63 protein-coding genes (1 of these 63 cut by a window edge) are annotated in these 56,102 nt (G+C 47.1%); 46 read left to right on the top strand and 17 right to left on the bottom strand.

Annotated features, from left to right (window positions below; translation table 11 throughout):
- Positions 1-1,961: the 3' portion of a hybrid sensor histidine kinase/response regulator gene (locus QWZ05_RS11665; protein ID WP_290298514.1), read on the top strand. 1,483 nt of this gene lie to the left of the window's left edge; the window shows 1,961 of its 3,444 coding nt (coding positions 1,484-3,444); the start codon falls outside the window, past its left edge; the stop codon is at positions 1,959-1,961.
- A gap of 31 nt (positions 1,962-1,992) precedes the next feature.
- Here the strand turns inward: QWZ05_RS11665 and QWZ05_RS11660 are convergent, their stop codons facing one another.
- From QWZ05_RS11660 to QWZ05_RS11650, 3 genes are all read right to left on the bottom strand, one after another.
- Positions 1,993-2,484 (bottom strand): hypothetical protein, encoded by a 492-nt coding sequence (locus QWZ05_RS11660; RefSeq protein WP_264874258.1) that lies wholly within the window; start codon positions 2,482-2,484, stop codon positions 1,993-1,995.
- A 113-nt stretch (positions 2,485-2,597) separates the two neighbouring features.
- Positions 2,598-4,325, bottom strand: a complete 1,728-nt coding sequence (locus tag QWZ05_RS11655; protein ID WP_290298511.1) for a sodium:solute symporter family protein — start codon at positions 4,323-4,325, stop codon at positions 2,598-2,600.
- A 12-nt stretch (positions 4,326-4,337) separates the two neighbouring features.
- Positions 4,338-4,601, bottom strand: coding sequence for a DUF4212 domain-containing protein (locus QWZ05_RS11650; RefSeq protein WP_264874255.1), 264 nt, complete (start codon positions 4,599-4,601; stop codon positions 4,338-4,340).
- Positions 4,602-4,931: 330 nt separating this feature from the next.
- Between QWZ05_RS11650 and QWZ05_RS11645 the strand changes: the two genes are divergently transcribed.
- Positions 4,932-6,674: a potassium/proton antiporter gene (locus tag QWZ05_RS11645; RefSeq protein ID WP_290298509.1), complete on the top strand. Its 1,743-nt coding sequence runs from the start codon at positions 4,932-4,934 to the stop codon at positions 6,672-6,674.
- Between the two features lie 55 nt (positions 6,675-6,729).
- Here QWZ05_RS11645 and QWZ05_RS11640 read toward each other — a convergent pair whose 3' ends face one another.
- From QWZ05_RS11640 to aspA, 4 genes are all read right to left on the bottom strand, one after another.
- Entirely contained in the window at positions 6,730-7,359 is a 630-nt protein-coding gene (locus QWZ05_RS11640; RefSeq protein WP_290298507.1) for a response regulator, read from the bottom strand.
- A gap of 100 nt (positions 7,360-7,459) precedes the next feature.
- Positions 7,460-9,274, bottom strand: coding sequence for a protein-disulfide reductase DsbD (locus QWZ05_RS11635; RefSeq protein ID WP_290298505.1), 1,815 nt, complete (start codon positions 9,272-9,274; stop codon positions 7,460-7,462).
- Positions 9,275-9,403: 129 nt separating this feature from the next.
- The gene (locus QWZ05_RS11630) at positions 9,404-10,723 is read right to left on the bottom strand and encodes an anaerobic C4-dicarboxylate transporter family protein (protein ID WP_290298503.1); all 1,320 of its coding nucleotides are present in this window, start codon (positions 10,721-10,723) and stop codon (positions 9,404-9,406) included.
- 151 nt (positions 10,724-10,874) lie between these two features.
- Positions 10,875-12,326: an aspartate ammonia-lyase gene (gene aspA, locus QWZ05_RS11625; protein WP_290298501.1), complete on the bottom strand. Its 1,452-nt coding sequence runs from the start codon at positions 12,324-12,326 to the stop codon at positions 10,875-10,877.
- A gap of 367 nt (positions 12,327-12,693) precedes the next feature.
- On the opposite strand from aspA, the gene QWZ05_RS11620 reads away from it, so the two are divergent.
- Positions 12,694-13,215 carry an FxsA family protein gene (locus QWZ05_RS11620; protein ID WP_264874244.1) on the top strand — a complete coding sequence of 174 codons (522 nt, stop codon included), beginning with the start codon at positions 12,694-12,696 and terminating at the stop codon, positions 13,213-13,215.
- 105 nt (positions 13,216-13,320) lie between these two features.
- Here the strand turns inward: QWZ05_RS11620 and QWZ05_RS11615 are convergent, their stop codons facing one another.
- The 3 genes from QWZ05_RS11615 to QWZ05_RS11605 form a co-directional block, all read right to left on the bottom strand.
- Positions 13,321-13,797, bottom strand: a complete 477-nt coding sequence (locus QWZ05_RS11615; RefSeq protein ID WP_290298498.1) for a tRNA (cytidine(34)-2'-O)-methyltransferase — start codon at positions 13,795-13,797, stop codon at positions 13,321-13,323.
- 98 nt (positions 13,798-13,895) lie between these two features.
- The gene (cpxA, locus tag QWZ05_RS11610; RefSeq protein WP_264874241.1) at positions 13,896-15,272 is read right to left on the bottom strand and encodes an envelope stress sensor histidine kinase CpxA; all 1,377 of its coding nucleotides are present in this window, start codon (positions 15,270-15,272) and stop codon (positions 13,896-13,898) included.
- A complete protein-coding gene (locus QWZ05_RS11605) occupies positions 15,272-15,964 on the bottom strand; it encodes a response regulator (RefSeq protein WP_264874239.1) in 693 nt (230 codons plus the stop codon). The genes cpxA and QWZ05_RS11605 overlap by 1 nt, the downstream gene beginning before the upstream one ends.
- 184 nt (positions 15,965-16,148) lie before the next feature.
- Here QWZ05_RS11605 and QWZ05_RS11600 point away from each other — a divergent pair, with 184 nt between their 5' ends.
- From QWZ05_RS11600 to QWZ05_RS11555, 10 genes are all read left to right on the top strand, one after another.
- Positions 16,149-16,658 carry a CpxP family protein gene (locus QWZ05_RS11600; protein WP_264874237.1) on the top strand — a complete coding sequence of 170 codons (510 nt, stop codon included), beginning with the start codon at positions 16,149-16,151 and terminating at the stop codon, positions 16,656-16,658.
- 127 nt (positions 16,659-16,785) lie between these two features.
- The gene (gene fieF / locus QWZ05_RS11595) at positions 16,786-17,694 is read left to right on the top strand and encodes a CDF family cation-efflux transporter FieF (protein ID WP_264874236.1); all 909 of its coding nucleotides are present in this window, start codon (positions 16,786-16,788) and stop codon (positions 17,692-17,694) included.
- A 278-nt stretch (positions 17,695-17,972) separates the two neighbouring features.
- Positions 17,973-18,935 (top strand): 6-phosphofructokinase, encoded by a 963-nt coding sequence (gene pfkA / locus QWZ05_RS11590; protein ID WP_264874234.1) that lies wholly within the window; start codon positions 17,973-17,975, stop codon positions 18,933-18,935.
- Positions 18,936-19,197: 262 nt separating this feature from the next.
- Entirely contained in the window at positions 19,198-20,049 is an 852-nt protein-coding gene (locus QWZ05_RS11585; protein ID WP_290298492.1) for a type 2 periplasmic-binding domain-containing protein, read from the top strand.
- Positions 20,050-20,051: 2 nt separating this feature from the next.
- Complete coding sequence (locus tag QWZ05_RS11580) at positions 20,052-21,527, top strand: methyl-accepting chemotaxis protein (protein ID WP_290298490.1); 1,476 nt, start codon at positions 20,052-20,054, stop codon at positions 21,525-21,527.
- Between the two features lie 115 nt (positions 21,528-21,642).
- Positions 21,643-22,221 (top strand): aminodeoxychorismate/anthranilate synthase component II, encoded by a 579-nt coding sequence (locus QWZ05_RS11575; protein ID WP_289962514.1) that lies wholly within the window; start codon positions 21,643-21,645, stop codon positions 22,219-22,221.
- Positions 22,222-22,748: 527 nt separating this feature from the next.
- Positions 22,749-23,963 (top strand): aspartate aminotransferase family protein, encoded by a 1,215-nt coding sequence (locus QWZ05_RS11570; RefSeq protein ID WP_264874229.1) that lies wholly within the window; start codon positions 22,749-22,751, stop codon positions 23,961-23,963.
- Between the two features lie 78 nt (positions 23,964-24,041).
- Complete coding sequence (astA, locus tag QWZ05_RS11565; protein WP_264874228.1) at positions 24,042-25,061, top strand: arginine N-succinyltransferase; 1,020 nt, start codon at positions 24,042-24,044, stop codon at positions 25,059-25,061.
- 14 nt (positions 25,062-25,075) lie between these two features.
- Positions 25,076-26,533, top strand: a complete 1,458-nt coding sequence (astD, locus tag QWZ05_RS11560; protein WP_290298484.1) for a succinylglutamate-semialdehyde dehydrogenase — start codon at positions 25,076-25,078, stop codon at positions 26,531-26,533.
- An 83-nt stretch (positions 26,534-26,616) separates the two neighbouring features.
- The gene (locus QWZ05_RS11555) at positions 26,617-27,420 is read left to right on the top strand and encodes a DUF1338 domain-containing protein (protein ID WP_290298482.1); all 804 of its coding nucleotides are present in this window, start codon (positions 26,617-26,619) and stop codon (positions 27,418-27,420) included.
- Between the two features lie 116 nt (positions 27,421-27,536).
- On the opposite strand, the gene crp is transcribed toward QWZ05_RS11555, so the two are convergent.
- The 6 genes from crp to QWZ05_RS11525 form a co-directional block, all read right to left on the bottom strand.
- Positions 27,537-28,169: a cAMP-activated global transcriptional regulator CRP gene (crp, locus tag QWZ05_RS11550; RefSeq protein WP_004410522.1), complete on the bottom strand. Its 633-nt coding sequence runs from the start codon at positions 28,167-28,169 to the stop codon at positions 27,537-27,539.
- 236 nt (positions 28,170-28,405) lie between these two features.
- A complete protein-coding gene (locus tag QWZ05_RS11545) occupies positions 28,406-29,275 on the bottom strand; it encodes a phosphoribulokinase (protein WP_264874192.1) in 870 nt (289 codons plus the stop codon).
- A 79-nt stretch (positions 29,276-29,354) separates the two neighbouring features.
- The gene (locus QWZ05_RS11540; RefSeq protein WP_264874191.1) at positions 29,355-29,576 is read right to left on the bottom strand and encodes a YheU family protein; all 222 of its coding nucleotides are present in this window, start codon (positions 29,574-29,576) and stop codon (positions 29,355-29,357) included.
- A 41-nt stretch (positions 29,577-29,617) separates the two neighbouring features.
- Positions 29,618-30,595, bottom strand: a complete 978-nt coding sequence (locus QWZ05_RS11535; protein ID WP_264874190.1) for a hydrolase — start codon at positions 30,593-30,595, stop codon at positions 29,618-29,620.
- 29 nt (positions 30,596-30,624) lie between these two features.
- Positions 30,625-31,101, bottom strand: coding sequence for a TIGR02444 family protein (locus tag QWZ05_RS11530; protein ID WP_290298481.1), 477 nt, complete (start codon positions 31,099-31,101; stop codon positions 30,625-30,627).
- Positions 31,098-33,020 (bottom strand): ABC transporter ATP-binding protein, encoded by a 1,923-nt coding sequence (locus tag QWZ05_RS11525; RefSeq protein ID WP_264874186.1) that lies wholly within the window; start codon positions 33,018-33,020, stop codon positions 31,098-31,100. The genes QWZ05_RS11530 and QWZ05_RS11525 overlap by 4 nt, the downstream gene beginning before the upstream one ends.
- Before the next feature lie 122 nt (positions 33,021-33,142).
- Here QWZ05_RS11525 and kefG point away from each other — a divergent pair, with 122 nt between their 5' ends.
- The 7 genes from kefG (at position 33,143) to motX (ending at position 39,745) form a co-directional block, all read left to right on the top strand.
- A complete protein-coding gene (gene kefG, locus QWZ05_RS11520) occupies positions 33,143-33,757 on the top strand; it encodes a glutathione-regulated potassium-efflux system ancillary protein KefG (RefSeq protein WP_264874185.1) in 615 nt (204 codons plus the stop codon).
- On the top strand, positions 33,747-35,552 hold the full coding sequence (kefB, locus tag QWZ05_RS11515) for a glutathione-regulated potassium-efflux system protein KefB (protein ID WP_264874184.1): 1,806 nt from the start codon (positions 33,747-33,749) through the stop codon (positions 35,550-35,552). The genes kefG and kefB overlap by 11 nt, the downstream gene beginning before the upstream one ends.
- 1 nt (position 35,553) lies before the next feature.
- On the top strand, positions 35,554-35,748 hold the full coding sequence (locus QWZ05_RS11510; RefSeq protein WP_264874182.1) for a YheV family putative zinc ribbon protein: 195 nt from the start codon (positions 35,554-35,556) through the stop codon (positions 35,746-35,748).
- 89 nt (positions 35,749-35,837) lie between these two features.
- Positions 35,838-36,407 (top strand): peptidylprolyl isomerase, encoded by a 570-nt coding sequence (gene slyD / locus QWZ05_RS11505; RefSeq protein ID WP_264874180.1) that lies wholly within the window; start codon positions 35,838-35,840, stop codon positions 36,405-36,407.
- A gap of 104 nt (positions 36,408-36,511) precedes the next feature.
- A complete protein-coding gene (locus QWZ05_RS11500) occupies positions 36,512-37,450 on the top strand; it encodes an isoaspartyl peptidase/L-asparaginase family protein (RefSeq protein ID WP_290298478.1) in 939 nt (312 codons plus the stop codon).
- A gap of 117 nt (positions 37,451-37,567) precedes the next feature.
- The gene (locus QWZ05_RS11495; RefSeq protein ID WP_264874177.1) at positions 37,568-38,884 is read left to right on the top strand and encodes an adenylosuccinate synthase; all 1,317 of its coding nucleotides are present in this window, start codon (positions 37,568-37,570) and stop codon (positions 38,882-38,884) included.
- Positions 38,885-39,109: 225 nt separating this feature from the next.
- Positions 39,110-39,745 (top strand): flagellar protein MotX, encoded by a 636-nt coding sequence (gene motX / locus QWZ05_RS11490; protein ID WP_264874175.1) that lies wholly within the window; start codon positions 39,110-39,112, stop codon positions 39,743-39,745.
- A gap of 95 nt (positions 39,746-39,840) precedes the next feature.
- Here the strand turns inward: motX and hmpA are convergent, their stop codons facing one another.
- A complete protein-coding gene (gene hmpA, locus QWZ05_RS11485) occupies positions 39,841-41,040 on the bottom strand; it encodes an NO-inducible flavohemoprotein (protein WP_290298476.1) in 1,200 nt (399 codons plus the stop codon).
- 117 nt (positions 41,041-41,157) lie between these two features.
- Between hmpA and nsrR the strand changes: the two genes are divergently transcribed.
- From nsrR to rpmJ, 26 genes are all read left to right on the top strand, one after another.
- Positions 41,158-41,580, top strand: coding sequence for a nitric oxide-sensing transcriptional repressor NsrR (nsrR, locus tag QWZ05_RS11480; RefSeq protein ID WP_264874172.1), 423 nt, complete (start codon positions 41,158-41,160; stop codon positions 41,578-41,580).
- A 101-nt stretch (positions 41,581-41,681) separates the two neighbouring features.
- Complete coding sequence (gene rnr / locus QWZ05_RS11475) at positions 41,682-44,156, top strand: ribonuclease R (protein WP_290298473.1); 2,475 nt, start codon at positions 41,682-41,684, stop codon at positions 44,154-44,156.
- 14 nt (positions 44,157-44,170) lie between these two features.
- Positions 44,171-44,908 carry a 23S rRNA (guanosine(2251)-2'-O)-methyltransferase RlmB gene (gene rlmB / locus QWZ05_RS11470; protein ID WP_289962225.1) on the top strand — a complete coding sequence of 246 codons (738 nt, stop codon included), beginning with the start codon at positions 44,171-44,173 and terminating at the stop codon, positions 44,906-44,908.
- A 444-nt stretch (positions 44,909-45,352) separates the two neighbouring features.
- Positions 45,353-45,664 (top strand): 30S ribosomal protein S10, encoded by a 312-nt coding sequence (gene rpsJ, locus QWZ05_RS11465; RefSeq protein ID WP_001181007.1) that lies wholly within the window; start codon positions 45,353-45,355, stop codon positions 45,662-45,664.
- A gap of 14 nt (positions 45,665-45,678) precedes the next feature.
- Positions 45,679-46,308 (top strand): 50S ribosomal protein L3, encoded by a 630-nt coding sequence (rplC, locus tag QWZ05_RS11460; RefSeq protein WP_264874142.1) that lies wholly within the window; start codon positions 45,679-45,681, stop codon positions 46,306-46,308.
- 17 nt (positions 46,309-46,325) lie between these two features.
- Positions 46,326-46,928: a 50S ribosomal protein L4 gene (gene rplD, locus QWZ05_RS11455; RefSeq protein ID WP_047047613.1), complete on the top strand. Its 603-nt coding sequence runs from the start codon at positions 46,326-46,328 to the stop codon at positions 46,926-46,928.
- Positions 46,925-47,227, top strand: coding sequence for a 50S ribosomal protein L23 (gene rplW / locus QWZ05_RS11450; RefSeq protein WP_164647215.1), 303 nt, complete (start codon positions 46,925-46,927; stop codon positions 47,225-47,227). The genes rplD and rplW overlap by 4 nt, the downstream gene beginning before the upstream one ends.
- Positions 47,228-47,243: 16 nt before the next feature.
- Positions 47,244-48,068 carry a 50S ribosomal protein L2 gene (rplB, locus tag QWZ05_RS11445; RefSeq protein WP_290298467.1) on the top strand — a complete coding sequence of 275 codons (825 nt, stop codon included), beginning with the start codon at positions 47,244-47,246 and terminating at the stop codon, positions 48,066-48,068.
- Between the two features lie 21 nt (positions 48,069-48,089).
- Complete coding sequence (gene rpsS / locus QWZ05_RS11440) at positions 48,090-48,368, top strand: 30S ribosomal protein S19 (RefSeq protein WP_004736729.1); 279 nt, start codon at positions 48,090-48,092, stop codon at positions 48,366-48,368.
- 10 nt (positions 48,369-48,378) lie between these two features.
- Positions 48,379-48,711: a 50S ribosomal protein L22 gene (gene rplV / locus QWZ05_RS11435; RefSeq protein WP_164647217.1), complete on the top strand. Its 333-nt coding sequence runs from the start codon at positions 48,379-48,381 to the stop codon at positions 48,709-48,711.
- Between the two features lie 16 nt (positions 48,712-48,727).
- On the top strand, positions 48,728-49,426 hold the full coding sequence (gene rpsC, locus QWZ05_RS11430; RefSeq protein WP_164647218.1) for a 30S ribosomal protein S3: 699 nt from the start codon (positions 48,728-48,730) through the stop codon (positions 49,424-49,426).
- An 11-nt stretch (positions 49,427-49,437) separates the two neighbouring features.
- On the top strand, positions 49,438-49,848 hold the full coding sequence (gene rplP, locus QWZ05_RS11425) for a 50S ribosomal protein L16 (RefSeq protein WP_164647219.1): 411 nt from the start codon (positions 49,438-49,440) through the stop codon (positions 49,846-49,848).
- On the top strand, positions 49,848-50,039 hold the full coding sequence (gene rpmC, locus QWZ05_RS11420) for a 50S ribosomal protein L29 (RefSeq protein WP_164647220.1): 192 nt from the start codon (positions 49,848-49,850) through the stop codon (positions 50,037-50,039). Before rplP ends, rpmC begins: the two co-directional genes overlap by 1 nt.
- A complete protein-coding gene (gene rpsQ, locus QWZ05_RS11415; protein WP_164647221.1) occupies positions 50,039-50,293 on the top strand; it encodes a 30S ribosomal protein S17 in 255 nt (84 codons plus the stop codon). Before rpmC ends, rpsQ begins: the two co-directional genes overlap by 1 nt.
- Positions 50,294-50,455: 162 nt before the next feature.
- A complete protein-coding gene (gene rplN, locus QWZ05_RS11410) occupies positions 50,456-50,827 on the top strand; it encodes a 50S ribosomal protein L14 (RefSeq protein WP_006075569.1) in 372 nt (123 codons plus the stop codon).
- A gap of 12 nt (positions 50,828-50,839) precedes the next feature.
- Positions 50,840-51,157 (top strand): 50S ribosomal protein L24, encoded by a 318-nt coding sequence (gene rplX / locus QWZ05_RS11405; protein ID WP_164647222.1) that lies wholly within the window; start codon positions 50,840-50,842, stop codon positions 51,155-51,157.
- Between the two features lie 27 nt (positions 51,158-51,184).
- Positions 51,185-51,724, top strand: a complete 540-nt coding sequence (gene rplE / locus QWZ05_RS11400) for a 50S ribosomal protein L5 (RefSeq protein WP_164647223.1) — start codon at positions 51,185-51,187, stop codon at positions 51,722-51,724.
- Between the two features lie 17 nt (positions 51,725-51,741).
- On the top strand, positions 51,742-52,047 hold the full coding sequence (rpsN, locus tag QWZ05_RS11395; RefSeq protein WP_004410442.1) for a 30S ribosomal protein S14: 306 nt from the start codon (positions 51,742-51,744) through the stop codon (positions 52,045-52,047).
- 29 nt (positions 52,048-52,076) lie between these two features.
- Positions 52,077-52,469, top strand: coding sequence for a 30S ribosomal protein S8 (rpsH, locus tag QWZ05_RS11390; RefSeq protein WP_264874083.1), 393 nt, complete (start codon positions 52,077-52,079; stop codon positions 52,467-52,469).
- Positions 52,470-52,481: 12 nt separating this feature from the next.
- On the top strand, positions 52,482-53,015 hold the full coding sequence (rplF, locus tag QWZ05_RS11385; RefSeq protein ID WP_264874082.1) for a 50S ribosomal protein L6: 534 nt from the start codon (positions 52,482-52,484) through the stop codon (positions 53,013-53,015).
- Positions 53,016-53,024: 9 nt separating this feature from the next.
- On the top strand, positions 53,025-53,378 hold the full coding sequence (gene rplR / locus QWZ05_RS11380) for a 50S ribosomal protein L18 (protein ID WP_264874080.1): 354 nt from the start codon (positions 53,025-53,027) through the stop codon (positions 53,376-53,378).
- Positions 53,379-53,392: 14 nt separating this feature from the next.
- Positions 53,393-53,896 (top strand): 30S ribosomal protein S5, encoded by a 504-nt coding sequence (gene rpsE, locus QWZ05_RS11375; protein WP_005597103.1) that lies wholly within the window; start codon positions 53,393-53,395, stop codon positions 53,894-53,896.
- 7 nt (positions 53,897-53,903) lie between these two features.
- Positions 53,904-54,080: a 50S ribosomal protein L30 gene (rpmD, locus tag QWZ05_RS11370; RefSeq protein ID WP_264874078.1), complete on the top strand. Its 177-nt coding sequence runs from the start codon at positions 53,904-53,906 to the stop codon at positions 54,078-54,080.
- 5 nt (positions 54,081-54,085) lie between these two features.
- Positions 54,086-54,520 (top strand): 50S ribosomal protein L15, encoded by a 435-nt coding sequence (rplO, locus tag QWZ05_RS11365; protein WP_164647228.1) that lies wholly within the window; start codon positions 54,086-54,088, stop codon positions 54,518-54,520.
- 21 nt (positions 54,521-54,541) lie between these two features.
- Positions 54,542-55,876 (top strand): preprotein translocase subunit SecY, encoded by a 1,335-nt coding sequence (gene secY, locus QWZ05_RS11360; RefSeq protein ID WP_264874076.1) that lies wholly within the window; start codon positions 54,542-54,544, stop codon positions 55,874-55,876.
- Positions 55,877-55,915: 39 nt separating this feature from the next.
- Positions 55,916-56,029 (top strand): 50S ribosomal protein L36, encoded by a 114-nt coding sequence (gene rpmJ / locus QWZ05_RS11355; protein WP_000868186.1) that lies wholly within the window; start codon positions 55,916-55,918, stop codon positions 56,027-56,029.
- The last annotated feature ends 73 nt before the right edge of the window (positions 56,030-56,102 follow it).

The raw sequence follows: 56,102 nt of genomic DNA, 5'->3' as shown, positions 1-56,102 counted from the left end.
GCTATGTGCTGATTTCACTTGTCACACGTTCGTCACTGAGTGAACGGCTTCAATCGGCTTCTTTTGTCGGTACACCACTCCCGGAGAGTGAGAACATGAGTTTGTACCAAAGTCGAGTCACAGTGGCTGAGTTGGAAATGGTGGCTTCTCGATTTATCGGACGCAGGCGGGTGAAAAAAGGTTTTGAGAGCTTTTTCGAGCATCAGCGTGAGCGGTTGCTGCCCAATCAACAAGCGCCTTCAGTTCTGATTCGTCATACCGAGCGATTGCTCGCCGGGGTATTTGGTGCTTCTTCTGCTAAGTTAGTTCTCACCTCAGCGCTGCAAGGACGAAACATGCAACTGGAAGAGGTAGCCACCATTGTTGATGAGGCCTCAGAGTTGTACGACTTCAGCCGTGGCTTGCTGCAAGGGGCAATTGAACATATTGGCCAAGGGATTGCGGTGGTGGATAAGCAGCTTCGCCTTGTAGCTTGGAACCAGCGCTATCTAGAGCTATTCGTTTTTCCTACAGGGCTCATTCAAGTGGGTAGGCCGATAGCTGAAGTGATTCGTCATAATGCGCAGCAAGGCTTATGCGGGCCTGGCGACCCTGAGGATCATGTGCGGAGGCGTATCTTTCATTTAGAGCAGGGCACGAGGCATACCTCCTCTCGTATTCGTCCTGATGGGCGTGTAATTGAGGTGCAGGGCAACCCAATGCCGGGCGGTGGGTTTGTGATGAGCTTTACCGATATTACCGTGTTCCGTGAGGCAGAGCAGGCGCTGAAAGATGCCAATGAACGCCTTGAAGAGCGCGTGCATGAGCGCACCAAGGAGTTGGAGCTACTGAATAAACAGTTAGTGGCGGCTACGCAACGCTCAGATAGTGAATCGAAGTCAAAAAGTCGTTTTTTAGCCGCGGTCAGTCACGATTTAATGCAACCGCTCAATGCCGCACGCTTATTTGCTTCTTCATTATCTGAAGTGGCCAATGACGCAGAGACACAGAGGTTGTCGGGGCATATTGAGAGTGCGCTTGGGGCAGCGGAGGAGCTGATTGGTGACTTGCTCGACATCTCACGCTTAGAGTCAGGAAAGCTTGATGTGCATGTGCGCAGCTTTGCTATTGCGGATGTGCTGAAGAACTTAAATGCCGAGTTTAGCGCCTTGAGTAAAGAACAGCAGATTGATTTTTCAATGATCCCAAGTTCCTTATGGGCTAAGTCAGATCCTAAGTTGCTGAGACGTGTGATTCAGAACTTTTTAACCAATGCGTTTCGCTATAACCCTCAAGGCAAGGTGGTGCTTGGGGTTAGACGTGTCGATCATACACTGCGCATTGAGGTTTGGGATAATGGACAAGGTATTGATGAAGATAAACAGCAAGAGATTTTTGAAGAGTTTAACCGAGGCAGTCAGGTTCGCTCCGATCAAGGCCTAGGCCTAGGACTCGCGATATCGAAAGGTATTGCCCATGTTCTCGGGCATCAGATTGCGATGCGCTCATGGCCGGGAAGAGGCAGCGTGTTTTCTATTATTCTCAATCAAGCAATTCCTCAGCTTAAACCTGTAACAACACAACCTGCGGTCACTGCACAATCGGATCTCAGTCATTTGAAGGTATTATGCGTAGACAATGAGTCTGATATTTTGGTTGGCATGGAGAACTTGCTAAGTCGCTGGGGATGCGAAGTACGCTTAGCAGCAGATCTAGTGGAAAGCATGAAGTGCCTCGAAGAGGGTTGGCAGCCAGATGTGATTCTATCTGATTATAGGCTTGATAACGGTCGTACGGGGCTTGAGGTGTTGCAGCAGTGTCGTTTGCGACTCGGTGACAGCTTTAAAGGCGTCATCATTAGTGCCGATAGAACCGATGAAATGATGCAGACAATACAGTCGAGCGGCTTTAGTTTCATGGCGAAACCGGTAAAACCACTCAAGCTAAGAGCGACGTTGAGTGCGAGTCAGTCTAAAGGGTAAGGTCATGCTCACAACGATGGTGTGAATATGACTATTCTTGGTCTTGATTGAGCAGCGTCTCATAAACTACAAATGCAGTTTGTGTGTCACCGTAGTAAACACTGTCATTAGCTTGCACAGCCACTCGCAACCAACTCTCTTGCGATGCAGGGGCAGGTAAAGAAACTTGCCATTGTTGGGCACTATCATCGCTAGCTATCATGGCAATGGGCGAAGCTTGGTCTTGTTGATTATCGACCAGTGATACCTTTATCCCTTGCAGTGGAATGGCGGCTTTGAGACTGAGTGCAAGCTGATCGCTTGATAGGGTTTCTGAGCGAAATTGAATCTTAAAGTCGCCGTTCTCCATATCGCATAGCCCACTGGTGTAGCGGCAGTTGGATTTGCTGACGAGCTTATAAGTTTCTCCTTTCTTGGCCGCATGAGGCTTTTCACTAACGGCAATATCAATCCCCAAGTAAGCGATAATCGCCAAAATAGGTGCGACAATCAGTGCGACGATAAAGTGCTTATTTTTAAACATGCAGGCTTCCTTGCAGCAGTATATTAAAGCGAAAAGTATAGATATGAATAAGTTAACGCATTGGTGAGAGAAGAAAAGCCCCCGTAGGGGCTTTTGTGCACTCAAGGCAGAGTTTAGTGAGACGTTGCTTCACCAGCGCCAGCTGGTACGCGAACGTGTTCAACCAGATCTTTCACTTCTTGCGGTGTCTCTGCGGTGACTCTCGAGACGGCAAACGCTACGATGAAGTTGAACAGAGCACCAATTGCACCGAAGGCATTTGGCTCAATACCTAGGAACCAGTTGCTGCCCCAGCTTTCTAGATAGGTCCAATCAGAGATAAACAGCACGCCTTTATGTTGGAACACATAGAACAAGGTGACGCTGATACCCGCGATCATACCGGCAATCGCTCCCTCTTTATTGATGGTTTTGCTGAAGATACCCATCATCAAGGCCGGGAATATTGATGAGGCAGCCAGGCCAAAGGCGAGGGCAACCGTACCAGCGGCAAAGCCTGGTGGATTGAGCCCGAGATACCCTGCGACCCCGATGGCCACGGCCATCGATATTCGACTGGCGAGCAGTTCTTTCTTCTCTGAGATATTGGGGTTAATCACCCCCTTGATTAAGTCATGCGATATCGCTGAGGAGATAGCCAATAGTAGACCGGCTGCGGTTGAGAGTGCGGCCGCTAGACCACCCGCTGCTACCAGTGCAATCACCCAATTTGGCAGTTTTGCAATTTCAGGGTTTGCCAGCACCATGATATCGCGATCCACTTTCAGCTCATTGGTCGCAGCATCAGAGGTGTACTGAATCTGTCCATCGCCATTCTTATCATCAAAGCCAAGCAATCCGGTTTTTTCCCAGTTTTTAAACCATGCAGGGCGTTCATCATAAACAAGGTGCTGACCTTGGGCTGGGTTTACGGTGTCCATCAAGTTGAGGCGAGCCATAGCAGCTACTGCTGGCGCAGTTGTGTAAAGGATCGCAATAAACACTAATGCCCAACCTGCAGACGTTCTTGCATCTCGCACTTTTGGTACGGTGAAGAAGCGGATAATTACGTGTGGCAAACCGGCTGTACCGATCATTAATGACATGGTGTACACGAACATATTGAGGGTGTCGCCCCGCACCGCAGTGGTGTATTCGGTAAACCCAAGCTCTGTGACCACCTGGTCGAGCCTATCAAGCAGATAGACATCGGTACCGGCCATTGTGCTACCTAAGCCGATTTGTGGGAGTGGGTGTCCTGTTAGTTGCAGAGAGATAAATATTGCAGGGATAGTGTAAGCAAGAATGAGGACACAATATTGAGCAATCTGCGTGTAGGTAATCCCTTTCATACCGCCCATAACGGCATAGATAAAGACGATACACATCCCGATGCCAAGCCCGGTCGCGTAATCCACCTCTAAGAAGCGACCAAACGCAACGCCAACCCCTTTCATCTGACCGATAACATAGGTGACAGAGGCGATGATCAAACACACAACCGCCACAATACGGGCAGCTTTAGAGTAGAAGCGTTCGCCAACAAACTCTGGAACGGTAAATTTGCCAAATTTGCGTAGGTAGGGTGCAAGCAGCAGTGCGAGCAGCACATAGCCACCGGTCCAGCCCATTAGGAATACCGAGCCGCCGTATCCCATAAAGGCAATAAGACCCGCCATAGAAATAAATGATGCAGCCGACATCCAGTCAGCGGCGGTTGCCATGCCGTTAGCGATAGGGTTTACACCGCCGCCAGCCACATAAAACTCTTTGGTAGACCCTGCTCTAGCCCAGATCGCAATACCGATATAGAGAAGGAACGTAGCACCTACCACAATGTAGGTAATTGTTTTCAAGTCCATCTGAGATACTCCTTACTCATCAACGCCAAATTCGCGGTCAAGCTGACGCATTTTCCACGCATAATAAAAAATGATGACAAGGAAGGTATAGATAGAGCCTTGCTGTGCGAACCAGAAGCCCAGTTTGTAGCCTCCGATTTGGAATTGGTTAAGGACATCAACAAATAAAATCCCGCACCCAAACGATACGACGAACCAGACCACCATTAGACTGATCATCAATTTAACGTTTTTATCCCAATAGGCTTTGGCGCGTTCCTGACTTTCAAATGCCATTGCCGTCTCCTTACGATGTGTTGTTAATGAAATGTTTCAAGAACTAACATAGCAAGGTAATTCGTGCTTCTCTGTTCAACTTTAGTCGGCAAAAATGGTGAATGTAGAGTGAGAATGGGCGAGATTTTGTTGTAAAAAGGGCAATATTGTTTGTAGAAAAGGTGTTAAATTAGCCAAAGGTCTAATGTCTATAACCCTATGAATTACGTGACTTAGAGCGTGAGTGATAAGAAATGTTAAGGGATGTGTCATTTTAGGATATAGCAAAGAGTTATTAAAATTGGTTTGTTATAATTTTATTCTATTTTTTGTTGCAGTAGGAGGAACCACTTGGACGCAAATATGATCGATAGCCTTTTTCTAACTGGGGCGATTCTCATCGTTCTCAGCGTACTGCTGAGCCGTGCATCGTCAAAGTTAGGTGTGCCGATCCTACTGATCTTTCTTGTCGTCGGTATGCTTGCGGGAGAGGATGGCCCCGGACGTATTGCTTTTAACGATTACTCACTAACGTATCTCATCAGTAATTTAGCTCTGGCGATTATTCTGCTCGATGGCGGCATGCGAACGAAAGTTTCGAGCTTTAGAGTCGCGTTTTGGCCTTCACTCTCGTTGGCCACTATCGGCGTTGCATTAACTTCCACATTGACCGGGCTGATGGCCGCTTGGTTGTTTGACCTCTCTCTGCTGCAAGGCATTTTGGTTGGGGCTATTGTTGGTTCAACCGATGCTGCTGCGGTCTTCTCTATGCTGAAGGGGCAGAGTTTGAATGAGCGTGTAGGTTCAACGCTTGAGATCGAATCTGGCACCAATGATCCGATGGCTGTTTTTCTTACCGTGACGCTCATTGCTATTCTTGCTAACCCTGAAGCGGATATGGGGGTCTCTTTCCTATTGACTAGCTTTGGCATGCAGTTTGGTGTCGGGGCGCTAATTGGTCTTGGTGGTGGTTGGCTGCTGTGGTCGCTAGTTAATCGTGTCGAGCTTCATGAAGGGCTATATTCTGTATTGGTTATTGGCGGCGGTGTGGCGCTGTTTGCGTTATCCAATAAACTGGGCGGCAGCGGCATTCTTTCTATCTACCTTGCGGGGCTTTTGATTGGCAATAAGCCGACCAGCTTCCGTCACTCAATTTTAAACGTGTTGGATGGCATGACCTGGATGAGCCAAATTGCCATGTTCTTGGTTCTGGGTTTATTGGTGACACCATCAACCCTTATCGACATTATGCTGCCGGGACTCGCGCTCGCATTTGGTATGATCTTTTTTGCGCGCCCGATTGCCGTGTGGATTGGTCTGCTGCCATTTAAGAGTTTTACCACTAAAGAGCGAAAGTTTATCTCTTGGGTTGGCCTTCGAGGTGCGGTGCCTATCATTCTTGCCGTGTTCCCGATGATGGCGGGGCTTGAGAATGCGCAGCTCTACTTCAACATTGCCTTCTTTGTGGTAATGGTTTCTCTCTTAGTTCAAGGGGGGAGCTTAATGAAAGCGGCACGCATGGCGGATGTGACGCTTCCACCAAAGCCCACTCCTATTTCACGCACCGGAATTGAGATCTTTCGCGCAAGTGAGTGGGAGATGTTTGTTTATCGTTTGAAAGAAGAGAAGTGGTGTATTGGTGAGCCGCTTAAGCGCTTGGCAATGCCGGAGGGAACACGCATTACAGCGGTGTTCCGTGGTGAGAAGTTACTCCACCCATCAGGTAGTACCGTGCTAGAAGCCAACGATACGTTGTGCGTTCTTGGGCAAGACAAAGATCTCGATGCACTGAGCTTACTGTTTAGTGAAGCTCCGGAAGAAGAGGCGGCTCCACGTTTCTTTGGTGATTTCTTTTTGGATGTCGATAGCTTGGTAAAAGACGTTACATGCTACTACGGTGTTGAAGTGTCAGAGCTTGAAGGGCAATTAACCCTGAAAGAGCTGGTGGAGAGTGAACTGAGCGCTTATCCCGTGCTTGGTGATAGCTTTGAGTGGCAAGGGCTACACTGGGTTGTTGCTGATGTGCATGAGCACAAAGTGACTAAGGTCGGCTTAGGGCTGCCAGAGTCAGAGTCGCAGCTAGAGACGATATAACCCATTGGTTTCTTATTAAAAGCGCTTGCTCATTGATTTGAGCAAGCGCTTTTTTTTATGTCTGCATCTCTTGTAGCAAAATGACGGCTTGAGTGCGGTTCTTCACATCCAGCTTTCTGAATATCGCCGTCATATGAGCCTTTATTGTCGCCTCTGACACATTCAACTCATACGCGATCTGCTTATTGAGTAGGCCGTCAGACAGCATGCCTAACACCTTGTATTGCTGAGGGGTAAGGGTGGAAATCTTTTGTGCCAAATCACTGCATGCGGCTTCATCAGAGATAAGCTCTGCAGGAAAGTAGGGCTCCCCTTCAAGCACTTGGTTAAGCGCGGCAACCAGGGTTTTCATATCGCTTGATTTCGGAATAAAGCCATAAGCGCCGTGGCTTTTCACTTGCGTGACCACGGCAGGCTCTTCGCTGGCAGAAACCACAACAATCGGCAGCTCTGGATATTCAGCGCGCAGCTGGATCAATCCAGACATCCCATTCGCTCCGGGCATTTTGAGATCAAGCAGAAGCAGGTCGGGTTCGGGATCTTTTTCTAACAGGCTCAACAGAGCGGCCAATGAGTCGGCTTCAAGCAGAGAAGTACCGCCAATCGCCATATGAATGGATTGGAATAGGGCGTTACGAAATAGGGGGTGATCATCGGCAATGATGATGGTGTACGTCGAGTCCATGACACTCCATGTAGATTACCTATTGAACCTTATTCAATTATTGACATGAAATGCTCAGTGGACAATGCCTGTCCACTGAAAGTCTGAACTCTATCGGGTTTTATTGTTCGCTTTGAGAAACACGCTGCAAATGTGTCAGGAAAGGCTCAGCGGCCATAAAGCCAGTGACACGTACGTTGGAGATGCGCTCACCTTGACCGTTCCAGAAGTCAATGGTGGGTAAACCTAATACTTGCAGATGTTGTAGCAAGGCGATGTCTTGTGCACGATTTCGTGTCACATCCGCTTGTAGTAGTACAAATTTCTGAAGCTCTTGCTCAACTTGGGTTTCATGAAATGTGTATTTTTCAAACTCTTTACACGCAACGCACCAGTCAGCATAGAAGTCTAGCATCACAGGTTGGTTATTTTGCTGAGCGAGGGCCAGTTGATGCTCAAGATCTTCAACGGTTTCGATTTGAATAAACTCAACCTGAGCTGAAGTGTTGCCCATCGATGAACCAAACCAATGATTGAGCGCGGGTTGTAACGAGGCAATCAACCCGAGCACAGCCACAACCCCGACCAAGCTTTGCTTCCAACTCCCAAAAGGAAGTTTGTTTTTGATGTGATATAACCAGCCAAATGCGCCAATGCCGAGCAATGTCCACAACACAGATGCCCAAACACTCGGTAAGATACGCTCTAATAAGAATAGCGGTGCAGCAAGCAAGATAAAGCCAAACATGACCTTAACCGTATCCATCCACTCTCCTGCTTTCGGCAGCAATTTATTGCCAAACACGGCGACTAAAATCAGTGGGGTACCCATTCCAAGCGCTAAGGCGTAGAGCGCAGTCGCTCCAGTCAGCAAGTCGCCACTTTGTGCCACATAGAGCAGCGCGCCAGACAATGGCGCTGTGGTGCATGGTGAGCAAACCAAGCCAGAAATCGCTCCCATCGCAAATACCCCAAAAATATTGCCACCTTGCTGCTTGTTGCTGAGGTTATTGAGCCATGTCTGAACACTCGCTGGTAGTTGCAAAGTGTAAACTCCAAACATTGAAAGCGACAGAGCTACAAACACAGCACTTAGCGTAATGAGTACCGCTGGGTGTTGCATCGCGGCTTGAAACTGCATGCCAGCAGAAGCGACGACTAAGCCGAGTAAAGTATAAGTCAGGGCCATGCCTTGCACGTAGACAAATGAGAGCCCTAGGGCTTTCTTCGCAGAGATCTTGCCTTGGCCAAGCACGATACTGGTTAGGATGGGATACATTGGCAGTACGCAAGGCGTGAAGGCTAAACCAACACCTAGCAGTAGGAAGAGTGCGGGTGTCCACCAGTTATCACCTAGTGTGCTAGCTAGGTTTTCAGATTGGCTGACTGGCGCTGAAAAATCATTGAGTGCTGCTGACTCTGCGTCTTGAGTCGGTGCTGGCACTTGCTCAGGTGAACTCGCTTGGGTTTGCGAGGCATTAGTAAACTCTGTCAGTTCGATAACACGAGTTTCTGGTGGGTAGCAAAATCCAGATTTAGCACAGCCTTGATACTGAACAAACAGTTGTGCCCCTGGTTGGTAGTCGGCTAGGCTCAGCTCTAGGTACAATGGTGTTGTGTAGATATTCACATCACCAAAAAACTCATCATGATATGGCTCACCCGCAGTCAGTTGGTAGGGCTCAAGAGAGGCATTGTCTACCGAAATATTCATGCGCTCTTGATAGAGGTAATAGCCTTCTTTGACCTGCCAATCGATAAAGACGCGATTGTCTTGTTGAAGCGCATTAAAAGGAAATGCCTCATCGACAGGTACAAAGCGGTTGTCGCTCTGGCCAAAGCTCAACTCTTGTGAGCTATTGTTAGAGAAAAGGGCCCAAGCAGGGGTGCTAGCAAAGCTAACAAGAAGAACAAAAAGAGAAAATATAACGCGCATATTATCCGACTGCTGAGTTGAGATAGTTGTATATTAACTCATCAGACCGTGCGAAGAAGGATTTAGTTTCAAATGGCGAAAATAAAACACCCGCCAGATAGGCGGGTGTTGAAGTGAGAGCAAATGCGTTTATACAAACATGTTTGCTAGCAGCAGGCCGTAGAGAATACTAAAGAACATACTCAGTAGACCCGGAGCCATAAAGCTGTGGTTGAAGATGTACTTGCCAATCTTGGTGGTACCCGTTGTATCAAAGTCGATAGAAGCGATGATTGGGCCGTAGTTTGGAATAAAGAAGTAACCGTTCACTGCGACAAACGTGGCAATGATGATTTCTGGTGGTAGACCGATAGTGATCGCAACAGGAACCAATACCGCAGTCGTAGCGCCTTGGCTGTTAACCATGACAGAGAGCACGAATAGAGCAAAAGCAAATGTCCACGGTGCAAACTCAACAAGACCTGAAACCGTCTCTTTTACCAGATCGCCGTGACCTGCAACTAGCGTGTTACCAAGCCATGCAATACCAAAGATAGCGACAATCGCACGCATACCCGCATGGAACACAGAACCTTGTGTGATATCCATGCCGTCTGGCTTACAGATTAGAATGATCAGTGCTGCAACCGTCAGCATCACAATCTCAATCGTGTGTGCCATACCCATTGCTACGCCATCAAATGCTGGGCGAAGTGATGGGAATGCGCCCATAAGTACCACGATAAGAGAGCCGAATAGGAAAAGGCCAACCGATTTTTTCGCCGTTGGTGTTACCTCGATTTCAGCAGGGTCTTGCGTATCCGAACCTTCCATCTCTGCGCGGTAGTGTGGGTCTTGCAGGCGACGTTGGTACTCAGGATCGTCTGTCAGCTCTTTACCTAGCTTATTAACGATCGTACATGCCGTTGCTAGACCAAAGAAAGTGGCTGGAATGGTCACGGCCAGTACAGTACCTAGTGTAATACCTTGTGGTTCAAGGAACGCCACCAATGCAACAACGGCTGCTGCGATCGGGCTTGCTACGATACCAAACTGAGAAGCGATGACTGCCATACCTAGTGGACGTTCAGGACGAACACCGCTGCGACGACTCACTTCTGCGATAACAGGAAGAACTGAGTAAGCAACGTGACCAGTACCCGCCATAATGGTGAAGCAGTAAGTCACTAGAGGTGCGATAAAAGTGATGTGCTTTGGATTCTTGCGCAAGATTTTAGAAGCAATCTTGATCATGTAGTTCAAGCCGCCAGACGCTTGCATTGCTGCTGCCGCTGCAACCACCGCCATGATCATCAGCATAACGTCGATTGGCGGGCTTGAAGGTTCTAGACCAAAACCGAAGGTCAAAACCGCAAGACCGACACCGCCCATAACGCCAAGGCCGATACCACCAATACGAGCACCGATTAAGATACATATCAGTACCACGGCAAACTCAATAAAAAACATGTTTAACTCCTGTGTTGTGTTATTTCATTTTTGTAGGTTGAGCTAAGTTGCTTCTTTTTATATTTTTATACCGCAGTCCCTCACTCTAAACGGCTAGAGTTGAGCCCGCGGGGAATAAAACAGGCCTCCATTGGGAAGCCTGTTAAATGGTTTACTCGTAACGCTTGGCTTTGTATGTAGGCTGCATGAAGTTCTCAACAGACAGAATGTCGTCAAGCTCTTCAGCCGTCAGTAAGCCACGTTCAAGAACGACTTCACGCACGCTCTTGCCGGTTTCTGCACAGATCTTACCCACAATGTCACCCTCGTGATGACCGATGTATGGATTGAGATAAGTAACGATACCGATAGAGTTGTAAACGTAGTTCTCACACACTTCTTTATTCACCGTAATGCCACTGACGCACTTGTCGCGTAGATTAATACAGGCATTAGTCAGGATAGAGAGTGATTCGAACATGCTTTGTGCGATGACTGGCTCCATCACATTAAGTTGTAACTGACCGCCTTCCGCTGCGATTGAAATGGTGTTGTCGTTGCCCATGACTTTAAAGCACACCTGATTCACCACTTCAGGTACAACCGGGTTTACTTTCGCAGGCATGATAGACGAGCCCGCTTGTAGCTCAGGGAGGTTTAATTCATTAAAACCAGCGCGAGGACCAGAAGAGAGCAGGCGCAAGTCATTACAGATCTTAGACAGCTTGACCGCTAGGCGTTTCAGAGCACCATGAGTCATTACGTATGCACCGCAGTCAGAGGTCGCTTCAATCAAATCTTCCGCTGCCACTACATCATGGCCAGTGACTTGAGCAAGGTGTTTTACTGCCAGCTCTTGATAGCCTTGCGCTGCATTTAAACCGGTTCCAATGGCAGTCGCACCTAAGTTCACTTCAAGCAGTAGCTTTGAGGTGTAATCAAGGTTTTTGATTTCTTCGTTAAGTGTCACAGACCAAGCGTGGAACTCTTGACCGACCGTCATAGGCACGGCGTCTTGAAGCTGGGTTCGACCCATTTTTAGAATCGATTTGAATTCATCGCTCTTGGCATCGAATGCGCCTTTAAGGTATTCAATCGCTTCAATGACTTGGCGAATACTGTTGAATACCGCAATACGGAAACCAGTAGGGTAAGCACAGTTGGTTGATTGGCTCTTGTTGACATGATCATTTGGGTTGATGAGGTCATAGCGACCTTTTTCTTCGCCCATTAGCTCAAGTGCGACGTTGGCAATCACCTCGTTGGTGTTCATGTTTACTGATGTGCCAGCACCACCTTGAAATACGTCTGATGGGAACTGATCCATGCATTTGCCTGTCTCAAGAATCACATCACAAGCTTGGATAATATGGTTAGCGACCTCTTTTGGGATAACACCAAGCTCTTTGTTAGCTAGTGTCGCCGCTTTTTTGGTCATGACCATGCCTTTGACAAACTCAGGCACGTCAGAGATGGTGACGTTCGAGATATTGAAGTTTTCAATTGCACGTAGGGTGTGAATGCCATAGTAAGCATCAGCAGGGACATGGCGCTGTCCCAGTAGATCTTCTTCGACACGGGTGGCTAGTTGAGCTTGGTTATTGCAAGTGTTTGTCTTGGCCATGTCCGGGATCCTCAGATAATTGTTCTAACAAATATAATTATTGTTAGCCAACTCTGCGTTTATTGAATCCCTTCGGCAGAATAAGTGGCTGAAAATCAGTCCTCGACTTTCGCCCGCTAATGATACTGAAACCAACAGTTAAAAATAGTAATTTTGATCACTTTTTTACCGCTAATTTTGCTGGGTACTGTTATTTTGTTGCATAACACTAAAAAGCGTAACGAAATAGTGGCTTTTCGGTCATTTTAGTGCACAAAGACTTGATAATTGTAGTCGGTGCCCAGAGTCTATAGGGAGCTGACAAAGACAATAACCCACTAAGGCCAACAAAGTGTCTTACACTGAAAGGGTTAATTAGGAGAAAAGTGTGTTTCCCATTTTATTGATAGCGTTTATTTTTGTACCGATCATTGAGATTGCCTTATTTGTGCAAGTAGGTGGTGTGATTGGTATGTGGCCAACAATCGCTTTGGTGCTGCTGACGGCCATCATTGGTGCATCATTAGTTCGTTCACAGGGCATTCAAACCCTGCTATCGGTGCAATCACGTTTAGAGCAAGGTGAGTTACCTGCTCAGCAGATACTGGAAGGGGTGATGTTGGCAGTATGTGGCGTATTGCTACTCACTCCCGGCTTTATGACCGATGCAATGGGCATGATTGTTCTACTGCCAGCGCCGCGAGCAGCTCTAGCGAAGTTCTTGATGACAAAAATGGTGGTCAATCAAGCGGGCGGTTTCCAGTCAGGCGGCTTTAGTGGTGGCTTTGGTCAAGACCCGTTTTCACAACACAACCCATTCGAGCGTGACCAAGACCAACAGGGCAACACGTTTGAGGGAGAGTATGAAAACAAAGATGACGATCAGAACAACAACAACCGTTTAAACTGATCGGACGAAATCTTAAGCTGTTAAGATGAATAAAGGCCGCACTCTGAGTTGAGTGCGGCCTTTTTGTTTTTGTCGACACCATCGCTTTAGGCGCTGATTAAGGCGCTATACTGCACCTTCAAATCCCATCTGTCTCCAAGCTTCAAAAGCAATGATAGCCGCCGCGTTGGAGAGGTTTAAGCTACGTGCATCTGGCATCATTGGAATACGGATACGTTGTTCCATTGGTAAGCTTTCAATCACCTCAGCAGGCAAGCCGCGCGTTTCTGGACCAAACAGCAACACATCACCTTGGCGATAGCTAGGGTCAACATGATGACCCGTGGTTTTCGTCGTGCAGGCAAATAGGCGGTAATCACTATCGCGAGCGTCTAAAAAGTCGAGAAATGCTTGGAGGTTTTTGTGGCGAGTCACGCGGGCAAGGTCATGATAATCAAGACCCGCACGGCGCACTTTCTTCTCTTCAAGATCAAAGCCAAGCGGTTCAATAAGGTGCAGGTTCGCTCCGCAGTTGGCACATAAACGGATGATGTTCCCCGTGTTCGGAGCGATCTCAGGTTCGTATAGAGCAATATCAAACATATCAGTCGACTTATTGTAAAAAGTGGTAGGGGTAACGGCGTTCGTTACCCCAAGAGTGGTCGAAGAATAGCATTGTCAGCAATTTCGCTGCAAGAGAGCTAGCCAAGTGGCAATGAGATGATAACGCGTAAGCCGCCAAGTGGGCTTGGTTGCGCTTCGATTTTGCCATTGTGTTGGCGGATAGCGCTCTCAGTAATTGCAAGGCCCAATCCTGTTCCTCCGGAATCTCTGTCACGCGCTGTCGAGACGCGATAGAAAGGGCGGAAAATCTGGTCAAGTTGGTCATCCGGCACGCCAGCACCATCATCATCGATGGTGATGACTATGGATTCCTTTTCAATACTGAAGTGTACTTGAATCACTCGTTCAGCATAGCGAATGGCATTGCGTGTGACATTTTCAACCGCACTGATGAGTAGCTTCGGGTTGCCAGAGATACTTTGCTCAGGAATAGCATTAAAGTTAAGTGCTTTGCCTGACTGTTCTGCTTCAAATTGGGCATCGTCCAAAAGTCCTTCCCACAGACTGCTTAACGGCTGCTGCTCTCGACTTAGGTGTGAGTCCATCTGCATGCGAGAGAGGGAAAGTAACTCTGAGATCATCTGCTCAAGCCTTTGCGCTTCCGTATCGATACGCGTTAACTCACTGCTCTCTCCTTGTTTACGTTGTGCAAGCGCAGAGGCCATGCGTAATCGTGTCAACGGGGAGCGTAGCTCATGAGAAATATCAGAGAGTAGGCGTTGCTGACCACTGATCATCGCATTTACTGCGTCGACCATCTGGTTAAAACTTTGGCCGGCTTGACGAAACTCTCGCGTGCCCTGTTCGAGTTTAGGGTCTTCAACAAATTCCCCTTTGGCGACACGCCTTGCCGCCTGCTCTAGACGGCGAGCAGGTTGACTCAATGCCCAAGCGAGCCAAAGTAGCAGTGGCGTACTGACTGCCATGACAACCATCAACAGTTGGAAAGGCTTATCAAATAGGCGAATTAAATACGGTGGTGGCTCGTTCCAACGTAGCCCCATGTAGAGTTGTAACTGCTGGTCTGCCAGTTCAACCTCCACTGGGCCGGCCAGCATCCATTGTCCGTAAAGCCGTTGCTGCGCTTTTTCCGGTAGGTCAGTGCTTGAGACAAAGTTCTTTAACACCTTACGTTTGTAATCAGAGCGATCACCTTGAGTCAAAATATTGCCTTCACCATCAACCAGATAGAGGGAAGGCTTACGGTGACGAGAGGTGTTTAGCTGTTGATTGAAATCTTCGATGATAACGTCGAGATCCGTAGTCATTCGGTAGTGGTTTTCTACATTGCGCGCTAAACGATCTAATCTTTGGGCATGCTCGGTCGTGAGATCACGCACCTTACGTGGGTCAAGGTGTGGCAATGAGAGCACGGCGATGACGACCAGCATGATGGTAAACCAGAAAATGGCAAAGATACGACCATATAGGCTGCTGAACTTAGGTAATCTCATTAATCACCCTCAACCAGCATATAGCCGCGTCCGCGAAGGGTTTTAATCAGAGTGCGACCTTCGCCAGATTGCGCCAGTTTCTTACGTAAGTTAGACACATGCATGTCAACCGCTCGATCAAAGGCCGCGAGACGTTTGCCGAGTACTTCTAAACTCAAGGCTTCTTTAGTCAACACATCTCCGGGGTGTTGGATAAAATAGTCGAGTAGTGCAAATTCAGTAGTGGTTAAGTCCAGCAACTGCTCATCGATATAAGCCTCTTGCTTACCTGGGTAAGTGACGATGTTAAGGTATTCATTGCAGTCTTTTGAGGCGCTTTTTTTATTTTCGTCTTTGCTCGTTCGGCGCAAAATCGCTTTGATTCGAGCAAGCAGTTCACGGTCGCTAAAAGGTTTAGGCAGATAGTCATCAGCGCCAAGCTCAAGACCGATGACACGGTCAATCTCTTCGCCTTTTGCTGTTAACATTAATACTGGCGTTTCCCAGTTGGCTCTTAGCTGCTTTAGGGTCTCGATACCATTGAGTTTAGGCATCATGACATCAAGAAGAATGAGATCAACGCTCGCATCAAGCGCGGCAAGGCCAGCCTCACCATCGTTGGCTTCACTGACCTGAAATCCCTCAAAGCTTAGAACTTCCGTTAGGAGTGATGTCAGTTCAATATCATCATCAATCAATAGAATGTGGTTCATGCTTGCTCGCCTACTAAAGTCAGTCTTGTCCTATTTAGTTTACTGATAAACCCGTAGCCATGTTGAGAGGTTTACGCTCTATTTACTTTTCTTTACGTTCACTAAACGTTGCTTTACTTAGCAGGGGCTAATCTTAACTCAAGCGCCAAGAGGCGATAATTGAACAAAACATGAGGACACAAAGATGAAAAAAGCAAACAAATGGTTAGTAGCAGCTGTGGCTCTTCCGCTATCTCTAAGTGCAGCAAGTGCTTGGGCTTTTGGTGGTCCAAATGGTGGACACGGTGGCAAAGCAAAGTGTGGCGGTGATCGTGGTGTAATGAAGCAGCTTGACCTAACTGAAGAGCAAAAAACGCAACTACAAGAGCTACGTGAAGCGAATAAAGCAGAGCGCGATGAGCGTCAAGCGAACCGTGAAGCAAATCAAGCTCAGCGTGATGCGCATAAAGCACAAATGAAAGCACTGATGCTCAGTGACACATTCGATGAAGCACAAGCACAAGAGCTGGCCTCAACCATGGTTGAGAAACAAACCCAGCGCCGCGTTGCGATGATGGAGAAAAAGCATGAGATGCTGCAAATCTTAACAGCAGAGCAGCGTGAGCAGTTCTTCGAGGCTCAAGAAGAGCGTATGCAAGAGTGCAAAGCGAAGATGGAAAAGAAACAGCAACGTCGCGCCAAAGCTGACAGCTAATGAGTTTTTAACACTCTAATCCCTCTAGTGACCGGTTTAACGCTGTTAAATTGGTCACTTTTTTAATAACAAGAAACCAATTTAGGGGTATAATCTTTCGCCAGGATACTTAACCTATTTATGGACAATGAAAAAAGAGTATGCCCGCCTTGTCACACTGGCGGCTTATGCAGCGACAACCGTTGCAACCTTTCTACTGATCATTAAGGTCATTGTGTGGTGGATGACCGGTTCGGTCAGCCTGCTTGCCTCGGTGATCGACTCGTTACTTGATATCGCAGCCTCATTCGTGAACTTGCTAGTGGTGCGCTATGCGCTGCAGCCCGCCGATAAAGAGCATACCTTTGGCCACGGCAAGGCCGAATCTCTTGCCGCTCTCGCGCAAGCGATGTTCATTTCTGGCTCTGCTTGTTTCCTCATCTTGAGTGGTATCGACCGCTTCTTCCGCCCACATCAACTAGACTCCCCCGAACTCGGTGTTTATGTCAGCTTGTTTGCGATGATCGTGACGCTCGGTCTGGTTCGTTTTCAGCAGTATGTGGTAAAGCAAACTGGCAGTCAGGCTATCGCCGCTGATTCTCTGCACTATCAATCCGATCTGTATATGAACGCCGCGATTATGCTGGCGTTGGGTTTAAGTTGGTTTGGGTTTACTCAAGCGGATGCGATTTTTGCCGTTGCTATCGGCGTATTCATTCTATATAGCGCATATAAGATGGCACGTGAGGCGATTCAAACCTTGCTTGACCATAAGCTACCTGATAGTGAAATTGAACAGATACATCAAGCGTGTCGTTTAGAAGAGGGAGTGCTCGGTGTGCACCAAGTGCGGACTCGTTTATCTGGACCTACACGGTTTATTCAGTTGCACCTAGAGCTTGAAGATACGATGCCGCTTATCAAGGCGCATGAAATATCAGACCGAGTTGAAGATAGGTTGCTGAATTTGTTCCCGGATGCTGACATTATTATCCACCAAGACCCATACTCCGTTGTGATTGGTGCAGAGCGAGGGCAGAAAGCAAAGGGGTGGTAGAAGCAAGGATGAGGTGTTTTATTACAAACAACTCTATACTGTGGGCAGAAAAAATCACGATTCTGATATGAATCAACGAACTCAAGAGTGAGTTCAGTAATAATTTTACGAACAAAATAACAATACTTGGTGTAACTGAATTTCTCGCTAGTATTCAGACGGCAACCGAGTAACATAGAAATCATTACGTAAAGGATCACGTAATCGCTGAGGGCGCGGATTGCTGTTGGCGAATACATAATAAATTAAATTAGATTCCCAAAAAATCGAGGGTGAGCATGATTAAGAAGATCGGTGTTTTGACAAGTGGCGGTGACGCACCAGGCATGAACGCGGCGGTTCGCGGCGTGGTTCGTACAGCACTGACAAAAGGTTTAGAGGTTTACGGCGTATATGACGGTTACCTTGGCCTATATGAAAACCGAATCAAGAAGCTGGATCGCTCAAGCGTTTCAGACGTGATTAACAAAGGCGGTACATTCCTAGGCTCTGCGCGTTTCCCAGAGTTTAAAGAAGTAGAAGTACGCCAAAAGGCGATTGAAAACCTAAAAGAGCATGGCATCGACGCACTGGTAGTTGTGGGTGGTGACGGCTCGTACATGGGTGCTAAGAAACTGACTGAAATGGGTTACCCATGTATCGGTCTACCGGGCACAATCGACAACGACATCGCAGGTACCGACTACACGATTGGTTACCTAACTGCACTGAATACGGTTATCGACAACATCGACCGCCTGCGTGACACGTCTTCATCACACCAACGTATCTCGATTGTTGAAATCATGGGTCGTCACTGTGGTGACCTAACTCTTATGTCTGCTATCGCGGGTGGCTGTGAATACATCATCACTCCTGAAACAGGCCTAGATAAAGAGAAGCTGATCAACAACATTCAAGATGGCATCAAGAAGGGCAAGAAGCACGCAATCATTGCTCTTACTGAACTGATGATGGATGCAAACGAGTTGGCGAAAGAGATTGAAGCGGCGACAGGTCGCGAAACTCGTGCAACGGTTCTTGGCCATATTCAACGTGGTGGCCGTCCTACAGCATTTGACCGCGTATTGGCATCTCGCATGGGTAACTACGCCGTACACCTGTTGCTTGAAGGCGAAGGTGGTCGTTGTGTTGGTATTCAAAAAGAGCAGCTTGTGCACCACGATATCATCGATTGTATCGAGAACATGCAGAATCCAGCGCGTGATGACCTGTTCCAGGTTGCGGAAGAGTTGTTCTAATCGCCATACCGCTTAATTGATTGTAAAAGCGCAGACTTCGGTCTGCGTTTTTTTTTCGTCCTTTGTTTTGTCGTTATATAGCTACAGGCAGGCGGGTAAGAGAGTGAGCATAGGAGTTGTTCTTTACCTGTGGAGGTATTGGTAAAGGAATGTTTTTAATTGAATGCATTTGTCGAAACTATATTACATTTTTGTTTAAGTTTTGCTGTCCGGCGCCGATACGGTAAAAAGTTACATTTTATTGTTTATCGGGGGAAACAAGATGAACAAAATAATAGGTTTGTTGTTGCTGTCATTCGTGACATCCACACAAGCTGAGCCTTTGCTTGTTCCGGGTAAACCGGGTGAAGACAAGCTTATGCAGTTGATATTTAAAGAGATTGTTAATCGTAGCGATCGATTCGACAGCATAAGTCATTACTACGGTAATGCTGGTGATCCAAACACCGCCAAGATGATTGAAGATTTGGATAGTGGTCATCTGCACATTACGTATGTAGCAACATCGCTAGACAATGAAAGTACGATGAGTCCGATCTACTTTCCTATCTATCGTGGATTGCTTGGTATGCGTTTGGGCATTGTCCGTTCAGATAAAGCCAATACCTTTGCTGGCATAACACGTGTCGATCAACTTAAGTCCTTAACGGCTTGTCAGGGGCGTGCATGGCCCGATACCGATATTTTGGAATCGAATGGGATCAAGACTGCGCAGAGTCTGAAGTACCCGAATATGTTTCCAATGCTCGAAGGAGGGCGTTGTGACTACTTCCCGCGCGGTGTCTTTGAACCTTTTACTGAGATTGTGGCGCAAAAGCAGTACAACCTTACGGTAGATGAGTATGTGATGTTGCGTTACAAGATGCCGTTCTTCTTCTTTACTGCAAAGAACAACCCAGAGCTTGCGACTCATATTCAAGAGATTCTGTATGAGATGTTTGAAGATGGCACTTATGAACGCATGTTCTTTGATGATACAGAGGTGGCTCAAGCGCTTCGTCTAGCAAAGTTGCAAGACCGTACTATTTTCGATTTAGAAAACCCGAGCGTCTCACCGGCGACACGTAACATTCCGACTCAGTTTTGGTATGACCCATTGAAAGGGGCACAATAATAATGAAATCTATTACTGCAAAAATTTTAACCTTCTTAACCGTGCTTCTTGTATTGGTTGGGGTACTAGTATCCGCGGTTCTCTACTCTGTCAACAGCGGTAACCTGAAAGAAGAGTTCACAGCTGAAAAGCAGAACTTAACCAAACAGTTAAGCATTATCCTGCAAGAGCCGGTTTATGTTTATGACCGAGCGGTGATCCAATCAATCATTGATTCTTTCAACGGTAATCAAATGATCGCCTCGGTTGAGGTGGTTGATCACCGTAATCGTGAGCTTGCGCGCACAGCGACCAATCAAGTTGCGGTTGAGAGCTTATCCATTCCACTCGCTTGGGAAGGCAACCCCATTGGTGAGGTAAACGTGGGCATATCTGATGCGATGATTGCTCAGACGTTGGAGCGCTCAATGTGGCAAACAATTATCACCATGGTGGTGACTATCTCACTGGTTGGTGCCGCATCTGTTGTTGTGTTGCAGCGTTTAGTCTTGCAACCACTACAGCGTGTAAATAACGTGTTGGGTGACATCGCCTCGGGTGGTGGTGACTTAACCTCACGCATTCCTGTTGATCGCGAAGATGAAATTGGTCAGCTATCGACGCGTTTTAATGCCTTTATTGAGACAATTCAAACCATCATCAAAGATATGAGTGTGGCTTCAAACTCTCTCGATTCAGCGTCTTCAGAAGTAACGGCAATGATGGAGCGTAGTCGCACTGCCAACCGTCAACAAATGGAACTGACGGGCAGCTCGGCCACCAATATTTCTCACCTTGATCTTGCAACGCAAGAGATCGCAAAAAGCACTGAGTCTACGGTCTCTAAAGCAAATGAGGCGTGTGACGTTGCAGAGCAAAGTCGCCGCGCGATCGATGACAATATCGATAACATTGGCCTATTGGTGAATAACCTAGAGAAAACGGCAGAAGAAGTCTCAGCACTGAAGCAAACCAGTGACAATATCGGCAGTGTTCTAGATGTGATCAAAGGCATCGCAGAGCAAACTAACTTGTTGGCACTCAACGCGGCTATCGAAGCGGCACGAGCGGGCGAAAGTGGTCGCGGCTTTGCGGTTGTTGCTGATGAAGTGCGTGCGCTGGCAAGCAAGACACACGACTCAACCACTGAAATTGAGTCAATAATTGAAGAGTTACAGCAGCGTGCTGATTCGTCGTTCAATGTAACGCAATCAAGCAAAGGCATGGTGGATCAAACAATGGCTCAAGCTCAGCAAACCGGTGTTGCGCTAGAGCAGATTGCGGCAGAAATGACAGGTATTAACGATATGGTCATTATGATCTCAAGCGCTTGTGAAGAGCAATCCAACGTGACGCAGTTGGTGAGTAATGATATGTCAGCCCTAAAACAAGGCTCAGAGCAGCTTGAGCAAGACAGTGGTCACGCAGAAGAGGTTGTCGGCCAGCTTGTTTCAGTAGGTCGTCAGCTATCTAGTCAGATTGAAAGGTTCAAGTACTGATCGTTCTATTAATATTCAAGGCAGTCATGAAAATGACTGCCTTTTTTACTTGCCTTTCGTGTGAGAGATAGGAAAATACCGCCCTGAAATCACTCGCAAAGTAGTTCAGCACACCATGTTACTCATCATTGATAATTACGACTCTTTTACTTTCAATCTCTACCAGTACTTTTGTGAACTGGGAGCAGAGGTGAAGGTGGTTAGAAATGATGAAATCTCTCTTGAGGGTATAGAAGCGCTGGCTCCTTCGCATCTGGTTATCTCTCCGGGGCCATGTACACCCAATGAAGCGGGGATTTCTCTCGAGGCGATTAAGCACTTTAGTGGCAAGCTGCCCATTCTTGGTGTCTGTCTTGGGCATCAGGCGATTGCGCAGGCATTTGGGGGAGAAGTGGTGCGAGCGAGACAAGTTATGCATGGTAAAACCTCACCTATTTCCCACATTGGTAAAAGTGTCTTTTCTGGCCTCAACAACCCTTTAACGGTGACGCGTTATCACTCCTTAGTGGTGCGCACAGAGTCATTGCCAAGCTGCTTTGAGGTGACTGCTTGGACACAAACTGAGGAAGGGGAGTTTGATGAGATTATGGGTTATCAGCACCATACGTTGCCAATTCACGCAGTGCAGTTCCATCCAGAGTCGATCAAAACGGAGCAAGGGCATGAGCTGCTTGCTAACTTTTTGCGCCTCTAAAAGTGACCGCGATCACTATTATTGACAAATCCCTCCTTGAACGAGCACCTTCAGCGCCTGCAAATCTATGCGCAACGCGGGTTTAGTGTGTTTCTCTCTTTTTGAACACACGTGGTTTAGCATGCATTTTTAGTTGAATAAAAATGCGAGTTACTTAATAGCAATTTCAACCAGTCTCATTTTTCCTTTCTCTTAACTCATCATTTATTCACTAATTCTGTGTATGTATTAATCAATGACTGTGTTTGCATATTGCACCCAAACGAATAATAATGTAACCGTATATGAATACTTATGCTTTACAACTGAATTTATAGTTTAAGGTTGAATCTAAAACAGAATTATCCTCTATTGAAAAGGTTAATTGAATGTAAATACAATGCTGCGTATGTCGAAATGCAAAACATAATTCCCCAGGGTTAGATTGAACTAACACACTTTATTGCGACTATGCTTAAAGTGAGGTTTCAAACAGGGTGGTTTGCCACGCAAGCGAATGCGCATGCGGTTTCTAAAAGGAATGTGCAATGACAGTGGAAAAAAGCGTACAACGCAAAGATTTTGATCAAGTAATGGTGCCTTGCTATAACCCGATGGAGATGATTCCAGTTAAAGGGGAAGGGGCACGAGTATGGGACCAGCAAGGTAACGAATATATCGATTTTGCTGGTGGTATCGCTGTGAGCTGCTTGGGGCATTGTCACCCGGTTATGGTTAAGGCGCTGCAAGAGCAAGGCAACAAGCTGTGGCATTTAAGTAACGTGATGACCAATGAGCCAGCATTGCGTTTAGCGCAAAAACTCACCGAAGTGAGCTTTGCTGAAAAAGTCTTTTTTGCCAACTCTGGCGCAGAGGCCAACGAAGCTGCCCTGAAACTAGCTCGCCGCTATGCCGCCGATGTCTATGGTGAAGATAAGTCAGAGATCATCGCTTTCAAACAGGGCTTTCATGGCCGAACTTTCTTTACTGTCACCGTTGGTGGTCAAGCCTCTTATTCTGATGGCTTTGGTCCGAAGCCAGGCAATGTGACTCACCTGCCTTACAACGATATTGATGCGTTGCAAGCCCATATGTCAGAGCGAACATGTGCCATTATGATGGAGCCTCTACAAGGTGAGGGGGGCATAATTCCTCCAACGCCAGAGTTTGCTCAAGCTGTGCGTGAGTTGTGTGATAAACACAATGCACTGCTTATTTTCGATGAAGTACAAACCGGCAATGGCCGTACCGGTGACTTTTACGCGTATCAAGGTTTGGGTATTACTCCTGATATCTTGAGCACGGCTAAGTCTCTTGGTGGCGGCTTCCCAATTGGTGCGATGCTAACCACCGACAAGCTTGCTGAGCACATGAAAGTCGGCACTCATGGTTCAACTTATGGCGGCAACCCTCTTGCTTGTGCAGTGGCAGAAGCGGTTGTGGATGTTGTGAGTGATCCGCAAGTCCTTGCTGGAGTTAAAGAGCGTGAAACTTGGTTCCGTGATGGGTTGAATGCCTTGAACGAAAAGTACCAGCTGTTTTCTGAAATACGGGGTAAAGGCCTACTACTCGGTGCGGCACTGAATGAAGAGTGGCAAGGTCGCGCACGCGATGTGCTAGTCGCAGCAGGTCAGCAAGGCCTAATGGTATTAGTGGCTGGCGCGAATGTGGTGCGTTTCACGCCATCGCTGGTCATTACAAAAGAAGAAGTTGATGCAGGATTAGCACGACTTGATAAAGCTTTGGAGAGTCTTGTCTCCTAAAAATCTATCGCTTGCTCTGAGCGCGGAGAGTTCTCACCGCGCTCCTTAAGCGTTCAACAGCATCAGGAGGGAGTATCGATGCTTGTAGTTCGTCCAATTAGTCTATCTGATTACGAAGCCTTACATACCTGTGCCGTCGAGTCTGGCCATGGCTTCACATCTCTACCCGTCAATGAAGAGTTACTGACTAATCGCATTACCCATTCAGAATACAGCTTTGGCAAGCCAGAGGTGAGCGAACCGGGTGATGAAGGTTATTTGATGGTGGGTTTCGATAGTGAAACTGGTGAGGTTGCCGGTTGTACTGGCATTGAAGCGTCAATTGGCTGGGATGTACCGTTCTATTCTTACCACATCAGTACCGTTGTCCACTCATCGCCTAAGCTAGGGGTGAATAATGTGGTTAAGCTGCTGACCTTTGGCAATAACTACACGGGGTGCTCTGAAATCTGCACCTTGTTCTTACGTCCGAGCTTTCGCCAAGGCTTGAATGGGCGTCTGATGTCTAAGTGCCGTTTCTTGATGATGGCAGAACACCCTGAGCGATTTTCGAAGACGATTTTTGCTGAGATGCGTGGCGTCTCAGACGATGATGGCAACTCGCCGTTCTGGAAGTGGCTACAAGAGCACTTCTTCTCGATTGAATTTACCTTAGCGGATTATCTCACAGGCATTGGTAAGAAGGGGTTTATCGCGGATTTAATGCCTAAGCTGCCTATCTATATCAACTTGTTAAGTAAAGAGGCGCAAGCGGTGATTGGCAAGGTGCATGAGAACACCAAGCCTGCGTTGCGCTTGTTAGAAAAAGAAGGCTTCACCTGCCGAAACTATGTCGACATCTTTGATGCCGGCCCAACGGTGGAGTGTGATTTACAGCATATCGAAACGGTGCGTCATTCGTTCCGCGCGAAGGTACACGTCGCTGAACATTCCAGCGCGAAAGACTTTTTGATCGCTAATACCTCTTTCGAGCACTTTAGAGCCACTGCAGCAAAAGCGGCTTATGACCAAGAAGAGGGCTCAGTCATTCTAGCCCCAGAGGTCGCTGCAGCACTGCAGGTACAAGAAGGCGATTACGTGCGCATGCACGCCCAGTAACAAGGAGAAAAGATATGACGCATTGGATTGCAGGACAATGGATCGCGGGGCAAGGTGAGGCGATGCAGTCTGTTAGCCCATTTAATGATGAGGTGATATGGCAAGGTGATAGTGCCACGCCTGCTCAAGTAGAATCAGCAGTCAGCGCAGCAAGAGTAGCTTTTTCTAGCTGGAAGAAACTGACATTTACCCAGCGCGAAGCGCATGTGTTGGCCTTTGCCGATAAGCTCAAAGAGCGTGCAGAACAGCTAGCAGAAGTGATCGCTCAAGAGACTGGCAAGCCTTTGTGGGAAACACGCACAGAAGCCGCTGCCATGGCGGGTAAGGTAGCGATATCGATTCGCGCCTATCACCAACGTACCGGTGAGCATCAGCGTGAAGCCAACGGTAATCAGATTGTACTGCGTCATCGCCCGTTGGGTGTCATGGCGGTATTTGGCCCATACAACTTCCCTGGGCATTTACCTAATGGTCATATCGTACCTTCTCTTTTAGCAGGTAATACGGTGGTGTTTAAACCATCGGATCTAACGCCACTGACAGGCGAGTTTGTGATGCGACTGTGGCAGGAGTCTGGTCTACCTGAGGGAGTGATTAACCTAGTTCAGGGTGGCAAAGAGACGGGGATCGCGCTTGCTCAAGCAAAAGGGATTGATGGTCTCTTGTTTACCGGTAGTGCAAATACCGGTCATATACTGCATCGTCAATTTGCGGGCCAGCCCGACAAAATGCTCGCCCTTGAAATGGGTGGTAACAACCCAATGGTGATTTCCGAGCAGTTTGGCGATCTTGATGCAACCGTCTACACCATTTTGCAATCCGCTTTTATTAGTGCTGGTCAACGTTGCACCTGTGCACGTCGCTTATATGTCCCTCAAGGAGAGGCAGGTGATGCACTGCTTGAGAAGCTGGTTAGTGCAACTCAAACGATTGTCATAGATGAGCCTTTTGCCGAGCCCGCGCCGTTTATGGGGCCGCAGATATCAAAGCAAGCCGCCGACCATATTCTCGCAGCTCAAGCAAACTTATTGTCATTGGGTGGCAAGGCGCTGCTGGAAGGTCAGTCGCAAGGGTTTGCGTTTGTCTCTCCTGCGATTATTGATGTCACTAACATCAGTGCCTTACCAGACGAAGAGTACTTTGGCCCACTATTGCAGGTGATTCGTTATCAAGGATTGGAACAAGCCGTGGCGTTAGCGAATGACACTCGTTATGGCTTATCGGCCGGCTTAATCTCAACCGATGATGACGAGTGGGCATACTTTGTCGATAACATTCGAGCGGGCATTGTCAATCGCAACCGCCAATTGACAGGAGCAAGCGGAGACGCACCTTTTGGTGGCCCGGGAGCTTCTGGCAACTTACGTCCAAGCGCCTTCTATGCTGCAGATTATTGTGCCTATCCGATGGCATCGATGGAAGGCAGTGAGCCTTTACTGCCAGCGACATTAAGCCCTGGGTTAAAACTATAATCATTTTTCTCGTCACAAGCTGAGGGTAGCTCGAGAGCTACCCACCTTTTCCCTCTTTTTCAAAGACAAAGCAAGGAGAGAGTATGACCCCAACTTTCACCGTCGACACACTGTTTGCGCGAATGTGGCAAGACTATATTCATCGCTTGTGCCCCTCTGCTGAGCAAGTACATCAGATACTAGAGGAGGACAAGCCACTGATTAATGACCATATTGCTTTGAGGACCTTTAATATAGAGCCACTGGGTATTGAGACCTTAGCCAAGCCATTTCTGGCTTTAGGTTATCAAGAAGGAGGTGATTATGTTTTTGAGAGCAAAAAGCTGTTAGCGAAGCATTATGAACATCCCGATCCTAACCAGCCGAAGGTGTTTATCAGTGAGTTGAAAGTTGAAGAGTGTTCAATACAGCTTCAATCGATCGTCGCACGCCTTGTTGCCCAACTGGATGCCAATAAGCTATTAACGCCGGAGTTTCTCTTTGCGGGTCGCTTGTGGGACATCTCATATCAAGAGTATCAACAATTGGCGCAAGAGAGTGAGTATGCCTCTTGGCTCGCGGCGCACGGCTATGGTGCCAATCACTTTACGGTCAGCGTGAATCAACTCAATGCGTTTGCAGAGGTCGTTGACGTAAATGCTCGGCTGAGGCAGACGGGTTTTGTTATCAATGAATCGGGTGGGGAAGTGAAAGGCACTCCCGAGGTGTTACTAGAGCAATCATCGACTATGGCCGACAAAGTACTCGTCCAATTCAGTGATGGAGAGCAGCACATTCCGGGCGGTTTTTATGAGTTTGCCAAGCGCTATCCGACCCGCGATGGTTCACTGTATCGCGGATTTGTCGCAGCGTCGGCGGACAAAATCTTTGAGAGTACTAACCAGTAGTCTCTAATACCTTAAATAGGCAAGACATAAAAAAACACCAAACGGAGGTTTGGTGTTTTTTTCAATTTAATCAGCTTACTGAAAATTCACACGGACTCGTTGAGAGCCATTGAGAATTAACGAGTGCCGTAAACCACGATAGTTTTACCGTGTGCAGAAATTAGGTTCTGCTCTTCAAGCATCTTCAAGATACGGCCAACGGTTTCACGTGAACAACCAACAATCTGACCGATCTCTTGACGAGTGATCTTGATTTGCATGCCGTCTGGGTGTGTCATTGCGTCTGGCTGTTTCGCTAGGTTTAGTAGCGTCTGAGCGATGCGACCTGTTACGTCAAGGAATGCTAAGTCACCCACTTTTTGGCTAGTCACTTGTAGGCGGCTTGCCATCTGCGCTGAAAGGCGCATTAGGATATCTGGGTTAACTTGGATAAGTTGACGGAACTTCTTGAATGAAATCTCAGCAACTTCACATGGCGATTTTGCACGTACCCAAGCAGTACGCTCTTGGTCTTCTTCAAAAAGACCTAGCTCACCAATGAAATCACCTTGGTTTAGGTAAGAAAGGATCATTTCCTTACCTTCTTCGTCTTTAATAAGAACCGCAACAGAACCTTTTACGATGTAGTACAAGGTTTCCGCTTTTTCACCAGCGTGAATCAGCGTGCTTTTTGATGGGTACTTATGAATATGACAGTGTGAAAGAAACCACTCTAACGTTGGATCGGTTTGAGGTTTACCTAGAACCATAAATATATCTTCCTCTGCAGGGTTCGCTTGCTGCTTTCCTTATTGCGCTAAGCTTAACTAGGCTTAGTAGCATAAGTGCTGAAGACACTTGCTGCAAGCTATCTCGTAATTCAGACAAGATAGTAACGCGTTTCTTGTGCGATTTCTTGATTTTAACGGGGTAAGATGACCGATAATTACTCAGATTCTGTGCACCTGATCACGTACTGACAAGGTTGTCTGGTTATTGGTCGCAATTAACCTATTTTCCCAGTTTCTATAAGCTGCTGTAAGATGGGTCTGACAATCAATTCCATCGCAAAACTCATCTTACCCCCGGGCACAACAAGTGTGTTGTGGCGCGACATAAATGAGCCGTCAATCATCGCTAGCAGATAAGGGAAGTCGACATTTTTGATCCCGCGCAGACGAATCACCACAAAACTCTCGTCCAGACTTGGGATGCCTTTCGCATTTAGCGGGTTGGAAGTGTCGACGGTAGGGACACGCTGAAAGTTGATATGGGTGCGTGAAAACTGCGGAGTGATGTAGTTTAGGTAGTCATCCATTGAGCGGACGATAGAATCCATCACTGCTTCGCGTGAGTGTCCACGGTCACGAGTGTCGCGGACAAACTTTTGAATCCACTCTAAGTTAACGATAGGCACCATGCCAATCAGAAAATCGACGTGTTTAGAGACGTTGACTTCACCATCGACTACGCCGCCATGCAGGCCCTCATAGAACAGTACATCGGTATCTTCGGGCAGTTGTTGCCATGGAGTGAAGGTTCCAGGCATTTGGTTGTAAGGCACCGCTTCATCAAAGGTATGTAGATAGCGACGCACTTCCCCTTGCCCCTCTTCGCCATAGCGAGCAAAAAACTGCTCTAGTGCAGAGAAGTCGTTGGCTTGTGGGCCGAAGTAGCTGATGTGTTTGCCTTGCTCGCGTGCTTTGCGAATCTCCACGTCCATCTCAGGACGGGTAAAGCGGTGGAAGCTATCTCCTTCCACCCAGGCGGATTTGACGTTCATCATATTGAACATCTTTCTAAAGGCTTCTGACGTTGTGGTGGTTCCTGCACCAGAGGAGCCGGTCACCGCGATAATCGGATGCTTGGCTGACATGACTTACCTGTCTATTTAATAGTTATGATTTTTGGAAGCTTAACCTTAGCGCACCAAAGTGACTTTGGCGAGGTTGTGGTTAGAATTTTCCGATGGACTTACGAACCTGAATATCAATGGTTTCATGTAGCTCAGAAAAGACGATAACGGCATCGCCTGCCTCTATTTGCTTGCGTACCTGTTCCACCTTTTGCGCCAGGGTGACTTCATACTCTCCGTAGTCGGTCCCCTCGCGAAGGATGAACTCTTTGATTAGGTTGTCGAGTGTCTCGGATTCAATTTCTTGCCATGGGATGATCATCAATACTTCTCCACTTCATGATCAATCTGTCTTAATGCGTATTATGCCGACTTTGAGAGACATTCGTAATAGGCAGGCAGCGCTTCTTCTAGCCAAAATGTGGGTTTTAGTAAACTGCCGCTGAGAAAGCCAACGTGACCTCCATGCTCAAACAGACGGTAATCGATATTATCTGGCAGGATAAATTTGGGGATCACGTCTTCAGTCATGAACGGGTCGTCTTTGGCATGAATGATCAATGTTGGTGTAGTGATGGCTTTGAGGTGATTGATCCCAGAGCACTGCTGGTAATAGTCTTCAGCATCCTTAAAACCGTGCAGGGGTGCTGTAATTAAATCATCAAACTCTTGTAAACGGGTGACGCGTTTAATGCTCTGATAAGTGATCTTAAGTTCACCCTTGATCAGATGGTGTTTACGAATGGCGTTGCGTTTAAGCGAGCCCAGTAGGTAGTTACGATAGAGTTTGGAAAACCCCTGCTCAATTCGGTTGGAACAAGCCGCAAGATCGAGTGGCGCTGAGATTATACTGGCCGCATCAATCAGCGACTCATCTTGGTATTTCGCTAAGTAGTTAGCGAGCATGTTGCCGCCAAGGGAGATGCCGACCGCCACCAATTTATTCTCAGGAAACTGAGCGCGTAAATGTTTAAGGAAAAAACGGGCGTCTTCCGTTTCTCCCGAGTGATAGGCTCGAGCTTGTAGGTTAGGTTTTCCACTACAGCCGCGAAAGTGCATCATCACAGATAGCCATCCGTCATCAGCGAAGGCTTTCATTAGGCCATTGGCGTAAGGGCTATAAAAACAGCCTTCTAGTCCGTGGAAAAGCACGAATAGCGGCTTTTTCTGCGCATCAGGGTGGTTAGGGTCTTGACTCCAAGCGAGATCAAGAAAGTCACCATCGGGTGTGTCGAGAGTTTGCCATTGAGGCTCAAACAGCGCTTTCTTACGAATCATGCGCGGAAATAGGGTTTGGGCGTGAGGGTTTTTTAGGCCCGTTGCAGCGATAAATTGTGGCATATACTACAGTCCTTGTATCTATCGGTTGCTTAGTTGAGCAACGCTTCCACTGGCTTAGCGAAAGCCGCCTGTAGGTGTTCTGCGCCAAGTTGTAGGCAGTACATCTGGGTTAGACTGTGTTCCTCTCTACTGGTGAGGGTGAGGTGATTAATACAGTCTACGAGGTCGGCTTGCTGTTGTTTTTCTAGTTGTAATTCAAACTGTAGGGCTTCTCTGTACAGTGTGTCACTTAGCGCTGTTTTGAGCTTTCTGCGTAGCTCTCGATAGTGATGCAATAGCGCTTCGGTGCGCCCGAGAGATTGTTCGACTCGATGCCAGTCCTGTTCTTGGATGGTGTAGTGATGCTCATCGAGCCATTTTAGGGCGATCAACAGATTCACATTACCGTGAAACTGGTTTTGCAATGCTAGGCAGGCATCTTTCACTTCTCTGCTCGAGTAGTACTCGAGGCTAAATTGCCACAGTTGCTCCATGGTGAGAAGTTGATGTGCCTGCTGATTGGTCATACTGCGTTGAATTCCTGTTCCATCTGCTCAAGCGTCTCTTGCTGCTCCATCCACTCCATTTCAACCTCTTCGAGTTGAGACTTTGCGTTGGCTTGATCAGCAAGTACTTGGTTAAGTTTAGCTTTGTTTTCTGCTTCATACAGGCTGTTATCTAATAATTGTTGTTCAGCTTGTGCGACAGCGGCGCCTAACTTATCCATTTTTTCTTCGAGTTTTGTCAGAGTTTTGCGAATAGGAGCGGTCTGTTTACGAAATTCTGCTTCGCGGCGCTTCTGCTCTTTCTTAGCTGCAGCACTTTGGCTACTGTCTTTGGCTGGCTGCGCAGATTGTGCCTCTTTCTTTTCGATTTTTTGTTGTTCAGTCAGCCATTTATAATAATCAGTCAGATCGCCATTGAATGGTGCCACTTGTTTGTCATGCACTAAGTACAGGTCATCTGTCGTGGCGCGTAATAGGTATCTATCGTGGCTGACGATGACCATCGCACCCTCAAATGTTTGTAGTGCTAGCGTAAGAGCTTGGCGCATATCCAAATCAAGGTGGTTGGTTGGCTCATCGAGAAGCAGTAGGTTTGGCTTTTGCCACACGATTAATGCCAGCACGAGACGAGCTTTTTCTCCGCCAGAGAACGGCGCCACTTTCTCGAGTGCTTTATCACCCTGGAAACCAAAACTGCCCAAGTAGTCGCGCAGTTGTTGCTCGGTGTGGTTTGGCGCTACCTGCATCATATGTTGTAAAGGTGTTTCTTCTGGGTGCAGCGTCTCTAGCTGATGCTGAGCGAAATAACCAATTTTGACACCTTGAGAATAGGTTAAGTCACCACCTTGTGGTGTTAGCTCGCCAGAAAGGAGCTTAATTAGGGTCGACTTACCGGCACCGTTGCGACCAAGTAGGCCAATACGGCTGCCCGGAACGAGATTAAGGCGAATTTTCTCTAGGATCAGGTTGTCGTCATAACCTGCTGCTACGTCATCCATCATCATGATTGGATTAGGAAGTGCAGCGGGTTCACGGAACTCAAAGCTGAATGGGTTATCAAATTGGGCAGGCAGCACCTTTTCGAGTTTCTCAAGCGCTTTAATGCGGCTTTGTGCCTGACGAGCCTTAGACGCTTTGTAACGGAAACGGTCGATGTAGCTTTGCATGTGCGCCATCTGCTTCTGCTGCTTTTGGAACATCGCTTGTTGCAGAACCAGCTTTTGAGCACGTTGATCTTCAAATGAGGAGTAGTTGCCGGTGTATTCGTTAAGCTTCTCATTCTCGATATGAATGATGCGGGTGACGATCGGATCGAGAAAGTCTCGGTCGTGCGAGATCAAGACCAATGTGCCAGGGTAAGACTGTAGCCAACGCTCAAGCCACATAACGGCATCTAAGTCTAAGTGGTTGGTCGGTTCATCGAGTAGTAGTAGATCTGAGCGACACAATAGCGCTTGCGCTAAGTTAAGGCGCATACGCCAACCACCGGAAAACTGTGTCAGGTTCCATTGCATTTGGTCTTGGCTGAAACCAAGGCCATCAAGTAACTCTGCCGCACGGGAGCGAATCGTATAACCGCCAATGGTCTCAATTTGCCCATGCAAATCCGCAACGAGCGTGCCATTGTCGACTTGCTCTGCTTCAGCAAGACGCTTTTCTAGTTGGCGATACTCTCTATCACCATCAATCACATATTCGATGGCGCTGCGATCCAGTGCTGGTGTTTCTTGGGCAACCCATGCGAGCTCCCAGTGTTTGGGTTGTTGGAAGCTACCGGCATCAATCGATAACTCATCTTTCATTAGTGCAAAAAGCGTTGATTTACCGCAGCCGTTTTTACCGACTAAGCCAATTTTATCCCCCGGGTGGATAGTGGCTGATGCTTGGTCTAGAAGTGGCTTTCCACCACGGAGAAGTTGGATATCAGTAAAGGTGATCATTGCGTCTTCGTTCTTAATGGCACTGAAAAACAAGCCCTGCCATGCTCGGCAGGAGAAAAGTCGATTCTATCTTAATTTCGGGTATGTTGAGAGCGATAAAGGAAAAAGAAGCAGGGCAAGGAATGACCCACCATAATAATGATGTCAGCCAATCATCTCATTCGCACACCACTCAATCCGACTCGCCGTTGCGTGTGTTGGTTATTTATGCACACCCAGAATCTGATCAATCTATTGCTAATCAAGCAGCGCTTGATGCGATAGGCGATCTTGAGCACGTCACGATTCATGACCTCTATGCAGTCTACCCCGACTTCTTTATTGATGTGAAAGCGGAACACCAGCTGGTCTCACAACATGATGTCATCGTATTTCAACACCCTCTTTATATGTACTCTTGCCCAGCCTTGATGAAAGAGTGGCTTGACCGAGTGCTTGGTAAAGGCTTTGCCTTTGGCGGAGATAGCGCACTCAAAGGGAAGGTGTGGCGCAATGTGATCACGACAGGTGGCAAAGAAGAGGCATTTGGAACAAGGGGCTACAACAAATACCCATTGGAGCAGATCTTACAGCCATTTGAATTAGTTGCCGCTCTGTGCTTGATGGTGTGGATTGAGCCGTTAGTGCTTTATTGGTCACACAATGTCTCAGACCAAGAGCGTCATGCCCATGGGCAAGCATATCGGCAGTGGCTGATTGATGTTGCTCAATTGGAGGGAGGTCAATATGGCGCTTGAGAGTGAGTTTTTAACCAGTAGTGTGGTCTTTCTGTCGGCTGCGGTGGTTATGGTGCCATTGGCCCAGCGTCTTGGTCTGGGCTCGGTGCTTGGCTATCTGCTGGCGGGGGTAATGATTGGCCCTTGGGGGCTTGGGTTGGTCAGTGATGTCGACGCGATTTTACACTTCTCCGAATTTGGTGTAGTTCTGCTGCTGTTTTTGATAGGCCTTGAGCTTAATCCCAAGAAGTTATGGCAGATGCGTGGTCCTATCGTTGGATTAGGCGGAGCGCAAGTTGGTGTGACGACAGCAGTCATCGCGTTGATTGGTTTAGCATCTGGACTGTCTTGGCAAACGAGCTTGGCCATTGGCATGGGGTTGGCACTGTCTTCAACCGCCATCGCGCTGCGCGTGATAGAAGAGCAAGAGCTGACAGCAAAAGAGGCGGGGCAGTCAGGCTTTGCGGTACTGTTATTCCAAGACATCGCAGTGATCCCGATGTTGGCTCTGTTGCCCCTCTTGGCGGGGAACACCTCCGGTGACTGGCGTGATGGCTTATGGATACTGGCGAGTGTGCTGGCACTTATTGTTGGTGGTCACTTTTTACTGCGCCCCCTGTTTCGTTATGTTGTTCTAAGTGGAGTCAAAGAGTTATTTACCGTTGCTGCACTTTTGGTGGTGGTAGGCATCGCGTTGACGATGCAAAAACTGGGGCTTTCGATGGCTCTCGGCACTTTCTTAGCTGGGGTTCTACTAGCAGAAAGTGAATATCGTCATGAGTTGGAGATAGCGATAGACCCATTCAAAGGTCTGCTACTTGGGTTGTTTTTTATCGCCGTCGGTATGGCGGTCAATCTCGGACTACTTTTCGAGATGCCATTACAAGTCTTGTTTGCCGTTGCTGTGTTGGTTTGTGCTAAGGCTCTGATTATTTATTGGTTGGCGCGTCTATCCGGTGTCAGCTCAAAGGCTCGCAGTAAAATGGCGGTGATCCTGAGCCAAGGCGGTGAGTTTGCGTTTGTTATTTTCACAGCAGCAAGCGTGCAAGGACTATTGAATGCCGACTTGATGGCATTTTTGCTGCTGGTGGTGAGTATCTCAATGGTAACAACCCCCTTGGCACTAATGGCTCAAAGCTATTGGTATGCGCGTCGATTGAATGCGAGTCATGAAGACGAGGAAGTCCAAGGCGTTGTTAACAAGCAGCCGCGTGTCATCATTGCAGGTTTTGGTCGCTTTGGCCAAGTCGTCGGACGATTGATGTATGCCAACAAAATTAAGATTACCGTACTAGAAAGTGATGCTAGCCAAATTCAACTGCTGCGCCGGTTTGGGTATAAGGTGTTTTATGGAGACGCCACTCAGCTTGATTTGCTACGCGCCGCTGGAGCTGAAACCGCTGAAGCCATGATTGTCTGTACGGACTCGCCTGACGAAATTTTACAGGTAGTGGAGCTGTGTAAACATCACTTCCCTAATCTAAAAATAATGGCACGCGCTCGCAGTCGAGTTGAGGCCTATCAATTGCTGAATGCGGGCGTGACAGGTTATTCACGAGAGACCTTTCATAGTGCGCTGGATTTAGGTCGACAAACCTTAATTGAACTGGGCATGCACCCATATCAGGCAAAGCGTGCCGAGGCTCACTTTAGAAAACTTGATAATGCAATGCTGAAAGAGCTTTTACCTCAGCACAATGATGAACAGCAACTTGCGCTAAGAGCCAAGGAAGCACGTAAGGAACTGGAAGAGATCTTTGGTCGTGAGATGGATGATGATAAGCACTCGCGCCACTATTGGAAAAGTGAAGAGTAGAATGAAAAAAAGATTTATTGCTGGCGCAGCCTGCCCAGAGTGCAAAACGACCGACACCTTGCGTTGGTGGATCGACAATAATATTGAGTGGGTAGAGTGTGTTGAGTGTCTGCATACCCAGCAACGTAAACCCAAATCACTTGAGCAAAGCACGCAACCTGAACAACAAATGATCGGTATTTTTAAGCCGGATTGATTGAGTTTCCAGTTTTGATCCCCATAATAGCGGGGAATCTTATTTTTGTGTCTGAGCCAATGGCTCAGTTTAACCGCCTTGGAGCAGTTATGAATATTGAAAAGAACGTTGTAGTTAGCCTAGCTTATCAAGTGAAAACAGAAGATGGTGTTGTTGTTGATCAATCAACAGTTGATGCTCCTCTTGATTACCTGCACGGTCACAACAACCTAATCACAGGTCTTGAGAAAGAGCTTGATGGCAAAGTCGCAGGCGATAAGTTCTCTGCAACCGTTGCACCAGAAGATGCTTACGGTGAGCACAACGATGGTCTAGTACAGCGCGTTCCTGCAAACGTATTCCAAGGTGTGGATCAAATTGAAGTGGGTATGCGTTTCCTTGCTGACACTGATCAAGGTCCAATTCCTGTAGAAGTAACAGAAGTAGATGGCGACGAAGTTGTGGTTGATGGTAACCATATGCTTGCAGGTCAGACGCTGACTTTTGACGTAGAAGTTGTAGCCACTCGTGCGGCAACAGAAGAAGAGATCGCTCACGGTCACATCCACAAAGAAGGTGGTTGCTGTGGTGGTCACGGCCATGATCACGAAGACGATCATGAGTGCTGTGGCGGCAAAGGCGATTGCGGTAATGGTGATGACTGCTGCGGCGGCCACTAATACTCACTGTGAAAGATTAATAACGCAAGCCAACCGGCTTGCGTTTTTTTTCGCCTTCAAGACATAATCGATAAACTAATTTATACAGCACGCAAGGAGCTTTCATGCCTTTCTCAATTGCAATCCATGGTGGTGCAGGGACGATTCTTCGTGAGCAGATGACGCCAGAGTTGCAACACGCAATTGAAGCTGATCTTGAAAAGTCTGTGCGTTGCGGCTTTGAGATACTTCGCTCTGGCGGTTTAGCTATCGATGCGGTGACTGCAGCCGTTAAAGTTCTAGAGGATAGCCCACACTTCAATGCGGGGCGTGGCTCTGTTTTAACCAATCAAGAGATGGTCGAGATGGACGCTTCCATCATGGATGGCCATGGTAAAAAAGCAGGTGCTGTTGCTGGCGTTAGGCATATCCGCCATCCCATTGAGCTGGCAAAGGCGGTGATGCAAGATAGCGAGCATGTCTTTCTTATTGGTGAAGGTGCAGAAAGCTTTGCGTTTGAGAGAGACTTTCCATATACCGAGCAAGATTACTTTTATACGGATCGTCGATATGAACAGTTGCTGAGTATGAAAGAGAAAGGGCTGTTTGCGCTTTCAGAGTCGAGCTACCCGGATGACAAGAAATACGGCACTGTTGGCGCTGTTGCGCTTGATAGCAATGGCAACTTAGCGGCTGCGACCAGCACAGGCGGCATTACCAATAAAAAATACGGTCGAGTCGGTGATTCAGCGGTAATTGGCGCGGGAACTTGGGCTGAAAATGGTGTTGTTGCGGTGTCGACCACAGGAATGGGTGAGCATTTCTTACAAGAGAATGTCGCTGCTGATGTCGCGGCGCGCGTGCACTATTTGCAAGAGACCATCGAGCGCGCAGCGGAGCATATTATCCAAGGCGAGTTAAAAGCTCGTGGTGGAGAAGGGGGGCTGATTGCAATGGATAAGTGTGGAAATGCACACTTTGCGATGAACAGTTCGGGTATGTATCGCGCCATGATCAATACGCAGGGTGAGTGCAAGATTAAGATCTATGCAGATCAAGATTAATGATCATACAAGATCAAAGGTTTATCGAAAGATTGCAGTTCTATGATTAAAAAATGACTGCATAGTCACCGATTCAATGCTAGAATCCTTTTTTAACTAGCAATCAGACTTGGAAAGATGGGAAATAACGTAGTCGTTCTAGGCACCCAATGGGGTGACGAAGGTAAAGGTAAAATCGTTGACCTTTTAACTGAAGATGCAAAATACGTGGTTCGCTACCAAGGCGGTCACAATGCAGGTCACACTCTTGTCATTGACGGTGAAAAAACCGTTCTTCACTTGATTCCATCAGGTATTCTTCGCGATAACGTTAAGTGCGTTATCGGTAATGGTGTAGTGCTTTCTCCAGAAGCTCTACTAAAAGAAATGAAACCTCTTGAAGAGCGCGGTATTCCAGTACGCGAGCGTCTTTTCATTTCTGAAGCATGTCCTCTAATTCTTCCTTACCACGTTGCGATGGACCAAGCTCGCGAAATCGCTCGCGGTAAAAAAGCTATTGGTACAACAGGTCGTGGTATCGGTCCAGCTTACGAAGATAAAGTTGCTCGTCGCGGTCTGCGCGTTGGCGATCTTTTCGACATGGAAGCTTTTGCAGAAAAACTAAAAGAAGTGATGGAATTCCACAACTTCCAACTAGTGAACTTCTACAAAGCTGAGCCAGTAAGCTACGAAGAAGTACTTGAGCAAGCTAAAGGCTTCGCTGAGCTACTGACTTCTATGGTTATCGACGTTACTGACGAACTAGACGCAGCACGTAAGCGCGGCGACAAGATCATGTTCGAAGGTGCGCAAGGTACGCTTCTAGATATCGACCACGGTACATACCCGTACGTAACTTCTTCTAACACGACAGCTGGTGGTGTTGCTGCAGGTTCTGGTTTTGGTCCTCGTCATATCGGTTACATCCTTGGTATCACTAAGGCATACTGTACTCGTGTTGGTTCAGGTCCATTCCCAACAGAGTTGTACGATGGTCTAGATAAGCAAGACCCTGTAGGTAAACACCTAGGTGATGTTGGCCACGAGTTTGGCGCAACAACAGGTCGTCTTCGCCGTACTGGTTGGTTCGATGCAGTGGCGATGCGCCGTGCAATTCAAATCAACTCTATCTCTGGTTTCTGTCTAACTAAACTAGACGTTCTAGATGGTCTAGAAGAGCTAAAAATCTGTACTGGTTACAAGATGAAAGATGGCTCTATCCTAGAAGTTTCTCCAATGGCTGCAGAGTCATTTGAAGAAGCAACACCAATCTACGAAACAATGCCAGGCTGGTCTGAGACGACGTTCGGTGCTAAGACTATCGACGCACTGCCACAAGCGGCTCTAGACTACGTTAAGCGTATTGAAGAACTGACAGGTGTTCCAGTTGATATTATCTCTACAGGTCCTGACCGTAACGAGACAATCATCAAAGTACACCCATTCAACTCTTAATCTTTAAGATGTTCGATTGAGTTCAAAGCCAGCATTCGTGCTGGCTTTGTTGTATCTGTGCATTTGCTAATCTGCACCCCATTCTCTATTCTATTTGATGGCAATTTCTTGCCGCTCATGGCAAATTTTGTCTAAAGCTTTGACGCACAACGCCGATAAACTAATCAAACCTTGCTCTATCATACACAGAGCAGTGATATACCCATTATAAATTGAGAGTGAGTGATGAAGCTTCGAGCCGTAGCCGCTTCTCTAATATTGGCTTTCAACAGTCAGTGGGCTTTCGCGAATGGCAGTGACATTGGCGAGCCAGTGCCGATATATAGTGAAGCAGAGCTGATCAAACTGATCGAACAAAATAAGCACCTTGAACGTGTCAAAGCCGATAACTGCCAGTTGGTGGAAGATATCGTGGCACGAGCAACGCGTATCAACTTGCCATCCTATGAGTTTCTCTATGGTGATATGTTAGCGTGGGGAGTGTGTGTTGACCAAGATGTCGAGCTGGGTCTCTACTACATGGAAAATGCGGCTCATCAAGGCCTGCCAACCGCACTAGAGCAGTTGGGACGATATTATTCGCGTGGTACTTTGGTACAGCAAGATCGAGAGCGCGCAATTCCTTACTTGCGAGAAGCGGCTTCGATGGGCAATCTCAATGCCAGAATTCAACTCGCTGAGTTACTTTTGCGTGACTTCGGCAGCCCACTCGATTACGAAGATGCCTATCGTTGGCTCTATAACTCTGTTACTGCGGATCAGCGTACTCACCGTCGCATCTCTATGCTAAGACAGGGTCTTGAGCAGCGTATGCCTGAGAACATCATTGCCAGAGCAAAGATGCGCGAAACGCGTTGGTAGTGAAAGCGGAAGCAATAGTCGCAGATATGATGAATTGAAAAGCCCGAACATGAATGTTCGGGCTTTGTCTTTATGGGCTTTGAGAGCGAGTCGAGTTAAACCACCTTATGTGGTCCGAAGCACTCATAATGGAATTGGTCTTGGCTGACACCAAGCGAAGTCAGTTGTTTTGCTACATGCTGCATGAAGCCAACAGGGCCACAGAAATACACCTGCACATTCGGCTGCTGCAGCGCTTGTTTCATGACATTCAGATCAATAAGGCCAGTGAAGGCATAATCTTTCTCTTTTTCATCGCTGGCGAGTGGTTGGTTGTACCAAACGTAACTGTCGAGGTTGCTGCGACTTTTGGTTAGCGTTTCAATATGCTGCTTAAAGGCATGTTGCTGGCTATTCTCTGCTGCGTGCAGCCAAGTGATAGGTGCAGTATGCTGTTCAAGGCTTTCGAGCATCGATAGCATGGGAGTTTGACCAACACCAGCAGAAATGAGCACCACCGGGGTTTCGGGCTCAACATCCAAGAAAAAGTCCCCTGCTGGTGGGGCCAACATAACGCGATCACCTAGGTTAAGGTGCTCATGCAGATAGTTAGAGACCTTGCCATCCCCCTCGCGTTTTACTGAGATGCGGTATTGGTCTGTTTGCGCAGCAGAGGAGAGGCTGTATTGACGGATCTCTTGGTTCTCAAGTAACTCTGAGTTGATATAAATACCAATATATTGGCCTGGCTTGTGAGCAGCGACAGTGCCGCCGTCGGTCGGCTTAAACATGAAGCTGGTGATAAATTCGCTCTCAACGCGCTTTTCCACTAATTCAAACTCACGTTGTCCACGCCAACCTCCCGAGAGAGATTCATTTTGCTGATAAATTTGCTCTTCGCGTTGAATAAAGATGTCAGCGAGTAGGCCATAAGCTTCTCCCCACGCATCCAAGACCTCTTGACCGGGAGAAAATAACTCATCAATAGTGGCCAACAGATGCTGACCTACAATGGCGTATTGTTCGGCAGTAATCAGAAAGCTTGTGTGCTTCTGCGCGATTTTTTCAACCGCGGGCAGAAGTACTTCCAGATTATCGATGTTGTTAGCGTAGGCACAGACAGCATTGAATAGCGCTTCGCGTTGCGCGCCTGAACTGGCTTCATCTTGACGCTGATGGCTCATATTAAAGGTGTCTTTGAGCTCCGGGTGATGACGGAACATACGTTCATAGAAATGAGCAGTGAGTTTTGGACCTGTTTGAGCGAGAAGAGGGGCGGTCGACTTGACGATCTCAATGGTATTGTTGCTAAGCATGGTGGCTTCCTTTGATTACTTTAAACGTGCATTTTTAATATATGTTATAGTTGCATCTTACATATATCTTTTACGTAAGAAAAGCTTTAATATTTCGCCCCTATTGAGGAAAGCGATATGCATTTAACCAGTTTTACAGACTACTCACTGCGCACATTGATTTATCTAGCGTCTCTACCACAGGGTGAATTGACCAATATCACTCATGTGACGGAGCTATTTGGTGTGTCTCGAAATCATATGGTCAAAGTGATTAACCGTCTTGGTCAATTAGAGTATATCGAAACCGTACGTGGTAAGAATGGCGGTATTCGCCTATTAAAACCTGCGCATGAAATCAAAGTAGGGCAGGTAGTTAGAGATATTGAACCGATGACACTGGTCAATTGCTCGAGTGAGTTTTGTCATATCACCCCTGCTTGTCGTCTCAAAGACAAGCTTAACCAAGCAAAGCTTGCTTTTCTTGCTGAGCTCGATGACTGCTCTATACAGTCTCTCATTTCTGATAATGCAGAGCTTGTGACACTGCTTAAATTGTAAAATTAAGTCTGCACATTGCAGACGAGACTTTCCTAAAATATTTCTGGGAGTTAGCTATGTTATACTAGCTCCATATCCCCCCTAACTATTTAGGCCTGCCTATGTCTGATAATAATAACCATCAAGACCCTTTTGCTGATCGTGAATCACAGAATTATGAAAACCCTGTTCCAAGTCGAGAGTTCATTCTAGAGTTTCTCGAGCGAGCGGGTGTCCCAATGAACCGTAATGATCTGTTTGATGCACTTGAACTCAACGGCGAAGAGCAGTACGAAGGTCTGCGTCGTCGACTACGAGCAATGGAGCGCGATGGACAACTGGTGTTTACAAGACGCCAGTGTTACGCACTGCCCGACAAACTAGAAATGGTTAAAGGGTATGTGATTGGTCACAAAGATGGTCATGGCTGGGTAAGACCAGAGGGGAGCGTTGGCAAAGATAACGATGTTGTTTTGCCACACCATCAAATGAAAAACCTAATTCACGGTGACTTTGTCTTGGTGCAACCGACGGACAACAGTAAACGCGGTCGCCGTGAAGGTCGTCTTGTGCGCGTGTTGGAAGAGCGTAATACTCAAATTGTTGGCCGCTTCTTCCTCGAATACGGCTATTCGTATGTTGTGCCGGACGATTCTCGCATCAGCCAAGATATTCTTATCCCAAATGAGCACAAGGCAGGCGCTCGTATGGGTAACGTTGTGGTGATTGAGATCACTGACCGTGGCACACGTTCACGTGGCATGACAGGTAAAGTTGTCGAGGTGCTGGGTGAGAACATGGCACCGGGGATGGAAACACAGATAGCTATCCGCACTCACCAAATTCCTCACGAATGGCCACAAGAAGTCGACAAGCAGATCTCAGGTTTGGGTGAAGAAGTGCCAGAAGAGGCCAAAGTGGGACGTGTCGACCTGCGAGAGCTGCCGCTGGTAACGATTGATGGTGAAGATGCCCGAGATTTTGATGATGCCGTCTACTGTGAAGCGAAGAAAAGCGGCGGTTGGCGCCTGTGGGTAGCCATCGCGGATGTCAGTTACTATGTGCGTCCAGATACTGCATTGGACAAAGAGGCTGTTGAGCGCGGTAACTCGGTCTACTTCCCATCACAAGTTGTTCCTATGCTGCCGGAAGTGTTATCAAATGGCCTTTGCTCGCTGAACCCACAGGTGGATCGCTTGTGTATGGTGTGTGAGATGACCATTTCATCGACCGGTAAGCTTTCGGGTTACAAGCACTATGAAGCCGTGATGAATTCACATGCGCGCCTGACCTATAACAAGGTGAACGCGATACTGGAAGGAGATGAAGAGCTAGGTGCGCGCTATGAGCCATTGATTCCTCATCTTCAAGAGCTTCATAAAATGTACAAGGTTCTCAAACAGGCGCGTGATAATCGAGGCGCGATTGAATTTGAGACCATAGAAACCAAGTTTATCTTTAATGCGGAGCGTAAAATTGACCGTATTGAACCGGTTATTCGTAACGACGCTCATAAAATCATTGAAGAGTGTATGATTTTGGCCAATATCGCCTCTGCGTCTTTGGTTGAAAAGGCAAAAGAGCCTGCGTTGTACCGTATCCACGAATCACCAGGAGAACTAAAGCTACAGGGCTTTAGAGATTTTCTTGGTGAGTTAGGTTTAGAGCTCAAGGGTGGTCTTGAACCATCACCAACGGATTACGCAGAACTCGTTCATAAAATTAGCGAGCGCCAGGATAAAGAGCTTATCCAAACCATGTTGCTGCGCTCATTGAAGCAAGCAGTATACAACGCTGATAATGCAGGCCACTTTGGTCTTGCGCTTAAACGTTATGCGCACTTTACTTCGCCGATTCGTCGTTACCCAGATCTATTGCTCCATCGTGCGATTAAATACTTAATCGCCAAGCAAGCGGGTACCAATAAAGATCGCTGGACACCGACGGGGGGCTTCCACTATTCGTTTGATGATATGGATGTCTTTGGTAAGCAATGCTCAATGACGGAACGCCGAGCAGATGATGCAACGCGTGAGGTTGCAGATTGGCTCAAGTGTGAATACATGCAAGACCATGTAGGTGAAGAACTAGAAGGCGTGATTGCCAACGTGACCAGCTTTGGTTTCTTTGTACGTCTGACGGATCTGCATATTGATGGCCTAGTGCATATTTCTAATCTTGCGAACGACTATTACCAGTACGACCCGATTGGTCAGCGCTTAATCGGTGAGAGCTTTGGCTTGATATATCGCTTGGGTGATGCAGTCAAAGTTAAGGTGCTATCGGTAAACCTAAACGATAAGCAAATTGACTTTGAATTAGTAGAGACAAGTCGTAAGCTACGCGGCAAAGGAAAAACAGCTAAGAAACGTGCGGCGGATGCGCAAAAGAAAGCAAAAGCGAAAAAGCGTGCATCGACCAAGGCCGGTTCTCGCACAAAAGCTGTTCCTTTAATCGAACCGACGGTAAGACCTGATGGCTCGAAAGCGAATGAAAGCAAAGGACGAGCAGATAAAGCGAAGAAGAAAAGTAAGGGCAAGAAGGTGCGCCAAAAGAAAACGGGCAGCCCTAACGTAAAAAGCCGTGGTCAAAAATAGTTAGAGAGTAGAACATGAGCAACGAATTTATTTATGGTATCCACGCAGTAAAAGCAGTACTTGAGCGTGAGCCAGAGCGTTTTATTGAAGCGTTCGTCCTTAAAGGGCGTCAAGACGATCGTTTGATGCCGATTCTTAACGAACTGCAGGTGTGTGGTGTGTCTATCCAACAAATGACACGCAAAACACTGGATGACAAAGCCCGCGGAGCAAACCACCAAGGGATTATGGCCCGTGTTAAGCCTGCGAAACAGCTAAATGAAAACGACCTCGATGCTATCGTAGCGAGTCAAGAGCAGCCGCTCCTGCTCATTCTTGACGGAGTCACTGATCCGCATAACTTGGGTGCATGTCTGCGTAATGCCGATGCAGCAGGCGTGGCAGCAGTCATCGTGCCAAAAGACAAGTCAGCGCCAATGACCGCAACGGTTAGTAAAGTAGCGTGTGGCGCAGCAGAAGCCGTACCACTAGTTCGTGTGACTAACTTGGCTCGTACAATGCGTGCATTGCAAGAGCAAGGTGTCTGGATCGCAGGTACAGCGGGTGAAGCAACACACGACATCTATCAAGCGAAACTGACGGGTCCACTTGCAATTGTCATGGGCGCTGAAGGTGATGGTATGCGTCGACTGACTCGTGAAACCTGTGATGACCTAATCAAGATTCCAATGGCAGGCAGCGTTTCCAGCCTAAACGTCTCTGTCGCATCGGGTATCTGTCTGTTTGAAGCGGTTCGTCAGCGCGCACTGTAACGCGCTGTGTAAGGTTGAGCTCAGCTTGATGAAATACAAGAGCGTAGCGTATGAGTCGCTGCGCTCTTTGTCTTAACTTTTCTCTGATATCCCCTCAAAAACAAGCACTAAAAATTATTCCGTTTAATTTTCAAACAGTGCTTGCAAGCCAAAGTGTGATCTGTATAATACGGCCCACTGGTTAAGCCAGTTGTGAACCAATGAGCATCGAGGAGTAAGCTTTACTTATTACGGTAAGTGCTTAGTAATGTAAACTCAGCTTATGTTCGCAGTTAATACAATTAGTTCTCTGTCTTCGGATGGAAAGAGTTAATCGAAAATTAACTGACAATGCTTCCTAACTTTGGAGGCTACGGTTTCACATAAATCAATCGTACATTCTCTCGCCTTAGCGAGTCTGAGTGGCGATATTGTTTGTGTAATTAATAATTGGAGCTCTGTCTCATGCAGAACCAACGTATTCGTATCCGCCTAAAAGCTTTCGATTACAAACTAATCGACGCTTCTACTGCGGAAATCGTTGAAACGGCTAAGCGCACTGGCGCACAGGTTCGTGGTCCAATCCCACTACCTACTCGTAAAGAGCGTTTCACAGTTCTTATCTCTCCACACGTTAACAAAGATGCGCGTGATCAGTACGAAATTCGTACTCACAAGCGTCTGATCGACATCGTTGAACCAACTGACAAGACTGTAGATGCTCTTATGCGTCTAGACCTTGCTGCTGGTGTTGATGTTCAAATCAGCCTAGGTTAAGGGAGATTAGAAGAATGATTGGTCTAATCGGTCGTAAAGTGGGTATGACCCGCGTATTTACTGAAGAAGGCGTTTCTATCCCAGTAACTGTTGTTGAAGTAGAAGCTAACCGTGTTTCTCAAGTTCGTACACTTGAGACTGACGGCTACTCAGCAATCCAGGTAACTACTGGTGCTAAGAAAGCTAACCGCGTTACTAAACCAGAAGCAGGTCACTTCGCGAAAGCAGGTGTTGAAGCTGGTCGTGGTCTTTGGGAATTCCGTTTGGAAAACGGTGAAGAGTTCGAAGTTGGCGCTGAGCTAACAGTTGAACTATTCAACGAAACTAAGAAAGTAGACGTTACTGGTACATCTAAAGGTAAAGGCTTCCAAGGCGCTGTTAAGCGTTGGAACTTCTCTACTCAAGATATGACTCACGGTAACTCATTGTCTCACCGTGCACCGGGTTCAATTGGCCAATGTCAAACTCCAGGTCGCGTGTTCAAAGGCAAGAAAATGGCAGGTCACATGGGTGCTGAGCGTGTAACGACTCAAAACCTAGAGATCGTACGTGTTGACGCTGAGCGTAACTTGCTTCTTATTAAAGGTGCAGTTCCAGGCTCAACAGGCGGCAACGTGATCGTTAAACCAGCTGTTAAAGCATAACGTCTCAGGAGTAAGTAATGGAACTAATGGTTAAAGGTGCTGATGCACTAACTGTTTCCGAAGCTACTTTCGGACGTGAGTTTAACGAAGCTCTTGTACACCAAGTAGTTGTTGCATACGCAGCAGGTGCTCGTCAAGGTACTCGTGCTCAAAAAACACGTTCAGAAGTTTCTGGCGGTGGCGCTAAGCCATGGCGCCAAAAAGGTACTGGCCGTGCACGTGCTGGTACAATCCGTAGCCCAATCTGGCGTACAGGTGGTGTTACTTTTGCTGCGAAACCACAAGATCACAGCCAAAAAGTAAACAAAAAAATGTACCGTGGTGCTATGAAAAGCATTCTTTCTGAGCTTGTTCGTCAAGAGCGTCTAATCGTTGTTGATAACTTCTCAGTAGAAGCACCAAAGACTAAAGAGCTTGTAGCTAAGCTTAAAGAGCTTGAGCTAACAGACGCGCTTATCGTGACTAGCGAAGTAGATGAGAATCTATTCCTAGCTGCTCGTAACCTATACAAAGTTGACGCACGTGACGTTGCTGGTATCGATCCAGTATCTCTAATCGCGTTCGACAAAGTTGTTATTACTGCAGAAGCAGTTAAGCAAGTTGAGGAGATGCTAGCATGATCACTGAAGAGCGTATCCTAAAAGTTCTACGTGCCCCGCACATCTCTGAAAAAGCAACTATGGCAGCTGAGAAAGCGAACACTATCGTTTTCAAAGTAGCTAAAGATGCAACTAAAAAAGAGATCAAAGCAGCTGTAGAAAAGCTATTTGAAGTTGAAGTTAAGTCTGTAAATACTCTTATCACTAAGGGTAAGACCAAACGTCAAGGTCTACGCCAAGGTCGCCGCAGCGACGTTAAGAAAGCGTACGTTACTTTGGCTGAAGGTCAAGATCTTGACTTCGTTGGCGGCGCGGAATAACAGGAGTAGTTAAACAATGGCTATTGTTAAATGTAAGCCGACTTCCCCTGGTCGTCGTCACGTAGTAAAAGTTGTTAACGCTGACCTTCACAAAGGTAAGCCATACGCACCACTTCTAGAGAAAAACTCTAAGAACGGTGGTCGTAACAACAACGGTCGTATCACAGTACGTCACATTGGTGGCGGTCATAAGCACCATTACCGTGTAATTGACTTCAAACGTACTAAAGATGGCATCCCAGCGAAAGTTGAGCGTCTAGAATACGATCCAAACCGTAGCGCAAACATTGCTCTAGTTCTGTACGCAGACGGTGAGCGTCGCTACATCATCGCACCTAAAGGCATTGCTGCTGGTGACCAAGTTCAATCTGGTGTTGATGCACCGATTAAAGCTGGTAACACGCTTCCAATGCGCAACATCCCAGTAGGTTCAACTGTACACTGTGTTGAACTTAAGCCTGGTAAAGGTGCACAAATTGCTCGTTCTGCAGGTGCATACGCACAGATCGTCGCTCGCGACGGTGCATATGTAACTCTACGCCTACGTTCAGGTGAGATGCGCAAAGTACTATCAGAAGGCCGTGCAACAATCGGTGAAGTTGGTAATGCTGAGCACATGCTACGTGAACTAGGTAAAGCTGGTGCTAACCGCTGGCGCGGTGTTCGTCCAACCGTTCGTGGTGTTGTGATGAACCCAGTAGACCACCCACACGGTGGTGGTGAAGGCCGTACTTCTGGTGGTCGTCATCCAGTATCTCCTTGGGGTCAGCCAACTAAAGGCTTTAAGACTCGTAAGAACAAGCGCACTGACAAGTACATCGTACGTCGTCGTAACAAGTAATCTATTTAAAGAGGAATCGCCATGCCACGTTCTCTCAAGAAAGGTCCATTTATTGACCTACACTTGCTGAAGAAGGTAGAGAAAGCGGTGGAAAGCGGAGACAAAAAGCCTATTAAGACTTGGTCCCGTCGCTCAATGATCATCCCTACGATGATCGGTTTGACCATCGCTGTCCATAATGGTCGTCAGCACGTACCAGTATTCGTAACCGAAGAAATGATCGGTCACAAACTGGGCGAATTCGCACCAACTCGTACTTACCGCGGCCACGCTGCGGATAAGAAAGCTAAGAAGAAATAGGGAGTAGATAATGGAAGCTTTAGCTAAACATAACTTTGCTCGCATTTCTCCACAGAAAGCTCGCCTTGTAGCGGATCAAATCCGTGGCAAGTCAGTTGATCAAGCTCTAGAAATCTTGACTTTCAGCAACAAAAAAGCTGCTGAACTAATCAAGAAAGTTCTTGAATCAGCAATCGCGAACGCTGAGCACAACGAAGGTGCAGATATCGACGATCTAAATGTCGCTAAAATCTTCGTAGATGAAGGCCCTATCATGAAGCGTATTATGCCTCGTGCTAAAGGCCGTGCGGACCGTATCTTGAAGCGTTCTTGCCACATCACTGTTGTTGTTGCAGACGCTTAAGACTAGGAGATAAGCAATGGGTCAGAAAGTACATCCTAATGGTATTCGTCTTGGCATCGTTAAGCCTTGGAATGCTACATGGTTTGCTAACACCAAAGATTTCGCTGACAACCTAGACGGCGACTTCAAGGTACGTCAGTTCCTTACTAAGGAACTAGCGAAAGCGTCTCTATCACGCATCGTTATCGAGCGTCCTGCTAAGAGCATCCGTGTGACTATTCACACAGCTCGTCCAGGCGTAGTAATCGGTAAGAAAGGTGAAGACGTTGAGAAACTACGTGCAGCTGTAGCTAAAATTGCAGGTGTACCAGCTCAAATCAACATCGCTGAAGTACGCAAGCCTGAGCTTGATGCACAGCTAGTTGGTGATAGCATCGCGTCTCAGCTAGAGCGTCGTGTTATGTTCCGTCGTGCTATGAAGCGCGCGGTACAGAACGCTATGCGTCTAGGCGCTAAAGGTATCAAAGTGGAAGTAAGTGGTCGTCTAGGCGGCGCTGAAATCGCACGTTCAGAGTGGTACCGTGAAGGTCGTGTGCCTCTACACACTCTACGTGCTGACATTGATTACGCAACTTCTTCGGCTCACACTCAATACGGTGTGATCGGCATTAAGACTTGGATCTTCAAAGGTGAGATCCTAGGCGGTATGCCAGCAGCTAACGCTGTAGAGCCTAAAGGCGATAAGCCTAAGAAGCAGCGTAAAGGCCGTAAGTAAGGAGTCGAACGATGCTACAACCAAAACGTACTAAGTTCCGCAAGGTTCAGACTGGTCGTAACCGTGGTCTAGCGAAAGGCACAGAAGTAAGCTTCGGCGAATTCGGTCTTAAAGCTGTTGGCCGTGGTCGTATCACTGCTCGTCAAATCGAAGCGGCTCGTCGTGCTATGACACGTCACATCAAACGTCAAGGCCAAATCTGGATTCGTATCTTCCCAGACAAGCCGATTACTGAAAAACCTCTTGAAGTTCGTCAAGGTAAAGGTAAAGGTAACGTTGAGTACTGGGTTGCACAAATCCAGCCAGGTAAGGTTATGTACGAAATGAACGGCGTATCTGAAGAGTTGGCACGTGAAGCGTTCCGCCTAGCGGCTCGTAAACTGCCTATCAAAACAACATTTGTAACTAAGCAGGTGATGTAATGAAAGCACAAGAGCTACGCGAAAAAAGCGTTGAAGAACTTAACGCTGAGCTATTGAATTTGCTACGTGAGCAGTTCAACTTGCGCATGCAAGCTGCAACTGGTCAGCTACAGCAGACTCATACTCTTAAAGCTGTACGTCGTGATATCGCACGTGTTAAAACCGTATTGACTGAGAAGGCAGGCGCATAATGAGCGACAAAATCCGTACTTCATTTGGTCGTGTAGTTAGCAACAAGGCAGACAAGTCTATCACTGTTGCTATCGAGCGCATGGTTAAACACCCAATTTACGGTAAATTCGTAAAGCGCACGACTAAAGTTCACGCACATGACGAGAACAACGAGTGTGGCCTAGGCGATACTGTTGAAATTCGTGAGTGTCGTCCAATGTCTAAGACTAAGTCTTGGACTTTGGTAAAAGTTGTAGAAAAAGCGAAGATTTAATCTTGCTAATTCTATGATATTTAAGCGGCTCCAAATATTTTTTTGGGGCCGCTTATTTTTTGTCTACCCAATCACAAAAAAGGGTGGTACAATTCGCGTCCCTTTTAAAGAGGCAGCCCGACCCGAGAGGGTCTAGTTTTAATATTTAGCGGAGCACTAACAATGATCCAAATGCAAAGTACACTTGACGCTGCAGATAACTCTGGCGCGCGCAAGGTAATGTGTATTAAGGTTCTGGGTGGCTCACACCGTCGTTACGCACACATCGGCGACATCATCAAAGTTACTGTGAAAGAAGCAATTCCTCGCGGTAAAGTTAAAAAAGGTGATGTTCTGAAGGCGGTAGTAGTTCGCACCCGTAAAGGCGTACGTCGTCCAGACGGTTCTGTCATTCGCTTCGACCGTAATGCTTGTGTATTGTTGAACGACACTACTGAGCAACCAGTCGGCACTCGTATCTTTGGCCCAGTGACTCGTGAACTTCGTAACGCGAAATTCATGAAGATTGTATCACTGGCTCCAGAAGTACTATAAGGAGCACTAAAGATGGCAGCTAAAATCCGTCGTGATGACGAAGTAATCGTTCTTGCTGGTAAAGATAAAGGCAAGAAAGGTAAAGTAACTAAGGTTCTAGCAACTGGTAAAGTTATCGTAGAAGGTATCAACCTAGTTAAGAAGCACCAGAAACCTGTTCCAGCTATGGGTATCCAAGGCGGTATCGTAGAGCAGGAAGCAGCAATCGACGCTTCTAACGTGGCTATCTTCAACGCAGCTACTGGTAAAGCTGACCGTATTGGTTTCCGTATTGAAGACGGTAAGAAAGTTCGTTTCTTTAAGTCTAACGGCGAAACCATTTCTAACTAATTAATAGAAGTAATTTGGAGTTCTACTATGGCGAAACTGCATGATTACTACAAGTCGTCTGTAGTCGCTGAGCTTACCAAAGAGTTCGGCTACACAAGCGTCATGCAAGTCCCTAGAATCGAAAAGATCACCCTTAACATGGGTGTAGGTGAAGCAATCAACGATAAGAAACTTCTAGAAAACGCAGCTGCGGATATGGCAACGATCTCTGGTCAAAAGCCACTTATCACTAAAGCGCGTAAATCTGTTGCAGGTTTCAAAATTCGTGAAGGCTACCCAATCGGTTGTAAAGTAACCTTGCGTGGCGAACGTATGTGGGATTTTCTTGAGCGTTTGATTAACATCGCTCTTCCACGTGTACGTGACTTCCGTGGTGTTAGCGCTAAGTCTTTTGACGGACGCGGTAACTACAGCATGGGCGTTCGCGAGCAAATCATCTTTCCGGAAATCGACTTTGATAAAGTTGATCGAGTACGCGGTCTAGACATCACTGTAACGACGTCTGCTGGTACTGATGCGGAAGGCCGTGCTCTGCTGGCTGCCTTTAACTTCCCATTCCGTAAGTAAGGTGAAGGGTTACTGTTATGGCTAAAAATTCAATGAAAGCACGTGAAGCAAAGCGTGCGAAGCTAGTAGCTAAGTTCGCTGAGAAGCGTGCTGCTCTTAAAGCTATCATTAGCGATGTAAATGCATCAGAAGAAGATCGTTGGAATGCGGTTCTTACACTGCAATCTCTTCCACGTGATTCAAGTGCGTCACGTCAGCGCAACCGTTGTAACCAAACTGGTCGTCCACACGGTTACCTACGTAAGTTCGGTCTAAGCCGTATTAAAGTTCGTGAAGCTTGCATGAAAGGCGAGATTCCTGGACTTCGTAAGGCTAGCTGGTAATTGCCACTTAATCATTTGGAGTAAATCATATGAGCATGCAAGATCCGATTTCGGATATGCTGACCCGTATTCGTAACGGTCAAGCAGCAAATAAAGTTGCTGTTAAAATGCCTTCTTCAAAGCTTAAAGTTGCAATTGCTGCACTACTTAAAGCTGAAGGTTACATCGTAGATTTCGCTGTTGAAGGCGAAGTTAAACCTGAGCTAGAAGTTACTCTTAAGTACTTCCAAGCTAAACCAGTTATCGAGCAACTTAAACGTGTTTCTCGTCCAGGTCTGCGCGTTTACAAGAAGAAAGATCAACTTCCTTCTGTAATGGGTGGCCTTGGTGTTGCTGTTGTTTCAACTTCCAAGGGTCTTATGTCAGACCGCGCTGCTCGCAAAGCAGGTCTTGGTGGTGAAATCATCTGCTACGTAGCGTAATAGGAGTAGAATATGTCTCGTGTTGCTAAAGCACCTGTCGCTATTCCAGCTGGCGTAGAGGTGAAACTAAACGGCCAAGAAGTTACTGTAAAAGGTGCTAAAGGCGAACTTTCTCGCGTTCTTAACGACGCAGTAGTTATCGCTCAGGAAGAAAACAACCTTACTTTTGGTCCTAAAGAAGGTGTTGCTAACGCATGGGCTCAAGCAGGTACTGCTCGCGCTCTAGTTAACAACATGGTTGTTGGTGTTACTGAAGGGTTCACTAAGAAGCTAACACTTAAGGGTGTAGGTTACCGTGCTGCTATCAAAGGCAACTCTGTAGCTCTAACTCTAGGCTTCTCTCACCCAGTAGAGCACGAACTTCCAGAAGGTATCAAAGCAGAGTGTCCAAGCCAAACTGAAATTGTTATCACTGGTTGCGATAAGCAAGCAGTTGGTCAAGTTGCGGCTGACATTCGTTCTTACCGTGAGCCTGAGCCTTATAAAGGTAAAGGTGTTCGTTACGCAGATGAAAATGTGCGTACTAAAGAAGCTAAGAAGAAGTAAGGTAACACTATGGATAAGAAAGCATCTCGCATCCGTCGTGCTACACGCGCACGTCGTAAGATTGCAGAACTTGGTGCAACTCGCCTGGTAGTACACCGTACTCCTCGCCACGTTTACGCACAAGTTATCGCGGCAAACGGCTCTGAGGTTATCGCAGCTGCTTCTACTGTAGAAAAAGCGATCCGTGAGCAATTGAAATACACTGGTAACATCGATGCAGCTAAAGCAGTAGGTAAAGCTGTTGCTGAGCGCGCTCTTGAAAAAGGCGTTTCTGCTGTTGCATTCGATCGCTCTGGTTTCCAATACCACGGCCGTGTGGCTGCGCTAGCAGAAGCTGCTCGCGAAGCTGGTCTGAAATTCTAAGGTAGGGTTGGAAGATGGCTAAAGAACAACAAGTTCAAGCGAATGATTTGCAAGAAAAGCTAATCGCTGTTAACCGTGTATCAAAAACGGTTAAAGGCGGTCGAATCATGAGCTTTACTGCACTAACAGTAGTTGGTGACGGTAACGGTCGCGTAGGTTTCGGTTACGGCAAAGCTCGTGAAGTACCTGCAGCGATTCAAAAAGCAATGGAAAAAGCACGTCGTAATATGACTACGATCGCGCTTAACGAAGGCACACTTCACCACCCGGTGAAAGGTCGCCACTCGGGCTCTAAAGTTTACATGCAGCCTGCTGCTGAAGGTACTGGTGTTATCGCAGGTGGTGCGATGCGTGCAGTTCTTGAAGTTGCTGGTGTACACAACGTACTATCTAAAGCATACGGTTCTACGAACCCTATCAACATCGTTCGTGCAACGATCGATGCACTAGGTAGCGTGAAGTCGCCAGAAATGGTTGCTGCTAAACGTGGTCTAACTGTTGAATCTATTTCGGAGTAAGAACACAATGGCAACTATTAAAGTAACTCAAACTAAAAGCTCAATTGGTCGCCTACCTAAGCACAAACTGTGCTTGAAAGGTCTTGGCCTTCGTAAAATCAACCACACAGTAGAACTTGAAGACACGCCTGCAGTTCGCGGCATGATCAACAAGGTTTTCTACATGGTTAAAGTTGAGGAGTAATCAGAATGCGTTTGAATACTCTATCACCGGCTGCGGGTTCTAAGCCTTCTAAGAAGCGCGTAGGTCGTGGTATCGGTTCTGGCCTTGGTAAAACAGGTGGCCGTGGTCACAAAGGTCAAAAGTCACGTTCTGGCGGTTCAGTTCGTCCAGGTTTTGAAGGCGGTCAAATGCCTCTTAAACAACGTCTACCTAAATTCGGTTTCACTTCTCGTAAGAGCCTAGTGTCTGCTGAAGTTCGTCTAGCTGAGCTAGCGAAAGTAACAGGTGACGTAGTTGATCTTAACAGCCTTAAAGCAGCTAACATCATCACTAAGAACATCGAATTCGTTAAAGTTGTTCTTTCTGGTGAAATCAACAAAGCTGTGACTGTTAAAGGTCTACGCGTGACAAAAGGCGCTAAAGCTGCAATCGAAGCTGCTGGCGGTAAAATCGAAGAATAATCTTCGTTAGGAAAGGTACAGATGGCTAAAAAACCAGGACAAGATTTTAGTAGTGCGAAAAATGGATTAGCGGAGTTGAAGTCGCGTCTTCTATTCGTATTAGGGGCTCTTATTGTATTCCGCGCCGGCTCTTTCGTACCACTGCCTGGTATTGATGCGGCTGTACTTGCCGATTTGTTCGAACAGCAAAAAGGTACCATCGTTGAAATGTTTAACATGTTCTCCGGTGGTGCTCTTGAGCGTGCATCTATATTTGCGTTGGGCATCATGCCGTATATTTCGGCTTCGATTGTTGTCCAACTGCTTACTGTAGTTCACCCAGCGTTAGCTGAACTCAAGAAAGAGGGTGAAGCTGGCCGTCGTAAGATAAGCCAATATACACGCTACGGCACGCTTGTACTTGCAACATTCCAAGCTATTGGTATTGCAACTGGCCTACCAAACATGGTCAATAATCTGGTTGTTATCAACCAAACCATGTTTACGCTAATTGCTACCGTAAGTTTAGTAACCGGTACCATGTTCTTGATGTGGTTAGGTGAACAAATTACAGAGCGTGGAATCGGTAATGGTATTTCCATTCTGATTTTTGCAGGTATTGTTGCTGGATTGCCATCGGCAATCGGTCAAACAATCGAGCAGGCGCGTCAAGGTGAATTGCATGTACTTCTTCTGTTGTTGATTGCAGTATTAGCTTTTGCTGTTATCTACTTCGTTGTTTTCATGGAGCGTGGTCAACGTCGAATCGTTGTTAACTATGCGAAGCGTCAACAAGGTCGTAAGGTATTTGCAGCACAAAGCACTCACTTGCCATTGAAAATTAATATGGCTGGTGTAATTCCTGCAATCTTCGCATCGAGCATTATTTTGTTCCCAGGAACATTAGCTCAATGGTTTGGTCAAAACGGTGAGAGCAGCGCGTTCGGTTGGTTAACTGACGTGTCATTAGCACTTAGCCCAGGTCAGCCGTTGTATGTTATGCTTTATGCTGCAGCAATTATCTTCTTCTGTTTCTTCTACACGGCGTTGGTTTTCAACCCGCGTGAGACAGCAGATAACTTGAAGAAGTCAGGTGCATTCGTACCCGGTATCCGCCCAGGCGAGCAGACAGCTAAATATATTGATAAAGTCATGACGCGTTTAACCCTAGCGGGTGCGTTATACATTACCTTTATATGTCTGATTCCCGAGTTCATGATGGTCGCGTGGAACGTACGTTTCTACTTCGGCGGTACATCTCTACTAATCGTAGTAGTTGTTATTATGGACTTTATGGCACAGGTACAGACTCATATGATGTCACAACAATATGATTCTGTGTTGAAAAAAGCGAATCTGAAAGGTTACGGCCGTTAATTCGGCGGTAACTTCAGAGTTCAATTACGGAGTTTAGCAATGAAAGTTCGTGCTTCCGTTAAAAAAATCTGCCGTAACTGTAAAGTAATCAAGCGCAACGGTGTTGTTCGCGTGATTTGCAGTGAGCCAAAGCACAAACAGCGCCAAGGCTAATTAGCAGAAATTTTTACTTGAAATGTGAGGTAGTGACGAGTATATTACTCGCCCTACCTTTTGCGTGCAAAAG

Source organism: Vibrio agarivorans (assembly GCF_030409635.1).
GTDB classification, from domain to species: Bacteria; Pseudomonadota; Gammaproteobacteria; order Enterobacterales; family Vibrionaceae; genus Vibrio; species Vibrio agarivorans.
The sequence above is the reverse complement of the archived record's forward strand: the minus strand, read 5'-3'. Positions and strand labels throughout refer to the sequence as shown.

Bases quoted from the DNA above. Each gene is read 5' to 3' on its own strand.
- rplP (WP_164647219.1), top strand. From the start codon at position 49,438: ATGCTACAACCAAAACGTACTAAGTTCCGCAAGGTTCAGACTGGTCGT.
- aspA (WP_290298501.1), bottom strand. From the start codon at position 12,326: ATGGCCAAGACAAACACTTGCAATAACCAAGCTCAACTAGCCACCCGT.
- rplE (WP_164647223.1), top strand. From the start codon at position 51,185: ATGGCGAAACTGCATGATTACTACAAGTCGTCTGTAGTCGCTGAGCTT.
- motX (WP_264874175.1), top strand. From the start codon at position 39,110: ATGAAGCTTCGAGCCGTAGCCGCTTCTCTAATATTGGCTTTCAACAGT.
- rpsJ (WP_001181007.1), top strand. From the start codon at position 45,353: ATGCAGAACCAACGTATTCGTATCCGCCTAAAAGCTTTCGATTACAAA.
- QWZ05_RS11570 (WP_264874229.1), top strand. From the start codon at position 22,749: ATGACAGTGGAAAAAAGCGTACAACGCAAAGATTTTGATCAAGTAATG.
- crp (WP_004410522.1), bottom strand. From the start codon at position 28,169: ATGGTTCTAGGTAAACCTCAAACCGATCCAACGTTAGAGTGGTTTCTT.
- QWZ05_RS11635 (WP_290298505.1), bottom strand. From the start codon at position 9,274: ATGCGCGTTATATTTTCTCTTTTTGTTCTTCTTGTTAGCTTTGCTAGC.
- rpmD (WP_264874078.1), top strand. From the start codon at position 53,904: ATGGCAACTATTAAAGTAACTCAAACTAAAAGCTCAATTGGTCGCCTA.
- rpsQ (WP_164647221.1), top strand. From the start codon at position 50,039: ATGAGCGACAAAATCCGTACTTCATTTGGTCGTGTAGTTAGCAACAAG.
- rplF (WP_264874082.1), top strand. From the start codon at position 52,482: ATGTCTCGTGTTGCTAAAGCACCTGTCGCTATTCCAGCTGGCGTAGAG.
- slyD (WP_264874180.1), top strand. From the start codon at position 35,838: ATGAATATTGAAAAGAACGTTGTAGTTAGCCTAGCTTATCAAGTGAAA.
- QWZ05_RS11540 (WP_264874191.1), bottom strand. From the start codon at position 29,576: ATGATCATCCCATGGCAAGAAATTGAATCCGAGACACTCGACAACCTA.
- QWZ05_RS11510 (WP_264874182.1), top strand. From the start codon at position 35,554: ATGAAAAAAAGATTTATTGCTGGCGCAGCCTGCCCAGAGTGCAAAACG.
- hmpA (WP_290298476.1), bottom strand. From the start codon at position 41,040: ATGCTTAGCAACAATACCATTGAGATCGTCAAGTCGACCGCCCCTCTT.
- QWZ05_RS11555 (WP_290298482.1), top strand. From the start codon at position 26,617: ATGACCCCAACTTTCACCGTCGACACACTGTTTGCGCGAATGTGGCAA.
- QWZ05_RS11580 (WP_290298490.1), top strand. From the start codon at position 20,052: ATGAAATCTATTACTGCAAAAATTTTAACCTTCTTAACCGTGCTTCTT.
- QWZ05_RS11545 (WP_264874192.1), bottom strand. From the start codon at position 29,275: ATGTCAGCCAAGCATCCGATTATCGCGGTGACCGGCTCCTCTGGTGCA.
- QWZ05_RS11660 (WP_264874258.1), bottom strand. From the start codon at position 2,484: ATGTTTAAAAATAAGCACTTTATCGTCGCACTGATTGTCGCACCTATT.
- rpsH (WP_264874083.1), top strand. From the start codon at position 52,077: ATGAGCATGCAAGATCCGATTTCGGATATGCTGACCCGTATTCGTAAC.
- rplW (WP_164647215.1), top strand. From the start codon at position 46,925: ATGATCACTGAAGAGCGTATCCTAAAAGTTCTACGTGCCCCGCACATC.
- rpsE (WP_005597103.1), top strand. From the start codon at position 53,393: ATGGCTAAAGAACAACAAGTTCAAGCGAATGATTTGCAAGAAAAGCTA.
- rnr (WP_290298473.1), top strand. From the start codon at position 41,682: ATGTCTGATAATAATAACCATCAAGACCCTTTTGCTGATCGTGAATCA.
- rpsC (WP_164647218.1), top strand. From the start codon at position 48,728: ATGGGTCAGAAAGTACATCCTAATGGTATTCGTCTTGGCATCGTTAAG.
- QWZ05_RS11495 (WP_264874177.1), top strand. From the start codon at position 37,568: ATGGGAAATAACGTAGTCGTTCTAGGCACCCAATGGGGTGACGAAGGT.
- rplX (WP_164647222.1), top strand. From the start codon at position 50,840: ATGGCAGCTAAAATCCGTCGTGATGACGAAGTAATCGTTCTTGCTGGT.
- rplB (WP_290298467.1), top strand. From the start codon at position 47,244: ATGGCTATTGTTAAATGTAAGCCGACTTCCCCTGGTCGTCGTCACGTA.
- QWZ05_RS11630 (WP_290298503.1), bottom strand. From the start codon at position 10,723: ATGTTTTTTATTGAGTTTGCCGTGGTACTGATATGTATCTTAATCGGT.
- astD (WP_290298484.1), top strand. From the start codon at position 25,076: ATGACGCATTGGATTGCAGGACAATGGATCGCGGGGCAAGGTGAGGCG.
- QWZ05_RS11525 (WP_264874186.1), bottom strand. From the start codon at position 33,020: ATGATCACCTTTACTGATATCCAACTTCTCCGTGGTGGAAAGCCACTT.
- rplN (WP_006075569.1), top strand. From the start codon at position 50,456: ATGATCCAAATGCAAAGTACACTTGACGCTGCAGATAACTCTGGCGCG.
- rplO (WP_164647228.1), top strand. From the start codon at position 54,086: ATGCGTTTGAATACTCTATCACCGGCTGCGGGTTCTAAGCCTTCTAAG.
- rpsN (WP_004410442.1), top strand. From the start codon at position 51,742: ATGGCTAAAAATTCAATGAAAGCACGTGAAGCAAAGCGTGCGAAGCTA.
- kefB (WP_264874184.1), top strand. From the start codon at position 33,747: ATGGCGCTTGAGAGTGAGTTTTTAACCAGTAGTGTGGTCTTTCTGTCG.
- QWZ05_RS11640 (WP_290298507.1), bottom strand. From the start codon at position 7,359: ATGGACTCGACGTACACCATCATCATTGCCGATGATCACCCCCTATTT.
- nsrR (WP_264874172.1), top strand. From the start codon at position 41,158: ATGCATTTAACCAGTTTTACAGACTACTCACTGCGCACATTGATTTAT.
- QWZ05_RS11650 (WP_264874255.1), bottom strand. From the start codon at position 4,601: ATGGCATTTGAAAGTCAGGAACGCGCCAAAGCCTATTGGGATAAAAAC.
- rpsS (WP_004736729.1), top strand. From the start codon at position 48,090: ATGCCACGTTCTCTCAAGAAAGGTCCATTTATTGACCTACACTTGCTG.
- secY (WP_264874076.1), top strand. From the start codon at position 54,542: ATGGCTAAAAAACCAGGACAAGATTTTAGTAGTGCGAAAAATGGATTA.
- QWZ05_RS11585 (WP_290298492.1), top strand. From the start codon at position 19,198: ATGAACAAAATAATAGGTTTGTTGTTGCTGTCATTCGTGACATCCACA.
- QWZ05_RS11575 (WP_289962514.1), top strand. From the start codon at position 21,643: ATGTTACTCATCATTGATAATTACGACTCTTTTACTTTCAATCTCTAC.
- rpmC (WP_164647220.1), top strand. From the start codon at position 49,848: ATGAAAGCACAAGAGCTACGCGAAAAAAGCGTTGAAGAACTTAACGCT.
- QWZ05_RS11655 (WP_290298511.1), bottom strand. From the start codon at position 4,325: ATGGACTTGAAAACAATTACCTACATTGTGGTAGGTGCTACGTTCCTT.
- QWZ05_RS11500 (WP_290298478.1), top strand. From the start codon at position 36,512: ATGCCTTTCTCAATTGCAATCCATGGTGGTGCAGGGACGATTCTTCGT.
- rplR (WP_264874080.1), top strand. From the start codon at position 53,025: ATGGATAAGAAAGCATCTCGCATCCGTCGTGCTACACGCGCACGTCGT.
- QWZ05_RS11600 (WP_264874237.1), top strand. From the start codon at position 16,149: ATGAAAAAAGCAAACAAATGGTTAGTAGCAGCTGTGGCTCTTCCGCTA.
- QWZ05_RS11530 (WP_290298481.1), bottom strand. From the start codon at position 31,101: ATGACCAATCAGCAGGCACATCAACTTCTCACCATGGAGCAACTGTGG.
- rpmJ (WP_000868186.1), top strand. From the start codon at position 55,916: ATGAAAGTTCGTGCTTCCGTTAAAAAAATCTGCCGTAACTGTAAAGTA.
- QWZ05_RS11535 (WP_264874190.1), bottom strand. From the start codon at position 30,595: ATGCCACAATTTATCGCTGCAACGGGCCTAAAAAACCCTCACGCCCAA.
- QWZ05_RS11605 (WP_264874239.1), bottom strand. From the start codon at position 15,964: ATGAACCACATTCTATTGATTGATGATGATATTGAACTGACATCACTC.
- astA (WP_264874228.1), top strand. From the start codon at position 24,042: ATGCTTGTAGTTCGTCCAATTAGTCTATCTGATTACGAAGCCTTACAT.
- pfkA (WP_264874234.1), top strand. From the start codon at position 17,973: ATGATTAAGAAGATCGGTGTTTTGACAAGTGGCGGTGACGCACCAGGC.
- kefG (WP_264874185.1), top strand. From the start codon at position 33,143: ATGACCCACCATAATAATGATGTCAGCCAATCATCTCATTCGCACACC.
- rplV (WP_164647217.1), top strand. From the start codon at position 48,379: ATGGAAGCTTTAGCTAAACATAACTTTGCTCGCATTTCTCCACAGAAA.
- fieF (WP_264874236.1), top strand. From the start codon at position 16,786: ATGAAAAAAGAGTATGCCCGCCTTGTCACACTGGCGGCTTATGCAGCG.
- QWZ05_RS11615 (WP_290298498.1), bottom strand. From the start codon at position 13,797: ATGTTTGATATTGCTCTATACGAACCTGAGATCGCTCCGAACACGGGG.
- rlmB (WP_289962225.1), top strand. From the start codon at position 44,171: ATGAGCAACGAATTTATTTATGGTATCCACGCAGTAAAAGCAGTACTT.
- rplD (WP_047047613.1), top strand. From the start codon at position 46,326: ATGGAACTAATGGTTAAAGGTGCTGATGCACTAACTGTTTCCGAAGCT.
- rplC (WP_264874142.1), top strand. From the start codon at position 45,679: ATGATTGGTCTAATCGGTCGTAAAGTGGGTATGACCCGCGTATTTACT.
- cpxA (WP_264874241.1), bottom strand. From the start codon at position 15,272: ATGAGATTACCTAAGTTCAGCAGCCTATATGGTCGTATCTTTGCCATT.